General features: G+C 67.0%; 45 protein-coding genes. 18 read left to right on the forward strand and 27 right to left on the reverse strand.

Annotated elements, in window-relative coordinates:
- Positions 1 to 20 precede the first annotated feature (20 nt).
- The 14 genes from BM002_RS19390 to BM002_RS17985 all read left to right on the forward strand — a co-directional run bounded on the left by BM002_RS19390 (position 21) and on the right by BM002_RS17985 (position 21,927).
- Positions 21 to 6,017: a hypothetical protein gene (locus tag BM002_RS19390; protein WP_217641182.1), complete on the forward strand. Its 5,997-nt coding sequence runs from the start codon at positions 21 to 23 to the stop codon at positions 6,015 to 6,017.
- 106 nt (positions 6,018 to 6,123) lie between these two features.
- Complete coding sequence (gene tssK / locus BM002_RS17925) at positions 6,124 to 7,455, forward strand: type VI secretion system baseplate subunit TssK (protein ID WP_092784694.1); 1,332 nt, start codon at positions 6,124 to 6,126, stop codon at positions 7,453 to 7,455.
- 36 nt (positions 7,456 to 7,491) lie between these two features.
- A complete protein-coding gene (gene icmH, locus BM002_RS17930; RefSeq protein ID WP_092784697.1) occupies positions 7,492 to 9,168 on the forward strand; it encodes a type IVB secretion system protein IcmH/DotU in 1,677 nt (558 codons plus the stop codon).
- Positions 9,165 to 12,791, forward strand: coding sequence for a type VI secretion system membrane subunit TssM (gene tssM, locus BM002_RS17935; protein WP_092784700.1), 3,627 nt, complete (start codon positions 9,165 to 9,167; stop codon positions 12,789 to 12,791). The genes icmH and tssM overlap by 4 nt, the downstream gene beginning before the upstream one ends.
- Entirely contained in the window at positions 12,788 to 13,378 is a 591-nt protein-coding gene (tagF, locus tag BM002_RS17940; protein ID WP_175484959.1) for a type VI secretion system-associated protein TagF, read from the forward strand. The genes tssM and tagF overlap by 4 nt, the downstream gene beginning before the upstream one ends.
- Positions 13,379 to 13,391: 13 nt before the next feature.
- Positions 13,392 to 14,171: a PP2C family protein-serine/threonine phosphatase gene (locus BM002_RS17945; protein ID WP_092784865.1), complete on the forward strand. Its 780-nt coding sequence runs from the start codon at positions 13,392 to 13,394 to the stop codon at positions 14,169 to 14,171.
- Positions 14,164 to 16,236 carry a serine/threonine-protein kinase gene (locus tag BM002_RS17950; RefSeq protein WP_139212416.1) on the forward strand — a complete coding sequence of 691 codons (2,073 nt, stop codon included), beginning with the start codon at positions 14,164 to 14,166 and terminating at the stop codon, positions 16,234 to 16,236. Before BM002_RS17945 ends, BM002_RS17950 begins: the two co-directional genes overlap by 8 nt.
- A gap of 37 nt (positions 16,237 to 16,273) precedes the next feature.
- Positions 16,274 to 17,038, forward strand: a complete 765-nt coding sequence (locus BM002_RS17955) for a hydroxypyruvate isomerase family protein (protein ID WP_092784868.1) — start codon at positions 16,274 to 16,276, stop codon at positions 17,036 to 17,038.
- Between the two features lie 92 nt (positions 17,039 to 17,130).
- Positions 17,131 to 17,370, forward strand: a complete 240-nt coding sequence (locus tag BM002_RS17960) for a type II toxin-antitoxin system Phd/YefM family antitoxin (RefSeq protein WP_092784709.1) — start codon at positions 17,131 to 17,133, stop codon at positions 17,368 to 17,370.
- Positions 17,371 to 17,739 (forward strand): type II toxin-antitoxin system VapC family toxin, encoded by a 369-nt coding sequence (locus BM002_RS17965; RefSeq protein ID WP_092784712.1) that lies wholly within the window; start codon positions 17,371 to 17,373, stop codon positions 17,737 to 17,739.
- Between the two features lie 84 nt (positions 17,740 to 17,823).
- The gene (locus BM002_RS17970; RefSeq protein WP_092784715.1) at positions 17,824 to 19,485 is read left to right on the forward strand and encodes a phosphoethanolamine transferase; all 1,662 of its coding nucleotides are present in this window, start codon (positions 17,824 to 17,826) and stop codon (positions 19,483 to 19,485) included.
- Positions 19,482 to 19,877, forward strand: a complete 396-nt coding sequence (locus BM002_RS17975; protein ID WP_092784717.1) for a diacylglycerol kinase — start codon at positions 19,482 to 19,484, stop codon at positions 19,875 to 19,877. Before BM002_RS17970 ends, BM002_RS17975 begins: the two co-directional genes overlap by 4 nt.
- Before the next feature lie 68 nt (positions 19,878 to 19,945).
- A complete protein-coding gene (locus tag BM002_RS17980; protein WP_092784720.1) occupies positions 19,946 to 20,605 on the forward strand; it encodes a response regulator in 660 nt (219 codons plus the stop codon).
- The gene (locus tag BM002_RS17985) at positions 20,602 to 21,927 is read left to right on the forward strand and encodes a sensor histidine kinase (protein ID WP_092784723.1); all 1,326 of its coding nucleotides are present in this window, start codon (positions 20,602 to 20,604) and stop codon (positions 21,925 to 21,927) included. The genes BM002_RS17980 and BM002_RS17985 overlap by 4 nt, the downstream gene beginning before the upstream one ends.
- A gap of 171 nt (positions 21,928 to 22,098) precedes the next feature.
- On the opposite strand, the gene BM002_RS17990 is transcribed toward BM002_RS17985, so the two are convergent.
- From BM002_RS17990 to BM002_RS18040, 11 genes are all read right to left on the reverse strand, one after another.
- Positions 22,099 to 22,953, reverse strand: coding sequence for an ABC transporter permease (locus tag BM002_RS17990; protein WP_092784726.1), 855 nt, complete (start codon positions 22,951 to 22,953; stop codon positions 22,099 to 22,101).
- Entirely contained in the window at positions 22,950 to 23,816 is an 867-nt protein-coding gene (locus BM002_RS17995) for an ABC transporter permease (protein WP_092784729.1), read from the reverse strand. Before BM002_RS17995 ends, BM002_RS17990 begins: the two co-directional genes overlap by 4 nt.
- A 2-nt stretch (positions 23,817 to 23,818) precedes the next feature.
- Positions 23,819 to 24,919, reverse strand: coding sequence for an ABC transporter ATP-binding protein (locus tag BM002_RS18000; protein WP_092784732.1), 1,101 nt, complete (start codon positions 24,917 to 24,919; stop codon positions 23,819 to 23,821).
- A gap of 62 nt (positions 24,920 to 24,981) precedes the next feature.
- On the reverse strand, positions 24,982 to 26,043 hold the full coding sequence (locus tag BM002_RS18005; protein WP_092784735.1) for an extracellular solute-binding protein: 1,062 nt from the start codon (positions 26,041 to 26,043) through the stop codon (positions 24,982 to 24,984).
- A 68-nt stretch (positions 26,044 to 26,111) separates the two neighbouring features.
- The gene (locus tag BM002_RS18010) at positions 26,112 to 27,263 is read right to left on the reverse strand and encodes an iron-containing alcohol dehydrogenase (RefSeq protein ID WP_092784738.1); all 1,152 of its coding nucleotides are present in this window, start codon (positions 27,261 to 27,263) and stop codon (positions 26,112 to 26,114) included.
- A 3-nt stretch (positions 27,264 to 27,266) separates the two neighbouring features.
- Positions 27,267 to 28,634, reverse strand: coding sequence for an aldehyde dehydrogenase family protein (locus BM002_RS18015; protein WP_092784741.1), 1,368 nt, complete (start codon positions 28,632 to 28,634; stop codon positions 27,267 to 27,269).
- Between the two features lie 2 nt (positions 28,635 to 28,636).
- Positions 28,637 to 30,001 (reverse strand): glutamine synthetase family protein, encoded by a 1,365-nt coding sequence (locus BM002_RS18020; RefSeq protein ID WP_092784744.1) that lies wholly within the window; start codon positions 29,999 to 30,001, stop codon positions 28,637 to 28,639.
- Positions 30,002 to 30,073: 72 nt separating this feature from the next.
- On the reverse strand, positions 30,074 to 31,111 hold the full coding sequence (locus BM002_RS18025; protein WP_092784747.1) for a TRAP transporter substrate-binding protein: 1,038 nt from the start codon (positions 31,109 to 31,111) through the stop codon (positions 30,074 to 30,076).
- Between the two features lie 47 nt (positions 31,112 to 31,158).
- Positions 31,159 to 32,484, reverse strand: a complete 1,326-nt coding sequence (locus BM002_RS18030; RefSeq protein ID WP_092784750.1) for a TRAP transporter large permease — start codon at positions 32,482 to 32,484, stop codon at positions 31,159 to 31,161.
- Positions 32,484 to 33,053 carry a TRAP transporter small permease subunit gene (locus tag BM002_RS18035; RefSeq protein ID WP_092784753.1) on the reverse strand — a complete coding sequence of 190 codons (570 nt, stop codon included), beginning with the start codon at positions 33,051 to 33,053 and terminating at the stop codon, positions 32,484 to 32,486. Before BM002_RS18035 ends, BM002_RS18030 begins: the two co-directional genes overlap by 1 nt.
- Positions 33,041 to 33,796, reverse strand: coding sequence for an N-formylglutamate amidohydrolase (locus BM002_RS18040; protein ID WP_092784756.1), 756 nt, complete (start codon positions 33,794 to 33,796; stop codon positions 33,041 to 33,043). The genes BM002_RS18035 and BM002_RS18040 overlap by 13 nt, the downstream gene beginning before the upstream one ends.
- Positions 33,797 to 33,910: 114 nt before the next feature.
- Here BM002_RS18040 and BM002_RS18045 point away from each other — a divergent pair, with 114 nt between their 5' ends.
- On the forward strand, positions 33,911 to 34,783 hold the full coding sequence (locus BM002_RS18045) for a MurR/RpiR family transcriptional regulator (protein ID WP_092784759.1): 873 nt from the start codon (positions 33,911 to 33,913) through the stop codon (positions 34,781 to 34,783).
- Between the two features lie 8 nt (positions 34,784 to 34,791).
- Here the strand turns inward: BM002_RS18045 and pbpC are convergent, their stop codons facing one another.
- From pbpC to BM002_RS18095, 10 genes are all read right to left on the reverse strand, one after another.
- Positions 34,792 to 36,825 (reverse strand): penicillin-binding protein 1C, encoded by a 2,034-nt coding sequence (gene pbpC, locus BM002_RS18050; RefSeq protein WP_092784762.1) that lies wholly within the window; start codon positions 36,823 to 36,825, stop codon positions 34,792 to 34,794.
- Complete coding sequence (locus tag BM002_RS18055; protein ID WP_092784765.1) at positions 36,825 to 42,284, reverse strand: alpha-2-macroglobulin family protein; 5,460 nt, start codon at positions 42,282 to 42,284, stop codon at positions 36,825 to 36,827. The genes pbpC and BM002_RS18055 overlap by 1 nt, the downstream gene beginning before the upstream one ends.
- 91 nt (positions 42,285 to 42,375) lie before the next feature.
- On the reverse strand, positions 42,376 to 43,080 hold the full coding sequence (locus BM002_RS18060; RefSeq protein WP_092784768.1) for an RraA family protein: 705 nt from the start codon (positions 43,078 to 43,080) through the stop codon (positions 42,376 to 42,378).
- On the reverse strand, positions 43,077 to 43,775 hold the full coding sequence (locus BM002_RS18065; protein WP_175484960.1) for an alpha/beta fold hydrolase: 699 nt from the start codon (positions 43,773 to 43,775) through the stop codon (positions 43,077 to 43,079). Before BM002_RS18065 ends, BM002_RS18060 begins: the two co-directional genes overlap by 4 nt.
- Entirely contained in the window at positions 43,765 to 44,559 is a 795-nt protein-coding gene (locus BM002_RS18070; RefSeq protein ID WP_092784774.1) for an HpcH/HpaI aldolase family protein, read from the reverse strand. Before BM002_RS18070 ends, BM002_RS18065 begins: the two co-directional genes overlap by 11 nt.
- A complete protein-coding gene (locus tag BM002_RS18075) occupies positions 44,559 to 45,686 on the reverse strand; it encodes a cupin domain-containing protein (RefSeq protein ID WP_092784777.1) in 1,128 nt (375 codons plus the stop codon). Before BM002_RS18075 ends, BM002_RS18070 begins: the two co-directional genes overlap by 1 nt.
- Positions 45,683 to 46,762, reverse strand: a complete 1,080-nt coding sequence (locus BM002_RS18080; RefSeq protein ID WP_092784780.1) for an ABC transporter ATP-binding protein — start codon at positions 46,760 to 46,762, stop codon at positions 45,683 to 45,685. Before BM002_RS18080 ends, BM002_RS18075 begins: the two co-directional genes overlap by 4 nt.
- 13 nt (positions 46,763 to 46,775) lie before the next feature.
- Positions 46,776 to 47,591, reverse strand: a complete 816-nt coding sequence (locus BM002_RS18085; RefSeq protein ID WP_092784783.1) for a carbohydrate ABC transporter permease — start codon at positions 47,589 to 47,591, stop codon at positions 46,776 to 46,778.
- A complete protein-coding gene (locus BM002_RS18090; protein WP_092784786.1) occupies positions 47,588 to 48,472 on the reverse strand; it encodes a carbohydrate ABC transporter permease in 885 nt (294 codons plus the stop codon). The genes BM002_RS18085 and BM002_RS18090 overlap by 4 nt, the downstream gene beginning before the upstream one ends.
- A 66-nt stretch (positions 48,473 to 48,538) precedes the next feature.
- Positions 48,539 to 49,816, reverse strand: coding sequence for an ABC transporter substrate-binding protein (locus BM002_RS18095; protein ID WP_092784789.1), 1,278 nt, complete (start codon positions 49,814 to 49,816; stop codon positions 48,539 to 48,541).
- Between the two features lie 135 nt (positions 49,817 to 49,951).
- Here BM002_RS18095 and BM002_RS18100 point away from each other — a divergent pair, with 135 nt between their 5' ends.
- On the forward strand, positions 49,952 to 50,605 hold the full coding sequence (locus tag BM002_RS18100; RefSeq protein ID WP_175484961.1) for a GntR family transcriptional regulator: 654 nt from the start codon (positions 49,952 to 49,954) through the stop codon (positions 50,603 to 50,605).
- 82 nt (positions 50,606 to 50,687) lie between these two features.
- On the opposite strand, the gene BM002_RS18105 is transcribed toward BM002_RS18100, so the two are convergent.
- The gene (locus BM002_RS18105) at positions 50,688 to 51,398 is read right to left on the reverse strand and encodes a DnaA N-terminal domain-containing protein (protein ID WP_092784795.1); all 711 of its coding nucleotides are present in this window, start codon (positions 51,396 to 51,398) and stop codon (positions 50,688 to 50,690) included.
- 368 nt (positions 51,399 to 51,766) lie between these two features.
- Here BM002_RS18105 and BM002_RS18110 point away from each other — a divergent pair, with 368 nt between their 5' ends.
- On the forward strand, positions 51,767 to 53,077 hold the full coding sequence (locus BM002_RS18110) for an AAA family ATPase (protein ID WP_092784871.1): 1,311 nt from the start codon (positions 51,767 to 51,769) through the stop codon (positions 53,075 to 53,077).
- Entirely contained in the window at positions 53,074 to 54,138 is a 1,065-nt protein-coding gene (locus BM002_RS18115; RefSeq protein WP_092784798.1) for a ParB/RepB/Spo0J family partition protein, read from the forward strand. Before BM002_RS18110 ends, BM002_RS18115 begins: the two co-directional genes overlap by 4 nt.
- Positions 54,139 to 54,334: 196 nt before the next feature.
- On the opposite strand, the gene BM002_RS18120 is transcribed toward BM002_RS18115, so the two are convergent.
- Genes BM002_RS18120 through BM002_RS18140 form a run of 5 tightly spaced genes read right to left on the reverse strand, consistent with a single transcriptional unit; the run spans position 54,335 to position 57,651 of the window.
- The gene (locus tag BM002_RS18120) at positions 54,335 to 55,690 is read right to left on the reverse strand and encodes a hypothetical protein (RefSeq protein WP_092784801.1); all 1,356 of its coding nucleotides are present in this window, start codon (positions 55,688 to 55,690) and stop codon (positions 54,335 to 54,337) included.
- Positions 55,690 to 56,094: an ExbD/TolR family protein gene (locus BM002_RS18125; protein WP_092784804.1), complete on the reverse strand. Its 405-nt coding sequence runs from the start codon at positions 56,092 to 56,094 to the stop codon at positions 55,690 to 55,692. Before BM002_RS18125 ends, BM002_RS18120 begins: the two co-directional genes overlap by 1 nt.
- Positions 56,095 to 56,097: 3 nt before the next feature.
- Positions 56,098 to 56,553, reverse strand: coding sequence for an ExbD/TolR family protein (locus BM002_RS18130; RefSeq protein ID WP_092784807.1), 456 nt, complete (start codon positions 56,551 to 56,553; stop codon positions 56,098 to 56,100).
- Positions 56,550 to 57,203, reverse strand: a complete 654-nt coding sequence (locus BM002_RS18135) for a MotA/TolQ/ExbB proton channel family protein (protein WP_092784810.1) — start codon at positions 57,201 to 57,203, stop codon at positions 56,550 to 56,552. The genes BM002_RS18130 and BM002_RS18135 overlap by 4 nt, the downstream gene beginning before the upstream one ends.
- 4 nt (positions 57,204 to 57,207) lie before the next feature.
- Entirely contained in the window at positions 57,208 to 57,651 is a 444-nt protein-coding gene (locus tag BM002_RS18140) for a hypothetical protein (RefSeq protein WP_245749318.1), read from the reverse strand.
- Positions 57,652 to 57,671: the final 20 nt, after the last annotated feature.

Here is a 57,671-nt window from a genome sequence, read left to right on the forward strand (position 1 = left end):
GGAACATCGTCAATGACACCGTGGGGACCATCGACATCGCGGGGAACCTTGATGCCGATATCGACAACAGCGGCACGGTCACCCTTGACGGCGCGACAGCCACGGTCCTGACCGGGGACATCTTCGGGTCGGGCGACGTGACGGCGACGGGTCTTCTGTCGGAAATCGACGGCAGCCTGACATCGGGCGGCACGGTCACCGTCGCCGGCGGCGATGCGCTGGACGTGCGTGACGGCACGACGATCCAGGCGGGCGGCACGCTCGATCTCGACGGCGCGCTGACCAGCGATGTGACGGTCGACGCCATGGGCGCGGCGCTGATCGACGGCACCGTGACCGGCAGCGTGGAGTCTTCGGGGAATCTCGAACTCGACGGCGGTGTCAGCGCGGATGTGACGGTGCTTGACGGCACCGCAACCCTGGCCGGAACCATTGGCGGGGAATTGGGAGTCGCTGCGGACGGGGTCGTGACGGATACCGGAAACCTCGTGGTGACCGGCCAGATCACCAACGAGGGCGAGATGACCACCGGCGGCAACGTCGACGCGAATGGCGGCTTCGTCAACTCGGGCACCTTCACGGTCGGCGCGATGACCACCACCACCGCCACCGGCGAGGCCCGCAACACCGATACGGGCATGTTGACCGTTGCCGGGACGCTGTCCGGCGACGGCGCCATCAGCCTCGTGAACGACGGCGCCCTGGACATCGAGGGAACGGGCCTCGTCAACAATTTCACCCTGGTCGACAACGCCGATACCGGCAGCATCACGATGGCAACCGGCGGCGAGATCGCCGCGGACATCGATAGCGAAGGCACACTTGATCTCGACGGCACCGTGACCGGCAGCCTGACGAACCGCGGTTCGGCCGCCGTGGCCGAAATCGGCGGCGACGTCACTGGCGGCGTGACGAACAGCGACGGGGCGACGCTGACGTTCGACGGAACCTCGATCGTGGGTGGCACGGGTGTGTCCAACACTGCGATCATGGATGTGACAGGCACCGTTACCGCCGCGGCCGGCGTGAGCAATACCGGCTCCGGCGACCTGACCGTGGGCGGGGAAGTCGTGGGCAACGTCGAGACCTCGGCCGTTTTCGCGCTGACGGGCACCGTGACCGGAGACGTCAACGCCACGGCCGGAACGGCTGATCTGGCGGGCAACATCACCGGCAATCTGGATCTGGCCATGGGCGTTGTCGTCACCCAGACCGGCGTGCTGGACGTCGATGGCACCATCGACAACGACACCACCTTCGTCACCACGGCCAACGTCTTTGCGGGCACCGTCGATACCAGCGGCAGCTTGACCGTCGACACGGGCGACACGCTCGAGATCACGGGCGTCGGCGGCACTGTCGCGAACACCGGCGCCCTTGTGGTGGCGGGCACGGTTGACGGTGATGTCGCTTCGACGGCGGGCTCGGTCGGCCTGACGGGCGCGGTCACCGGCGACCTCGACGTGACCGCAGGCACAGCGACGCTCGAGGGCGACGTGGGCGGCGATCTGTCCCTGGCGGCGGGTGTCACAGCCACGCAGACCGGCGTGCTCGACGTCGACGGCCTTCTGACCAATGGCACGACCCTGACCACCACCGCCAACCTGGACGCGGGCGATGTCGATAGCAGCGGCACCCTGACGGTCTCGGGCGGCACAACCCTCGCCATCACGACGCCGACCGGCGAAGTCGGCAACACCGGCGCACTGACGGTTGCGGGCACTGTGGACGGCGATGTCACATCCTCTGCCGGGTCGGTCGGCCTGACCGGAGAGATCACCGGCAACCTCGACGTGACCGCAGGCACCGCAACGGTCGAGGGCGACGTGGGCGGCGACCTGTCGCTGGCGGCAGGCGTCACAGCCACGCAGACCGGCGTGCTCGACGTCGACGGGGCCTTCACCAACGGGACAGCTTTTGTCCTGACGGCGGATGTGGATGCGGGGAGCGCCGTCAACACCGGCACATTGACCGTTGGCGACACGCTGACGTTCGACATCACGGATCCGGGCGAAGTTCTGGCCAACTCCGGCACGCTGACGGTTGCGGGCACGGTGGACGGCGATGTCGCTTCGACGGCGGGCTCGGTCGGTCTGACCGGAGAGATCACCGGCGACCTCGACGTGACCGCAGGCACAGCGACGCTCGAGGGCGACGTGGGCGGCGATCTGTCCCTGGCGGCGGGCGTCACGGCCACGCAGACTGGGGTGCTCGACGTCGACGGACTTCTGACCAATGGCACGACCCTGACCACCACCGCCAACCTGGACGCGGGCGATGTCGATACCAGCGGCACCCTGACGGTCTCGGGCGGCACCACCCTCGCCATCACGACGCCGACCGGCGAAGTCGGCAACACCGGCGCACTGACGGTCGCGGGCACCGTGGACGGCGATGTCACCTCCTCTGCCGGATCGGTCGTGCTGACCGGCGCGGTCACCGGCGACCTTGGCGTGACGGCGGGCACCGCCGATGTCGAAGGCACCGTGGGCGGCGACCTGTCGCTGTCGGCGGGTGTCACGGCGACGCAGACCGGCACGCTGGACGTGGATGGCGCGTTCGACAACGACACGACCTTCACCACCACCGCCAATGTGGACGCAGGCAGCGTCGACAGCAGCGGTGCCCTGACCATCAACGGCCCCCACACGCTGACGATCACCGATCCGGCGGGCGCGCTTGCCAACAGCGGCGCGCTGACGGTTGCGGGCATCGTCGACGGCGATGTCTCGTCGACGGGCGGGTCGGTGGCGCTGACGGGCACCGTGACCGGCGACCTGGGCGTGACGGGCGGGTCGGCCAGCCTCGCGGGCGACGTCGACGGCGACCTGTCCCTGGGCGCGGGCGTTGCGGTCACCCAGACCGGCGCGCTCGACGTCGATGGTGCGCTCGATAATGACACGACCCTTGTCACCACGGCGAACGTGGATGCGGGTTCGGTCGACAACAGCGGGGCTTTGACCGTCTCGGACGGCACCACCCTTCTGGTCACCGATCCTGCGGGCGTGGTGCTGAGCACCGGCGCCCTGACCGTGGGCACGACCGGCGAGATTGTCGGAGACACGGACGTTCAGGCCGGCACGGCGACGGTCGATGGCCGGATCGACGGCGATCTCGATACCGCTGGCACCACCGCAGTTGCCGGCACCGTCACGGGCGACCTGAACTCGACCGGCGGCAGTCTGGCGCTGACCGGCAGCGTCGACCAATCGGTCACGATCACAGGCGGCACCGCGACACTCGCGGGCAACATCGGAACCGATCTGTCGATCCAGAATGCCGGCGCATCCACGTCGGGTGATCTGGTCGTGGGCGACGCCGTGACCACCATCGGCACGGGGAGCCTGACCGTCGGCAACCGCCTCGATGCGCAGAGCGTCACCAACGGGGGCACCCTCGCCGTGACCGGCGGCACCGTTGTCGCCGTCAGCGATGTGACCAGCAGCGGCATCTTGACCGTGGACGGGGCCAGCAGCGTGACGGCCGCGACCGTGACGAACACGGGAATGGCCGACATCGACGGCAGCGTGACCGCCACGACCCTGACCAACGACGGGATGACGCTCGACTTCTCGGGCAACCTGACAGGCGACTTGACCAACCAGAGCGGGACGACTGTGCTGGAGGCAGGCGCCACGATTTCGGGCAACACCGCGAACGAAGACCAGATGAGCGTCACCGGCCTCGCCACCGCGAATGGCAACTTTGCCAACCGGGGCGACCTTGTCATCGACGGAGCCGGAACGCTCGTCACCGCAGAGCTGTCGAACGAGGCGGGAACGCTCGACCTCGACGGCGCGCTGACGGGCCTGCTCGACAATGACGCGACCGCCAATGTTGCGGGCAGCGTGTCGGGCGCAATCGACAACAGCGGCACGCTGACGGTCGACGGCTCGGCAAGTGCGGCAACCGTCACCACCAGCGGGACCTTCGCCATCGACGCAGGCGCGGACTTGACCACGGCCACCCTGCGCGTGACCAACGGGACGGCGGCCCTGAACGGGGATCTGGACGGCGACCTGATCAACGAGGTCGGCGGCGAAGCCACCGTGGTCGGTAACGTCAGCGGCACCGCGGTCAACCGGGGGGATCTGACCGTTGCCGGGACCGGGTCCATCGACGGCGATGTCCTGAATGCCGTCGGTGGCGTCATGACGTCGGCGGGAACGATCGGCGACGGCGACGACACCTTTACCAACCGGGGCACGGCCACCCTGACGGGCGGGTCCGTCAACGGCGCGTTCGACAATCTGGCGATGTCCGGTGTCGTGGATGTGACGGGAACCCTGGGCGTCTCGGGGATCATCACGAACTCGGGCATCTTCGATGTGACGGGCGGGACCCTGACCTTCGGCAGCCTCGTCAACAACGAGATCCTGACCGTTGGCGTGGCCGCGCGGACAGCGGGCGGCACGATCACCAACCTCGACAGGCTGAATGTCGCGGGCGAGGTGGGCAACAACGTCATCAACACCGGCAGCATCGTGACGGCCGACGGCGCGATCTTCAGCGGCGGCCTGTTTCAGGACGGCACTCTCTCGGCTTCGGGCGACCTTTTCCTGAGCGGCGGGACGACCTTCGCAGCCGGGTCGGTGACCAGCCTTCGGCAGGACTCGGCGACGTATAGCGTGCTGGACGTCACCGGGCCGCTCAACATCGACAACGCCACGCTCCAGTTCGACATCGACCTGAGCGACGGCTCCGGGGGTGGTGCCGGCGGGATCCATTCCGACTTCCTGCGGGTGCGGGGCGGGGCGCTGACCGGCGAAGTGACGCTGTCCTTCGGTGTGCAGGGCATCCCGGGTGCGCTCAACGCCGCGGGGATTCTGGTGATCGACGCCGATGACGGTTTCGCCAACTCCTATACCTTCAACCCCGAAGTCGTCGCGGGCTTCGGCGCGCTTGTCTACCGGCTCGAAGCGCGGGGCGAGGACACCTTCGTCGTCAGCGCCGTGAACCCGGCTGTGGGCGGTCTGTCGGGCACGATCAGCCTGACGCAGTCCCTGATCGGGCAGGTGGTGAACCGCCCGAGCTCGCCCTTCGTGAGCGCACTTGTGGCCCCGGACGGCGACGCCTGCAGCATCGGCGCCTGGAGCCGCGTGATCGGTGGTAGCGCGAATGCGAACGGCGGCGTCAACAGCTCGCTCGGCAGCTTCAGCAACGCGCTCGAGGCGACTTATGGGGGTCTGCAACTTGGCGCCGACTTCGGCTGCGTCGACGGCGGCCTGGCCGGGTTCGACGTCACCTATGGCGCAACGGCCGGTTATACGACCGGCACGGTCGCTCAGAACGTCTTCGGGTTCGATCCGGTGACCGGCACGATCGATCCGAGCCAGATCACGGCGACGATCGCGAATGACTTCGGCCAAAGCTATGCCGCGCTCTATGTCGCTGCGGCCAAGGGCCCGTTCGTTGCCGACCTGCAGTACCGGATCGAAAAGACGTCGTTCAACCTCAGCACGGAAAGCTTCGTGCCCGGTGGCGGTGTCGGCGTTCTCGATCAGGACTTCGACAGTGACGGTCAGACACTCAGCGGTTCGGTCAGCTATGTTCTGCCCTTCGGTCCGGAAAACGCCGGTTGGGTATTTGTGCCGACGGCCGGTTTCGCCTTCTCGAAGCTGAGCACCGAAGACGTTCAGTTCGCCGGCGGCGGTCGCGTCACGTTCGAGGACACGCAAACCGAGATCGGGTTCGTCGGGGCCAGCCTTGCCCGGACCCAGATCGCCCCCGACGAGCGCAGCGCGCTGACCTACTTCGGGACGGCCACCTACTACGGTGATTTCTCGGATGATCTGAATTCCACGTTCTTCGACGGGGTCGGCGGATCGGAAGCCGTATCGGTCCAGAATCTGGGCGATTACAGCGAAGTCAGCGTGGGCCTCAACTACGTGCGGATCCTCAACGAAGGTCAGGTCGGACCGGCCCGGCAGTTGAACGGCTCCGTCCGTCTCGATGGCCGTCTGTCCGACCGCCTCGACAGCGTCGGCATCACCGCGCAGGTCCGCCTGCAGTTCTAGAACCCATGGCCCGGGTCGGGGGTGGTCTTGACCCCCCTCGACCGGGGCCGCATGGTTTGGACAGACCCCCCGGACGCGGTTCGGGGACGCGACGAAAGGCGGAACGATGTCCTGGTTCAGCAAGGTCGCCTGGCAGGAAGGGCTGTTTCTGCAGCCGCAGCACCTGCAACAGGCCGACCGCTATCACGAAGCTCAGCTCAGGGCGCGCACCGCCTTGGCCACGCCCTATCCCTGGGGTCTGGTCGAGATGAAGATCGACCGGGATCTGGCCCAACAGGGCAAACTCGGCCTGCGCGCCGCCGTGGGCATCATGCCCGACGGCACGCCCTTCGATGCGCCCGGCGTGTCGCCCTTGCCCGACCCGATCCCCGTGCCCGACGATGCCGCCGGCCTGACGGTCTGGCTGTCGCTGCCTGACGTGTCGGTCAGCGGCCGCGAAGTCGGCATGGGGCAGGGGGCCGACGCGACCCGCTGGAAGATCGCGCCCGAAACGGTGGTCGACAACGCCGCCTCGGGACGGATCGAACAGAGCCTGGAACTGGCCCATCCCCGGCTGGAGCTGTCGCTGCGCAAGACGCCCCGGACCGGATACCAATGCCTGCCGCTGGCGCGCATCGCCGAGGTGCGCAACGGCATCGTGGCCTTCGACGACACGGTGCCGCCCACGGCGCTGACGCTGGATGTGCATCCTGTCTACCTCGGATACCTGAGCCGTGTGATCGGCTGGATCGAGGGCAAGCTGGATGCGCTGTCCCGCTATGCCTCGGACCCGTCGTCGGGCGGCGGGATGCAGGCGACCGACTATCTGATGCTCATGGTTCTGAACCGCGAATTGCCGGCTCTGCGCCACTTCGCCTCCAGCAAGGTGATCCATCCCGAACGCCTGTTCGAGCGTCTGGTATCGCTGGCCGGCGAGTTGGCCACCTTCGATCAGGGCGAACGCCGCGCCGCCGATTATGCCGCCTATGACCACGATGACGCCAAGACGGTCTTCGGCCCGGTCGTGGCCGACATCCAGCGTCTGCTGGCCCGCGACGTGGGACGTGCCGTGCGTTTGCCGCTGCGCGAGGTGCGCCAGGGCAGCTATGCCGCCATCGTCAACGATCGCCAGCTGTTCGCCAGTGCGACCTTCGTGGTCGAGGTGGGGGCGAACCTGCCGCTCACCCAGATCCAGGCGCAGTTCCCGCAGCTCTGCAAGGTCGGCCCGTCGACGCGGATGAAAGAGATCATCAACAACAACCTGCCGGGTGTGGGGCTGGTCCATCTGCCGAACCCGCCGCGCCACATTCGCGTGGTCGCCAGCAAGGTCTATTTCGTGTTCGACAAATCAACCGATCTGTGGCGCGAATTCAGCGTGGCGCCGGCGGTCGGAATGCACTTTGCGGGCACCTGGCCCGACCTGCGACTGGAACTCTGGGCCGTACCGGACAACCTGTGACGACGACAACCGCTGCACCATCGAGGGGGACGACCCATGGCCGGGCCTGACGACGACAAGGACCGCACCGTCTTCGGGCAACCGTTGCCCAAGCCCGGTGACGCGCCCCGTGCCGTGCCCCGTCCGGGTGCCGGGGCACCCCCTGCGGGGGGTGGCGACAGGACCGTGATCGGAGGCGCCCTGCCGCCGGGGCCGGGTGGCGTTCGCTCGGCCGGTGGGCCCCCTGCCGAAGACACCTGGCTCGGCGGGGCCTTGCCGCCCGCCGGCGGGGGTGCTTATCCGCCGCAGGGTCAGGGGAATACCTGGGCGCCGCAGCAGCCGTACCCTCCGCAGGCGCAGCCCTATCCGCCGCCGCATCAGCCCTATCCGTCCCAACCCCAACCCTACGGTCAGCCCGCGCCCTTCGGCGGCGCGCAGTCCAACAACGGGATGTTCCCCGAACTGGCGCAGCAGCAGGCCGCGCCGCAGCGCGTCGCTCCGCGCATCTCTCTCGAGGCGGCGCTGAAGCCCTCGGGCCTTGCGCAGACCGCCGTGCGCAACGCCATCGTGCGCGCGGCCAGCGACATGCTGATCCTGCTCGGACGTCTGCGCACCGGCCTGGTCGAGATGCAGAGCCAGCCGCTCCTGGAACATACCGCCCGCGAAATCGACCGGTTCGAACGGCGCGCGCTCGAAAGCGGTGTCGCGCCGCAGGACGCGGAGTTGGCGAAATACGCGCTGGCCGCGACCGCCGACGATATCGTCCAGAACCTGCCGGGCACCGACCGGGGGGCCTGGCTGCAATACGGGATGTCCGCGCGGTTCTTCGAGGATCGCTCCTCGGGCGTGAACTTCTTTCGCAGGCTCGAAGACGCGATGCGCGCGCCCGGCCAGCGTTATGAGGTGCTGGAGCTGATGCTGATCTGCCTGCAACTGGGGTTCGAAGGTCAGTATCGCACCGGTGCCGGCGGCGCGGTCGAGTTGCAACGCGGACGTGCTGCGCTCTACGAGACGCTGCGCCGTGTCGTGACCCGCCCCGGCGACGACATTTCCGTCACCTGGGAGGCCGTGCCGCTCGGCAAGCGTCGCCGCTATGGCGGGCTGCCGGTCTGGGTGGTCATGGCCATCGCCGCCGGCATGGTCGTGGCGCTGTTCCTGACGCTCTCGACCCTGCTCAACCAGCAGGGCGCGGCGGTGCAATCGGGCGTCATCGCCCTGCATCAGGGTCAACCCGCGATCACCATCGAACGCCCCGCCGCCTTCGTGCCGCTGGCCACGCCCGAGACGACACAGCTGCAACGCATCCGCGACGCCCTCGCCCCCGAGATCGCCTCGGGCGAGCTGGATGTCGGGACGCTCAACGACTTCATCTATGTGCGCCTTGGCGATGTGCTGCGCTTCGGGTCGGGCAGCGACCGCCTCGACGGCGATTTCACACCGCTGGCCAATCGGATCCTCGCGGCCGTGAACGCCGAGGAAGGCGAGGTCCGCGTCGTCGGCCACACCGACAGCATTCCGCCGAACGGACGCGGGGCCTTCAAGACCAACGAGGAACTGTCGATCGCCCGCGCCATCACCGTGCGCGACATCCTGGCCCAGGGGATCGACGACCCCGACCGGCTGGAGGTGGAGGGCAAGGGCTCGGTCGATCCCATCGGCGACAACACGACGCCCGAGGGCCGCGCGCTCAACCGCAGGGTCGAAATCCTGATCCGGAAGGAAGCCATCCAATGAGGATCTTCGGCATCATCCCCATCCCCAGTCCGCGCCGACTGTGGAAGATCAAATGGCTGCGCCGTCCGATCATCTGGCTTGGCCTCGTCATTCTGTGCCTCGCCATCTGGTTCGGCCTGCCACTGATCCCGTGGTGGCCGATGTCGACGATCTGGCTGCGCGCCACGGTCATCGGGCTGATGCTGACCACGATCTTCACGGTGCAGTTCGTTAAATGGCGCCGACGTCGCAAGGCCGCTGAGGCTCTCGAAGAGCAACTTGTCGAACGCGCCCCCGTGGGCGACGGCAAGATCCTGGCCGAGCGGATGACCGAAGCGCTGGCCACGCTGAAACAGGCGGGCGGGGCGACCTATCTCTATGACCTGCCTTGGTATGTCATCATCGGGCCGCCGGGTGCGGGCAAGACGACGGCGCTGGCCAATGCGGGGATCGAGTTCCCCGGCTCCAAACCGGATGCCGTCGAAGGCTTCGGCGGCACGCGCAACTGCGACTGGTGGTTTGCCGAAGAAGCCGTCCTGATCGACACCGCCGGCCGCTATACCACCCAGGACAGCGGGGCCGAGGCGGATGCCGCGTCCTGGACCGCGTTCCTTGACCTGCTGAAAAAGGGCCGCCCGAACCAGCCGATCAACGGTGTCATCCTGTCGTTCTCGGTCGAGGACATGATGAACGCTTCCGAGACCGAGATCGCCGCCCATGCCGCCACCGTGCGCGCCCGGCTGGCCGAGATCCACGACCGGCTCAAGATCGACTTCCCGGTCTATGTCCTGTTCACCAAGGCCGACCTGATCGCGGGATTCCGCGAATATTTCGCCAGCTTCTCGGCCTCGCGCAGGCGGAGCGTCTGGGGCGCCACCTTCCAGACCCGCGACCGCAATGCCGAAACCTGGTCCGAAGTGGGCGCACATTTCGACGAGCTGGTGACCCGCCTGTCGGACGAGACCATCGACCGCATGTCCGAGGAACCCGACGGCGTCAGCCGCATCGCCATTTTCGGCCTGCCCGGCCAGATGGCCCTGATGCGCGAGAACGTCACCGACTTCCTGCGCCGCGTGTTCGAGCCGACGCGCTACAAGACGAACGCCATTCTGCGGGGGTTCTATTTCACCTCCGGCACGCAGGAAGGCACGCCCATCGATCAAGTCCTGGGGGCCATGTCGCGGGGCGAGGGGGGCGATGCCCGCGCGTTCCAGCCGTCGTTCTTTTCGGGGCAGGGGAAGTCCTATTTCCTGCACGATCTGCTGACCAAGGTCATCTTTGCCGAGCGAGATTGGGTCAGCCATGACGCCAAGGCCGTGCGCCGCGCCGCCATCCTGCGGGGTCTGGGTCTGGGCCTGACGGGGGCGGTGACCGCCGCCGCCATGGTCGCGCTCGGCGTCAGTTTCTGGCGCAACGCGACGCTGGTGAACCAGGTCGAGGCGGATGCCGTATCTTACTTCGGCGTCGCCCAACCCCGCCTGCAAGAGGCGGTGGTCACCGACCCCGACCCGAACCCCATCATCGGGCCGCTCAACCGGCTGCGCGACGTGACGGCGGGCTATGCCGATCCGCGCGAACAGGAACTGTGGGAGGGCATCGGCCTCGGTCAGCGCACCCGCCTGAACGCCGCCACCAAGCAGGCCTATTCCGACGGGCTGGAACGGATGCTGCGGCCCCGCGCGATCCTTCAGGCCGAGACCGATCTGGAGGCCGCGATCCTGGCGCGCGACGTGCCGCGCATCTATCGCCTTCTCAAGGTCTACCTGCTCCTTGGCGGGAAGCAGGAGGGCGCGTCGGACGATGTGGCCATCCAGTCCTATCTGGGCGAAGTCTGGCGCCAGACCTTCAGCGATATCGGCCAGATCGACGAACGCGAAGCGCTCGAAGGTCATCTGGCGGCGATGCTGGAGCTGGACGACGACCGCCAGATCTCCATCGGGATCGACAGCGAATTGGTCGCCGAAGCGCGCGAGGACATCACCGACCTGCCGCTCGCCGAACAGGCCTATGCCGCGATCCGCGACCGCGCGATCAACGCGGGCCTTCTGGACTTCGACCTGTCCGACCGTCTGGGCCCCGCCACCGCGCGAGTGTTCGAGGTCGCCGACGGCGATATCGAGACGGTCGAAATTCAGGGGCTTTATACGTTCGAGGGGTACTGGGGGTTCTTCCTTGAAGAGCTGACGAACGCGCGCCAACGCCTTGAAGACGACAAATGGGTTCTGGGCAGCGCGGCAGAGCGGGTCGACTACGACGGTCAGCTTGCGGGCCTCGAAGGGCAGTTGCACCAGCTGTACCGCCGCGATTTCGTACAGGTCTGGAACGACATGCTGGACTCGCTGACGCTGGCGCCCATGGCGCTGGATGCGCCCGGCTTCGACGCCCTGGGCAGTGCTGCGTCGACCACATCGTCGCCCATCCTGATGCTGGCCCAAGCGGTCGAGGAACAGACCCGCCTGACCCGCATCTACGAGATCATCGACGCGTTGGACCCCGCCGAGATTGCCGCCAACGGCGGCAGTCTGGGCGATTCCATGGGCGATGCCGCTTTCCGCCGCATCTATCAGCAATCGGGCCTGTTCAGCCGGGTCGTTCTGGACAGCCTGGGCAATCGCGGCAAATCGCAGGAACAGGTGGGCTCCAGCGGATCAGCCGTGGCCGAAGATGCACAGCGCATTCAGGTCGAACGCATCGCCGCCGCCTTCGAGCAGTGGCACGCACTGGCCCGCGGCGAACGCAACAGCCGCCCCCTTGACGCGATCCTGAGCATCATCGACGAATTGCGGAACAATCGCCGCCTGGCCCTCACCGCGCCCTCGGCCACGGACGAGCAGGTGTTGCAGACCGTGCTGACCCGGCTCACCGGGTCAAACGGGTCGCTTCCGCCGCAACTGGCGGGCTGGCTCAACGAGATGGACCGCGAATTCCGGGCCGTGGCACAGGACGCGACGATGTCCGACCTGAACCGCGCCCTGAACGAGGAGGTGACCCAGTTCTGCGCGCAATTCGTGGCCCCGCTCTATCCCTTCGGCAACGGGCGGCACATCTCGTCGGGCGTCTTCGGCGAGTTCTTCGGGTCGGGCGGTCGGATGGACCGCTTCTATGGCCAGTGGCTGGCCCCCCACGTCACCCGCACCGCCTCGGGCATCGTGCCGGTGCCGGGCAGCCCGGTCGGCGAGCGGCTGAACGCCCAGACCCTGCGTCAGTTCGACCGTGCCGAAGCCATCCGCGCTGCCTTCTTCAGCGGCAATTCGAGCGAGCCGCAGGTCAGCATGTTTTTCACCCACGTCAGCAGCTCGCCGTCGGTCGAGCTGGCGCTGATCAACGTCAACGGCGCCTCGGGGCGGACCGGGCCGGGCGACCAGCCGGTCAAGCTGGACTGGCCGGGCGAGGGGGCGGGCGTCGTGATCGAGCTGTACCCCCAGGAGCCGGGCCGCGCGTCGGACAAGAAATTCGGCGACGGTCGGTGGGCCATCATCGACTTTCTGCGTCAGGGACAGACCCGCGTGAACGGTAACGTGGCAGAGGTCACGCATCAGATCGGCGGGCGCACCATCACGTACAAGGTCGAGGTCGACAGCACGACAGTGCCCTTCCTGATGCCCGAACTGGCCGATTTCCAATGCCCGACGTCGCTCGAATGACGGAAGGTGCCGCGCCTCTGGCCCTGTTGGGCAAGCACCCCGGTTGGGGCGACTTCCTGCGTCACGGCTGGCCCGCCGGCATGGCCGAGGTGCTGGAGGCCTGGATCGACGCGAATTTCGGCACCATCCGCGATGCGACCGATATCTGGGACGCGGCCCGTCCGGTCCGTTTCGCCATCGGCGGCGGCCTGGTGGGCTGTGCCATGGCCGGAATCCTGCGGTTTTCGCGGGACAGGGTTGGACGCCGATCGCCCCTGATCCTGGCGCATCTGGGGCCCATTCCGGACCCCGCCGACCAGAGCCTCTGGGACGGGATCGAGGCGATGGAGCTGACTCCAGGCGAAGCCCTGGCCGAGCGGTTCCCCGAAATCGGGCCGGACGCCTTGACCCCGGTCAGCGCGATCGTCTGGGCCCTGAACGAAGACGGCGATTTCCCGGCCCTGCTGGAGGCCGCCACCAGGGCGGAACCCCCGGCGGCGGCGGCGGCGCGGTCGCATTGGTGGCGCGTGGATGCCCCGGCCCTCTGGCTGTCGGTTCCCGGCCTGCCCAACCCCGAGGCGTTGCGCTTCCTCATGGGGAACACCTGATGGAGACGCAGTCATGCACCTGATCTTCGAGACCGGTGAGCGCACCGACGTCGGCCTGCTGCGCAAGGTCAACGAGGACGCGGCCCTTGCCATGCCGGACAGCGGTCTCTGGGTCGTGGCCGACGGCATGGGCGGGCATTCGGCGGGCGATGTCTCCAGCAGGATGATCGTCGATGCGCTGGCCTCCACCGGTCTGCCTGCCAGCGCCGAAGACCTTGTCGGGCGCGTCATGGACCGGCTGAGCCAGGCCAACACCGGCATCCGGGAGCACGCCGCAACCAATCAGCTTGGCACCATCGGCGCGACCGTCGTCGCCTTTCTGGTGCAGGATGACGGCGCCCGCGCGCTCTGGTCGGGCGACAGCCGCCTCTATCGTCTGCGCGACGGCCATCTGGACCAGGTCACGCGCGACCACACCGAGGTCAATGAACTGCTCGACAGTGGCGCGCTGACCCCCGAGGAGGCGGAGCGGTATCCCCGCCGCAACGTCATCACCCGCGCCATCGGCGTCACGGAACTGCCCCATGTCGAGCTGCTGGAGATCGACGTGCAGCCGGGCGATGTCTGGCTTTTGTGCAGCGACGGGCTGACCGAACATCTTCAGGACTACGAGATCCGGCATCATCTGGCAGCCCTGCCGCCGCAAGAGGCCTGCAACGCAATGGTCGCCGATGTGCTGGACCGGGGGGCGCGCGACAATGTCACCGTGATCGCCATCGCGGCCTCGGCCCCCGAAGTGATCGCCGAGGATGCCGATGAAGTCCCGCTCGAAGGGATCATCCCGGATGTCTGATTGGCCCCCCACCGAAGACCCCGGCAAGAAGAAGACGCCCACGGGTCTGGAAGACGACAGCGACTGGGCCGACGACGACCCGGACCGCACACGACTGGCCGAAGACCTGGGCGCGCCGCCCCCCGTCCCGCAGCCCGGAACGGCCGCCGCCCGGACGACGCATGGCACCGTCAAACTGGGCACGCGGATCAACAACAACTACGAGATTACCGCCGTCCTAAAGGCCGGCGGCATGGGCGAAGTGTACCGGGGCGAGAACGTCTTCACCCACGACCCCGTGGCCATCAAGCTGGTCAAGCCCGACCTTGCCAACGACGAGAAGATCGCCCTGATGTTCCGGCGCGAGGCGCGGACCCTGGGCCAGCTCGTCGATGATGCCATCGTGCGCTACTACAACTTCGTCCAGGATCCCGAGATCAACCGCTACTGCCTCGTGATGGAATTCATCGAAGGCACGCCCCTGTCGGATCTGGTCGAGAACCGTGGTCCGCTTACGGTGGCCGAGGCGCGGGGCCTGATGCGCAGGCTGGCGTCCGGTCTGGGCAAGGCGCATGCGATGGACGTGGTGCACCGCGACCTGTCGCCCGACAACGTGATGCTGCCCGGCGGCGACCTCAAGGAGGCCAAGCTGATCGATTTCGGCATCGCCCGTTCGCCGCTGGTGACCGAAGGCACGATGGCGGGGCAATTCGCGGGCAAGTTCAAATACGTCTCGCCCGAACAGCTTGGCCATTACGACGGCGCCATCGGGCCGGTGACCGATGTCTATGGCCTGGGCCTGTTGATCGCGGCGGCGGTTCGGGGCGAAGCGCTGCCCATGGGCGCGTCCATCGTCGAGGCGGTCGAGGCGCGCCGCGCGGTGCCGGACCTGTCGTCCCTGCCGGAAGAATTGCGCCCGATCCTGTCGCACATGCTGCAACCCGACCCGGCGGACCGGCCGAAGGACATGGCCACCGTGATCGCCATGCTGAACAAGCGGCCCGACACGGCGGCCCCCGTCGCCGAAACACCGGCGGCCCCGGTCGGTGTGCCCGTGTCGCCGCCGCCCTTCTCGGCCCCGCCGCAAACCGGGTCAGGCCTGCGACTGCCGCCCGGGCCCGGCGCGTTTCAGCAACCGGTCGCGCCGCGTCAGACCACGCCGCCGCGCAGTCTTGCCGCCGAGGAAGAGGTGGAGCCGAGCAACACCGGCAAACTGCTGGTGGCGCTCGTCATCCTCTTTGCGGGCATCCTGGGCGGGGCCGGGTTCTATGGCTGGCGCGAGGGTCTGTTCGGTGGCCAGACCGTCTCTGCCCTGCCGGGGACGGGCCCCGTCGAAACTCCGGGCGATCCGCCGCCCCCGGCCAGCGACACGCGCGAGGGATTCCTCGCCGCCTATCCCGCCGGCTCCTGCGCCTTCGCGCAGCGCCGTGCGACCGGGCCGATGTCTGGTCTGGTCGAAGGCTTCGGCCTGAACGCCGATTGGTCCGCGCTGCCCGACGCATATGACGCGGCCTTCGGCAGCCGTCCCGACGTGGTCGCGCGCGAATTGACGGCGGCCCAATGCGCGGTTCTCGACTTCGTCGCGCCACAGGCCGGCACAGACGGCGGCGCGCCGCTCGAAGTGGTGCTGGACGTTGAGACGTTGGTCAGCGGCACCGCCTTGACCGGGCGCATCATCGACCCGCTGGCCCGCCCGGTCTGGCTGGCGCTGGTGACGCCCGATGGCAGCGTGTGGAACGTCACCGACCGGCTGAGCGGTGCCGTGGGTGACCGCCGCGCCCTTCGGGTCGGGCTCGAACTGCCCCCCGGTGGCGAGGCGGCAGGACAGCTTCTGCTGGCGGTTGCCGCGCCCCGCGCGCTGGCCAGTGCATCGACAGCGGCGGGGGGAACCCCGGCGCAGGACCTACTGCCCCTGATCGCCGCGGAAATCGCGCGCCGGGGCGACGATGTCGCCGTGTCGCTGGCCCTTGTCACGCTGACACCCCCGGAACAGGCGCCGCAGGAGGTGCCCGGCACCGATGACGCGTCGCAGGATGCACCCGCACCGGACGCGCCCGATCCGGCGGCCACTCCGGTCGCCGATTGACCAACGCGACAGCGACATCAAACACAGGGATGGGACGATGACGGACTTTTCGGCAAACCTCGGGTTTCTCTGGACGGACCGGTCCTTGCCAGACGCCATCCGCGCGGCCAAGGCGGCGGGCTTTCAGGCCGTCGAATGCCACTGGCCCTATGACACGCCGGCCGGCGAGGTGGCGTCGGCACTGGCCGAAACGGGCCTGCCGATGTTGGGCCTGAACACCAGGCGCGGCTTTCCCGACAAGGGCGACAACGGCCTGGCGGCGATTCCGGACCGTCGGGACGAGGCGCGCGCCGCCATCGAGGAGGCCGTGACCTACGCCGCCGCCATCAATGCAGCCAAGGTGCACGTCATGGCCGGTTTCGCCGCAGGGGAGGCCCCCCATGCCGTCTTTGTCGACAACCTGCGCCATGCCTGCGCGCTGGCCGAACCCCACGGCATCGGCATCCTGATCGAGCCGCTGAACCGCTACGATGCGCCGGGCTATTTCCTTCAGACCACCGATCAGGCCCGCCGGATCATCGAAGAAGTGGCGGCCCCCAACCTTGCGCTGATGTTCGACTGCTATCACGTGCAGCTGACCGAGGGCGATCTGAGCCACCGGCTGGCCGACTTGCTGCCGATCATCGGGCATATCCAGTTCGCCTCTGTCCCCGATCGCGGAGCGCCGGACCATGGCGAGATCGACTTTGCGCATGTCTTCGGGGTCATCGCCGACCTTGGCTACAACGCGCCGCTTGGGGCGGAGTACAAGCCCGGGCGGCCCACGGAGGAGACGCTGGCCTGGATGGCGACCCTGCGCTAACGGACCGGACCTTCCGAGCCCTTTTCGGGAACCCGTCTTGTGCAATCCGTCATTCTGACCTATATGTTGGTCATAACCAGGAAGGACAGAGGATGCAGATCGCCATCGCCGAAGCAAAGGCCCAGTTCGCCGAATTGATCCGTCGCGCCGAAGCGGGCGAGGCGATCGAGCTGACGCGCTATGGCCGCCCGGTGGCGCGGATCCTGGCGGCGGATCGCCCCGTGAGCCGGTCTCTGATCGGCGCGATGGAGGGGGCGTTTACCTTGCCCGACGACATGTTCGACGGCGACGCGGACATCGCCGCCGCTTTCGGGAAAAGCCTGGCCGACTAGGTGCGGCTCCTCCTCGACACCCATGTGCTGCTTTGGGCGGTCCTGCGCGATCCGCGTCTGACCCAGGCACAAACGAACGCCATCTCGAACGGCGAGCTTTACCTGTCGTCGGCCAGTGTCTGGGAAATCGGGATCAAGCGGGCACTCGGCAAGCTCGACGTTCCGGATACGCTCTTCGATGTGGCTGTCGATGCCGGGTGCCGCCCGCTTCCCATCTCATGGACACATGCGCAGGCGGCGGCGGCGCTGCCGATGCATCACGCGGATCCCTTCGACCGGATGCTGATCGCGCAGGCGCTCTGCGAAGGGCTGTCGATCGCCACGTCGGACGGCAAGTTCGCGGCCTACGGCGTGGATCTTGTCGCCTGAAATCGGACGCGGATCTCGGCCACCCGTAATGTTCGAATAATATCCATGTGATCAGAGGCGCGGGCAACCACAAGGCCAGGCCCAATGCCGATCACACCCGAACCCGCCCCTGTTGACCCGGGGCTGCGCCGCCTCTCCCTGCCAGCGGGGGTGATATCGCTGATCGTCGCGGCCATCCTGATGCTGGCCTACAACGGCACCTTCTGGTCGCGGGGGGCCGACATCTTTGCGGGCCACCCGGGGCAGTTCATCGTGTTCGGCCTGGCGGTCTATGCCCTGCTCGTGTCCTTCGTAGGCGTCTTCAGCTTTCGCGTGATCGTGCGGCCCGCGCTGGCCGCGCTGCTGATCGTGTCGGCGGCGACGTCCTACTACATGGACAACCTCGGCGTGATGATCGACCGGGACATGATCCAGAACGTCGCGACCACCACCTTCACCGAATCCAAGCACCTGGTGACCTTCGGGATTGTCGCGCATGTGACGTTGTTCGGGATTTTGCCGGCGGCGGCACTGTTCCTCGTGCGGGTCCAGCGGCAACGCTGGCTCTTTGCCCTTGGGGTACCGGTGGCGATGTTCCTGGGCGGGCTTGCGGTCTCTGCGGCGCTTCTGATGACGAACTACGCCAGCTATGCCTCGGTCCTGCGGGAGCGGAAGGATTTCATGGGCAGTTTTCAGCCCGGCGCACCGCTGGTCGCCACGATCCGCTATGCGAAGATGATGAACCGGTCGCGCGATATCGTCGTGGCTCCGCTCGGGCAGGAGGCCCGCAAGGGCCCGACCTATGACGCGCCGCGCAAGCCCGTCCTGACCATCATCGTCGCGGGCGAGACGGCGCGGGGGCAGAATTTCGCGCTCAATGGCTATGGTGTGCCGACGACTCCCGAATTGGCCGCACGCGATGTCATCAACTTTACCGACGTCAGCTCTTGCGGGACGGCGACGGCAGTGTCCTTGCCCTGCATGTTCTCGCGCGACGGGCGGGCGGAGTATTCCTTCGACCGGGGTCTGGCGAACGAAAACCTGCTCGATGTGCTGACCCACGCGGGGTTCGACGTTGAATGGTGGGACAATAACACCGGGTCCAAGGCGGTGTCGGCGCGTGTGCCGACGCGATCTTTCACCAATTCGGAAAACGCGGAGTTCTGCCCGACCGGCGAATGCATCGACGGCATCTTCATGCAGCATCTGGAGGCCTTCGTGCCGACGATCACCCGGGACACGGTTCTGGTCCTTCACCAGATCGGCAGCCACGGGCCGACCTATCACCTGCGCTACCCCGAGGGGTTCGCGCGGTTCCTCCCCACCTGCGAGACGGCGGAGTTCAAGGATTGCACCGAGGAAGAGATCCGCAACGCCTATGACAACACGATTGCCTATACCGACCAGGTGCTGGCCGAGACGATCGACTTTCTGATGGCGCAGGACGGGCTGGCCACGTCGCTGCTCTATGTGTCCGACCACGGGGAGTCGCTTGGGGAAGGCGGGCTCTATCTGCACGGCGCGCCCTATTTCATGGCACCCGAGGTTCAGACGAAGGTGCCGATGATCCTGTGGATGTCGGAAAGCTTCAGACAGCAGCTGGCCCTGGACGCGGCCTGCATTGGGGCAGGGCGGGACGCGGCGCTCAGCCATGACAACCTCTTTTCGACGGTTCTGGGGCTTCTGGATGTCGAAACCGACGTGCGCGATCCGGACCTCGACATCGCATCCCCCTGCCGGACCCGGGTTCAGGTGACCCAGGGATGAGCGCGCCGGAGCAGAAGGTGGCCCCAAGGGTCACCGGCATCGCCCATGTCTTTGCCGCCACGGGCTATTCGCTGGCGGGGATGGTCCGCCTCTGGGGCGAGACGGCATTTCGACACGAGGTCGGGGCCCTGGTGGCGAGCCTTGGCCTGCTGGCGGGCATCGGCGCGGGGCCGGTGGAACTGGCCGCTTTGGTCGGGCTGTTCCTGATCCTTTTCGCGGTGGAGGCGCTGAACACGGCGGTGGAATGCATCGTCGACCGGATTTCGCCGGAATGGGAGGAATACGCCCGCAACGCCAAGGACCTGGGGTCGTTTGCGGTGATGTGCCTCCTCCTCACCATCGTCCTTTTCGTTGCGGTGGTGGTCTGGGGCCATCTTGCCCTGTTCGGGTGACTCCGTGGTCTTAACCTCGGTGGCGCGGTGGTCTAGGGTCCGGTGTCGAAGACGGGGCCGGATGGAACATGCGCTTGCTGGTGGTGGAAGACGAAGCGGAGCTTGCCGCCGCCGCGAGCGAGCACCTGCAGACCGTTGGTCATGCGGTGGATGTCGCCGGAACGTTCGACGCCGCGATGGCCGCCGCCCGGGCCACGTCCTATGCGTTGATCCTGCTGGACCTGCGGTTGCCGGACGGCGAGGGGCTGGATCTGCTGCGCGACCTGCGGGACCGGGGCGACAACACCCCCGTCCTGATCGTCACCGCGCGTGACCGCATCACCGAGCGGATTGCCGGGCTGGAGGCGGGGGCCGACGACTATCTGGTGAAACCCTATGACCTTGACGAAATGCTGGCCCGTGTGGCCGCCATCCTGCGGCGGATCGACGGGGACCGCCGGGGCGACCGGCAGTTCGGGCCGCTGCGCATCGTCCCCGCCGACCGCAGTGTGACCCTTGACGGTCAGGTGATCGTCCTGACGCGCACCGAATGGGCCATCCTTGACCGGCTGAGCCGCAGACCGGACGTCATCGTCTCGCGGTCGGATCTGGAGGATGTCGTCTATGCCTTCGGCGAGGAGGTCGAGAGCAACGCCATCGCCGCCCATATCAGCCGGTTGCGCGGCAAACTGGGACGGGAAGCGGTGCTGACGATGCGGGGCCTCGGCTACCGGATGGGCAAACCATGAGCGCGCGGCGCAGTTTGCGGCGCAGGCTCGCCGTTCTGATCAGTCTGGGGCTCGGGGCGGTCTGGCTGGTCGCGACCGGCCTCATGGCCTTCATCCTTCATACCGAACAGGATGAGTTTTCGGACCTGGCCCTGCGCGAGACGGCGATCCTGTTCCAGCCGATCCTGCTGAGCGAATGGCAGGACGGAACCAGCGCGGGCCTGCCTGCGGTCCCGGAACCGGCGGATGCGGGCGAAGCGCTGGTCTATCTGTTGCAGGACCGCGACGGCACGGTGTTCCTTCAGTCCGGGACCGCCGCCCTCGCGGAGCTTCCCGACGGGGCCCCGCGCGAAGGCTATCGCAGAACCCGCACCCATGCCTTCTATACCACTGCGCCCGATGCGGACGGGCGGTTCGTGACCTTCGGCGACCCGCTGGCCGAGCGGGACGAGGCCTTTCGCGAAAGCCTACTGGCCTTCGTGGTGCCGATGCTGGCGATGCTGCCGCTCGCCTACCTTCTGGTCAGCTGGATCGTTCAGACCGGACTGCGCCCCCTGGGCGACCTGCGCGCCGAGATCGCGAACCGGGGCGAAGGGCGGCTCGACCCGGTCGTGGTCGAAGGGCTGCCCGACGAATTGCAGGAGATCACCAGCAGCCTGAACGGGCTGATGAAGCGCCTTGGCACCGCGCTCGACGGGGAGCGGGCCTTCGCCACAAATGCCGCGCACGAATTGCGCACGCCCGTGGCCATCGCCTTGGCCCAAGTGCAGCGCCTGCGGACCGAGACGGCGGACCCCGGCGCGCTGACCCGCATTCAAAGCGTGGAGGCGACGCTGAACCGGATGTCGGATCTGGTGGCGCGCCTGCTTCAATTGGCCCGCGCCGATGCCGGGATCGGGGCGGGGCGGACGGACGATCTGGTCGCGCTGCTCGGTCATGTTCTGGACGATGTCTTGCGCGACCCCGGTCAAGCGGGGCGCATCGTCACCACGCTGCCACAGGGGCCGGTGGCGGCGATGATCGACCCCGATGCCTGGGCCATCGTGGCGGGCAACCTGATCGAGAACGGTCTGCGCCACGCGCCCGGGGACGCGCAGGTGACGGTGACGCTTGCCGGCGACGGGACGCTTCGCGTGGCCAACCCTGCGCCCGGACTGACGGAGGCCGACCCCGCGACCCTCACCCGGCGGTTCCAGCGCGGTAACCGGGCGGGCGCGGGCTTCGGTCTTGGCCTGCATATCGCAGACACCATCGCGCGCCAGGCAGGCGGACGCCTTGACGTGTCCCTTCAGGGCGACACCCCGATGTTCGAAGCGGCATTCACTGTTGCGCGCCCCGGGTGAGCCGACGATCTGGCCTCGGTCGTCCTGTAGCGGGGTGGCACGGCTTCTTTGCGGGTCGCGGCGCCCCGTTTCCTGCGTTCGAACTTCCGGCGTCCCTTGACGCTCCGGCGCGCACCGGGCGCAATCGACACGTCAATAATGGCAGTTATGTAAAACCGCTTTTGGCCGATACTACCGCTTCTTGCCCTGAAACAGCAGCGACAATAGGCCCAGGGTCGCCGATGCTAGGATCAGGAGCAGGGACACCGCGTTCAGGACCGGGGTCGAGCCTTGCTTCAGCTTGTCGAACATCGTGATGGTCAGGGGCGAGTCGGACCCGACGAGCATCAGCGTCGTGTTGAAGTTCTCGAAACTCATCAGGATCGCGACCACGGCCGAGGCGACGATGGCGGGCAGCAGGAACGGCAGGGTGATCTGGCGGATCGCGCCCCATTTGCTGGCGCCAAGGTTCAGGGCGGCTTCCTCGAGGCTTGGGTCGAACTTCTCGAGCCGAGCCGAGATCACCAGCGTGGCGAAGGTGGTGATGAAGGAGAACTGCCCCAGGATCACCAGGATCAGGCCGGGGCGCAACCCGTCGAACCACAGGCCCGTGGCGTCCTCCAGCGTGTTGGCGACAGAGCTGGAAAACACCAGGATTGAAATGCCGAGGACTACGCCCGGAATGATGAGCGGCAGCAACATCAGCATGTAGAGGAGCGACTTGCCGCGAAAATCGTGACGCACGAACAGGAAGGCGTTGCAGGTGCCCACGGCCACCGCCAGCCCGGCGACCCAGGTCGCCACGAAGGCCGAGGTTCCGATGGACCGCAGGATCGAGCGTTCGTTGAAGACCCCGACGAAGGGGGCCTCGGTGCCGAAGAACCAGGCCAGGGTGAACCCCTCCCAGGGCAGCGACGGGAAGACGCTGTTGTTGAAGGCAAAGACGCAGACCACCGTCAGCGGCAGCGCCAGATAGACGAAAAACGCCGTGACATAGGCCCGGTAGCACCATTTGGCGAAGGCGGGTTGCGGCACCGTGGGGATCATGCGCGCCCCATCGTGTCGGTCAGCGACTGGCGCGACAGTTTCAGGCCGACGAAGATCACCAGGGAGGACAGGGCAAGCAACAGGAAGCCGAAGGCGGACCCGAGCTCCCAATTAAAGCGGGTGATGAACTGGGTATAGATCATGCCCGTGAACCACAGGCTGTCCTTGCCGCCCAGAAGGATGGGCGTCAGGTAATTCCCGAGCGACAGCATGAACACGACGATGCAGCCCGACACGATCCCGGGCATCGCATGGGGGATGACGATTTCGCGCATCACCGCCGTGCTGCTGGCCCCCAGATCATAGCCCGCCTCGATCAGGCTGTCGTCGAGACTGTCGAGCGTGGTGACCAGGGGGACGACCATGAACAGGATCGAGGTATAGACCAGCCCCACCATGATCGCCGCGTCGTTGTAGAGCAGCTCGACCGGCCCGCTGACCAAACCCAGGGATTGCAACGCGTTCGAGATCACCCCGGTCTCGCGCAGCAGGATCATCCACCCGAAGGTGCGCACCAATTCTGACACCCAGAACGGGATCATGCACATCAAAAACAGCGTCGTCTTGGTGCGACCCCGGGTCAGCTTGGCGATGTAATAGGCAATGGGAAAGCCCAGGATCAGGGTCAGGGCCGTCGCCGCGATCGACATGATCGCCGTGCGCGCGAAGGTGCGCCAATAGAGCGGTTCGGTGAAGAACGCGGCATAGTTGGCGAACCCGGTCTCGTATTCGCGCGGCCCCACCTTTTCGCTGATCGAGACGACGAAGAGGCCGATGTGCGGCAGGATGATGAGAACGACCAGCCAGAGCAGGATCGGCGCCAGCAGCAGGTAGAACCCGAGACGAGAGGCATCGGCCCGCATCGTCACCCGCCCGTCGACGCATAGCAGCGGGCCTGCCGCGGATCCCACTGGGTAAACACCGTGTCACCGCGGCGCAGCGCCGCGAATTCGCCGGTCTGCGGCAGGGCGACCTTGAAGACGCTGCCGTCGTCGGCGCGGACGGTGACACTGCTGTTGGCCCCGTTGAAGAGGACCGAGTCGACCTGCGCTCGCTGCCGGTTGGGTCCCTGCCCCTCGCCCGTGGTGGCCAGGGCGATGGCCTCGGGGCGCAGGAACACCTGGGCTTTCTCTCCGACGCGCAGTCCCGTGTCGGCGGCCTCCACATGGATGTCGCCGCCCGCTTCGGCGGTCAGGGTCAGGGTGCGGCCATCGACGCGCGCAACCCTGGCATCGATGCGGTTCGCGTCACCGACGAAGCCCGCGACAAACGCGGTGGTCGGCGCGTGATAGACGTCATGGGGGCTGCCGATCTGTTCGAAGCGGCCCTTGTTCATGACGGCGATGTTGTCGCTCATCACCAGGGCCTCGGATTGGTCGTGGGTGATATAGACGAAGGTCGTGTTGAAGGCCGCCTGAAGCGACTTCAGCTCCACCTTCATGTGCTCGCGCAGCTTGAGGTCGAGCGCGCCGAGCGGCTCGTCCAGCAGCAGGACATCGGGCTCCAGCACCATGCAGCGCGCGATCGCCACCCGCTGCTTCTGGCCGCCGGACAGCTGATCGACCCGGCGCGCGGACACACCGGGCAGGCCGACACGCTCCAGAACGCTTTCGACCCGGGCGCGAATTTCGGCCCTGGGCACCCGGCGTTGCCGCAGGCCGAAGCCCACGTTGTCGCCGATGTTCATGGTCGGAAACAGGGCCAGATGTTGAAACACCATCGACACGGGGCGCTTGTTCGGTGGCACGCCGATCATCGACTTGCCCTTGATCCGAAGGTCCCCGCCCGATGGCGACTGAAACCCCGCGATCATGCGCAGCAACGTCGTCTTGCCACAGCCCGAGGGCCCGAGGATCGAAAAGAACGACCCCTGCGGCACGTCGAAGCTGACCTGATCGACGGCGCGGAAGGCGTCGTAATCCTTGGTCAGGTCACGGCATTCCAGATCGGGATGGGGGTCGGTCAATATGCGGCCTCTCGGGGTCGGAAAGGGCACCTTGCGGTGCCCTTTGCTTTGGTTCGATGGCCTCAGTTGGCGGCGTTGACGCGATCGAGCGTCGCGCCTTCCATCGCTTCCAATCCTGCGGGAACCGGCGGATACCACTTGATATTGTCGATGGCCGCCTGGTCGAAGCTGCCCTGATAGCGGGCTTTCAGATCGGCGCTGACCCCTTCGTCACCACCGACGGACGCGGTGAAATTGCCGGCCGAATTGGTGATCATCGCCGCGATCTCGGGGCGCATCACGAAGTTGATCCAGTCATAGGCCGCATCATCGGCTCGACCGCGTGCGGGCAGGACGAAGGTATCGATCCAGCCCAGGGCGCCGGCCTCGGGGGCGACGAAGGTGATGTCGGGGTTGTCCGCGTTCAGCTGCCAGCCGCCGGTGTCCCAGGCCATCGCGGCCACGACTTCGCCCGACCGCAGCAGGTTCTGGATCTCGTCGCCGCCGTCCCAATAGGTCTTCACGTTCGGCTTGCACTCGGTCAGCTTGGCCTCGACCTGATCGAGGATGCCCTGATAGGCCGCCGTGTCGCCGTAAGCGGCGAAGGGGTCCAGCCCCATGGAAAAGGCGAAGCCGATCAACGTCGGCCGCTTGAGGCGGTAGGACACCTTGCCCGCCACCGAAGCGTCGCAGAGGTCGATATAATCGGTCACATCGCCCGCCATCGCGGTGTTCACAACCAAGCCACTGGTGCCCCAGACATGGGGCAGGCCGTATACCTGACCGTCATAGGTGGTGTTGGCCGCCGTCGCCCCCAACATCGAGGGGATGAAAAGGTCGGCATTCACCTTCGACATGTCGATGGGTTTGTAGATGCCGAACTCTTCCTGCGCGCTGCTGATCCGGTCCTGGCTAGGTTGGGCCAGGTCGAAGCCGCCGCCGTTGGTGGCGCGCAGCTTGGCGATCATTTCCTCGTTGTTGGAGGTGGTGACCTCGACGGTGTGGCCGGTCTCAGCCTCGAACAGGGCGATCACGTCATCGGGGGCATAGCCGCCCCAGGTCAGCAGACGCAGCGTTTCCGCCTGTGCGCCTTGTGCGGTCAGGGCCGCGATGACGGCCATGGTCGATACGAATGAAATCTTCATGGTTCTTCTCCCTCTGTGTGAACTCTCGTCGTGCCGGTCAAAGACCGGATGTTTGTAACGGTGATGCGTCAGCCCCCAAGACAGGCCAGCAGCAGGGCGCGGGTATTCTCCGCCGTCATCTCGACGGGGTTTCCGCCTGTGCTAGGGTCGCGCAGCGCACCCGCCACGATGCGGTCGATATCGGGGTCGGTAACCCCAAGCGCGGTCAGCGTGGCGGGGATGCCGAGCGACGCGTTCAACTCATCGACATAGGCGCAAAACCCGTCGAACCCGCCCGCGATCCCCAGATAGTCCGCCGCCTGTCCCATCCGGGCCGCGATGGCCGGGCGGTTGAATTGCAGCACGGCGGGCATGCAGACCGCGTTCGTCGTGCCGTGGTGGGTATGGTACATCGCGCCGATCGGATGCGACAGGGCATGGATGGCGCCAAGCCCCTTCTGGAAGGCCGTCGCCCCCATGGCCGCCGCCGACATCATCTGCGCCCGCGCCTCGATATCCGTGCCGTCGGCATAGGCGCGCGGCAGGTATTCCTTGACCAGCCGCATGCCCTCGAGCGCGATACCCTGCGACATCGGGTGGTAATGCGGCGAACAATAGGCCTCGACGCAATGGGCAAAGGCATCGAGGCCCGTGCCCGCCGTGATGAAACCCGGCATGCCCACCGTCAGCTCGGGGTCGCAGATCACCACCGTGGGCAGGAACTTCGGATGGAAGATGATCTTCTTTTCTTCCGTCTCCGAATTGGTGATGACCGACGCGCGGCCCACTTCCGATCCGGTGCCCGCCGTGGTCGGGACGGCGACGATGGGCGCGATGGCATCGGCGTCGGCGCGGGTCCACCAGTCGCCGATATCCTCGAAATCCCACAGCGGGCGCGTCTGCCCGGCGAGGAACGCGACCAGCTTGCCCAGGTCGAGGCCCGATCCGCCGCCGAAGGCCACCACCCCGTCATGCCCGCCGCCCTTGTAGGCGGCGACCCCGGCGGCGGCGTTCTTCTCGTTCGGGTTCGGGTCCACATCGGCAAAGATGGCCCGACCCAGACCCGCCGCCTCCAGCAGGTCCAGCGTCCGGGTGGTGATCTCCATCCCCGCAAGGCCCCGGTCGGTGACCAGCAGGGGTTTCGCGATGCCCGCCACGCGGCAGGCGTCGGCGATTTCGGAAATGCGTCCCGCGCCGAACCGGATGGACGTCGGGTAAGACCAATTGGCGGTCAGCGTCATGTCTCAGGCTTTCTTCAGGTGATAGGATTTGGGACGGGTCAGGTTGTGGAAGCCGATCACCGACAGGCCGCCGCCGCGCCCGGTGTCCTTGCAGCCGGTCCAGCAGAGCGCAGGGTCGAGGTAATCGGCGCGGTTCATGAACACGGTGCCCGTCTCGATCTGGTCGGCAATCGCCTCGGCCCGGGCGGCATCACGGGTCCAGATCGACGCGGTCAGGCCGTACTTGCAGTCGTTCATCAGGCGGATCGCCTCGGCGTCGTCCTTGACCGGCATGATGCCCACGACCGGGCCGAAGCTCTCGTCGCGCATGACCCGCATGTCGTGGGTCACGTCGGTCAGAATCTGCGGCGTGAGGTAGGCGCCGCCATCATCCTCGGGAAAGGTCGCGATATGGGCCGTGGCGCCGTCGGCGATGGCCTCGGCGATCTGGTCGCGCACCTCCTGGGCGAAACGCACATGCGCCATCGGCCCAAGGGTCGTCTCGGGGTCCAGCGGATTGCCCAGTTTCAGGCCCCGGACAATCGCCACCGCCTTTTCCAGAAAGGCGTCGAAATGCTGCGCGGCGACATAGATCCGCTCGATCCCGCAGCAGCACTGGCCCGCGTTGTACATCGCCCCGTCCATCAGCGTCTCGGCCGCCGCATCCAGATCGGCATCGTCGCAGACATAGCCCGGATCCTTGCCGCCAAGTTCCAGCCCGATGCCCGTGAAGGTGCCGGCCGCCGCCTGTTCCATCGCCTGACCGCCCCCGACCGAGCCGGTGAAATTCACAAAACCGAAGGACCGGGCCGCGATCAGGTCAGAGGTCGTCTGGTGGTCGAGGAAGACATTCTGGAACACATCTTTGGGGACGCCCGCCGCATGGAATGCCCGGGCCATCCGCTCGCCCACCAAAGGCGTCTGGCTGGCGTGTTTCAGGACCACGGCATTGCCCGCCATCAGGGCCGGCGCGATGGTGTTGATTGCCGTCATGAAGGGATAGTTCCAGGGTGCGACCACCAGAACCACGCCATGCGGCACGCGCTTGATGACACGGCGGAAGGCGTCGCTGTCCTCGACCACGATGTCGGCCAGGGCGTCCTTGGCGATCTCTGCCATGTAGTTGGACCGCTGGTTGAAGCCGCCGAATTCGCCGCCAAAGCGGACGGGGCGGCCCATCTGGTGGGCCAGTTCGGGCACGATCTCGTCGTTCATCGCGCCCACGTTTGCGACCCCGGCCAGCACCAGCGCGATCCGGTCTTCCAGCGTCCGCGCGGCCCAATCGACCTGCGCAGCTCTGGCGCGCGCGACGGCGTCACGCGCCGCCTCGGCCGACAGGGTGGGTCGTTCCGCGTAAACGGACCCGTCAATCGGAGATATGCAGCGGATCATCTTCAAGCCCTTTCAAAGCCACGTGCGATTTCCCAATCGGTCACGACACGGTCGAATTCTTCCTGTTCCCATTCGGCGCAGCGGGTGTAGTGGTCGACCACATCGTCGCCCATGGCCGCCCGCAGAAACGTCGAGCCGCGCAGCGCCTCGGTCGCGGCCCGCAGGGTTCGGGGAATGTCCTGCGCCTTGGCGTCCTGATAAACGTCGCCGCGCGTCGGCGGGGCCAGTTCCATACTGTCCTCGATGCCCTTGATCCCGGCGGCCAGCATCGCGGCCTGCGCCAGATAGGGGTTCAGGTCGGAGCCGCCGATCCGGCATTCGACGCGAACGCCCTTGGTGCCATCGCCGCAAAGGCGGAATCCTGCGGTCCGGTTGTCGACGGACCAGACCGTCTTGGTCGGCGCGAAGGTACCCTTGGCGAAGCGTTTGTAGCTGTTCACGTAAGGCGCAAGGAAGAAGGTGTAATCCGGCGAATAGGCGATGAGCCCCGCCATGTAGTGCCGCATCACGTCCGACATGCCCAGGTCGTCATCCGGGTCATGGAACGCCGGCTCTCCGTCTTTCCAGAGCGACTGGTGCACATGGGACGAGCTGCCCACCTTGCTGTGGTGCCACTTGGGCAGGAACGTCGCGGCGTGACCCTTCTGCCAGGCGATTTCCTTGATCGCGTTCTTGGCGATCGTGTGATGGTCGGCGCAATCGAGCGCCGGGGCATAGCGGATGTTAAGTTCTTCCTGCCCGGTCTCGGCCTCGCCCTTGGTGTTCTCGATGGGCAGGCCCGCAGCAAACAGGTGATTGCGGATCGGGCGCATCACACCCTCTTCCTTGGTGGTCTGGAGGATGTGGTAATCCTCGTTGTAGCCGCTGACCGGCGACAGGTCGCGGAAGCCGCCCTTGCGGATCTCGTCCACGGTCTTCTCGAACAGGAAGAACTCCAGCTCGGTCGCCATCATCGCGTCGAAGCCAAGCTCGGCCAGGCGCGCGATCTGCCGTTTCAGGATCTGACGCGGCGAATGGGGCACCGGTTCGTGGGTGTGGTGATCGAGGATATCGCACAGCACCATCGCCGTCCCCTCGAGCCAGGGCAGACGCCGGATCGTGGTCAGGTCAGGGGCCATGACATAGTCGCCATACCCCTTTTCCCAACTGGTCGCGGCATAGCCCGGCGGCGTCGACATCTCCAGGTCGGTGGCCAGCAGGTAGTTGCAGCAATGGGTTTCCCTGAACGACGTTTCCACGAAATTGACGCCATGGAACCGCTTGCCGAGCAACCGCCCCTGCATGTCCGGAAAACAGACCAGAACCGTATCGATGGACCGGTCCGCCACCGCGGTCTTGAGCGCCTCGAACGTGAGATTGCCAGCCATGTCGCCTCCCCTTCCCCGTGTTGGACCCACCCCGCAGAGGCCTGCGGGATGGTGTGATCTGTCTGCGCCGCCCTATTCGAAATTGTAAGGGGCGCCGGCCTGGTTGATGACGCTGTTGTACTCCTTGAAGATGTTGACGATCTTCTGGTGCACTTCGCCTTCCTGGGCCACTTCTTCCCAGAACTCCTTGGCGGCGTTCTCGACCTCGGCCCATTCGTTCGCGGGAACCGAGCGCAGCGCCAGCTTGTCGCCATTGGCGCGCAGGGCCGCTTCGCCGCCCCAATACCACTGGTTGCGATAGGTGTGCCCGGCCTCGGTCGCGGCCATGACGATGGCCTTCAGATGCTCGGGCAGGTCGGCCCACCGTTGCTCGTTCACGAACCACGACCCGATCCAGGCCCCCGAGATGTTGTTGGTCAGGAAGTAGTCCGTCACATTGGCCCAACCGACGGTGTAATCCTCGGTGATGCCGGACCAGGCCATGCCGTCCAATTCGCCGGTCTGGACGGCGACTTCGGCGTCCTCGTAGGGGATGTTGACCGGCACGACGCCGAACTTCGCCAAGAACCGCCCCGCCGTCGGGAAGGTATAGAGCCGCAGGCCGTCGAGGTCGGCGACGCTCGTGATCTCCTTGGTGGTGTTGAAGTTGCACGGGTCCTGCCCCGCCGCCGACAGCCATTTGACCCCGACCTTGGCATATTCCTCGTCCCAGATTTCCTTCAGGCCGTATTGGTTGAAGAGCACCGGCACATCCAGAATGTGCTTGGTCGCGAAGGGAAAATAGCCGCCGAACTGCTGAAGCGGCGTGGGCGAAGCCATGGAGTCGTCGTCCGAATGCACCCCGTCGATGGTTCCGCGCTGAAGCGCTTGGAACAGCTCGCCCGTGGGGACGATCTGGTCTGCATAGAACAGCTCGACCTCCAGCTCGCCGTTGGCGGCGGTGTTGATGTAGTCGATGACCGGCTTGGTCACATGCTCACCCAGGGCCGCCCCCGCATAGGTCTGGAAGCGCCATTTGATCGCTTCCTGCGCGCGGGCAATGGATGGCGCCGCCAGTGTGGCGGCCCCGGCAAGGCCCGCATTCCGAATGAAATTACGTCTTGTCGTCATGAGACTCTCCTTGTCTGGTTTCAGCTCCGTTGGCGGAGTTCTTGGGTTTAGTTTCCGTAAACATACGTCGGCAGCCACAGCGCCAGCCCGGGGAAGACCATCACGAGGATGAGCGCCCCGACCATCACCAGCACGAAGGGCCCGATGGATCGATAGATGTCCTGAATACTGATCTCGGGAGGGGCCATCGCCCGCATCAGGAAGAGGTTATAGCCGAAGGGCGGCGTCATGTAGGCGATCTGGCAGGTGATCGTGTAGAGGATCCCATACCATATCAGATCGAAGCCGAGCGCGCCGACCAGCGGCACATAAAGCGGCGCGACGATGACCAGCATGGCGGTGTCATCGAGGAATGTCCCCATCAGGATGAAGCTCAGCTGCATCAGGATCAGGATCACCCAGGGGTTCAGGCCAAGCTGTTCGGTGAACAGGTTCTCGATGGCCTTGACCGCCCCCAGACCATCGAACACCGCGCCGAAGGCCAGGGCGGCCAGGATGATCCACATGAACATGCAGGTGATGCCCAGGGTATTGCGAACCGAATTCTCGAACACCTCCCGCGTCATCCGCCCCTTGAGAACCGCCGCCATGAACGCCGTGATCGCCCCGATGGCCGAGCTTTCGACAAGCGACGTCCAGCCATTGACGAAGGGCACCATCATCACCGCAAAGATCACCAGCGGCAGCAGACCGGCGCGCAGCAGGCGCAGCTTTTCCGCCAGCGGCAGGTCGCGCTCCGCCTTGTCCAGCGCCGGGCCAAGGGCCGGGTTCTTCCAGCAGCGGACAACGATATAGAGGATGAACATCCCCGCCATCATCAGCCCCGGAACCACGCCCGCCAGCCACAGCTGCCCCACCGGTTGCCGCGCGATCATCGCATAAAGCACCAGCACCACCGAAGGCGGCACCAGGATGCCCAGGGATGACCCCGCCTGGATCACCCCCGTCACCATGCGCTTGTCGTATCCGCGTTTGAGAAGTTCGGGCAGCGCGATGGTCGCCCCGATGGCCATGCCCGCGACACTCAGCCCGTTCATCGCGGAAATCAGCACCATCAACCCGATCGTCCCGATGGCCAGCCCGCCGCGCAGGCCCCCCATCCAGACGTGGAACATCTTGTAGAGATCGTCTGCGATCCGCGACTCGCTCAGGACGTAGCCCATGAAGATGAACATCGGCAGCGTCAGCAACGGATACCATTTCATCAGCTTCATCGCGGCCGCAAATCCGATATCGTGGCCGCCCCGATCCCCCCACAGCAGCAATGCCGCCACCACGGCGACAAAACCGATGGCCCCGAATACCCGCTGCCCGGTCAGCAGCATCAGCATCATGGTCGAGAACATGAGCGTGGCGATCATCTCATAGGGCATCAGATGTCGGCCCCACGCAGGCGCAGGATGTCCTTGAACAGCTCCGACACGCATTGCAGCAGCATCAGCGCGAAGCCCACGATCATCACCACCTTGATCGGCCACATGTAGGGACGCCAGGCCGACGACGACCGCTCCAGCGTGCCGACCTCCTCGGTGCCGATGACGACACCGGCCAGGAAGGACACCGGCGCATCCTGCCAATAGCCGAGCGAATAGGCCGTGGAGCCGATGGCGCCGTAAAGCAGCACGCAGAGATAGAAGATCAGGAACAGCACGGTGACCGCGTCGAACCAGGCTTTGCGCCGAACCGACCAACCGCCATAGAGCAGGTCCATCCGCACGTTCGACCCCAGTTGCAGCGAATAGGGCCCGCCGAGGATGTAATAGCCGACCATCACGAATTGCGCCATTTCCAGCGTCCAGAGCGTGGGCAGGAAGAACGTCTTGCTGACCGACGACCACAGAAGCACGCCCATGAGAACGAAAATCCCGTACATCGCGACCCGGCCCAGACGGTAGTTCACCGCATCGACGCCACGGATATAACCGCGCATCACGCCCTGCATGCCGCGACCCCCAGGGACTCCAGCGCCCGGCTGATCCACCCGGTCAGCGTCTGCGCCATCGCGGCCTGCGACGCGGCATCGGCGATCAGGTCATTGCGCACCTCGATCATCACGTTCAGGTGGCCATGCCGGATCGCATGTTCCCTGAGTGTATGCGTCACCCCGTCCTCGGGGCCATAGGGCACGTTGCGCCGCACGTCGTGGCCACCCGCCACCTGCAACATCGCATCGGCCAGGCGGCTGTCGCTGTCGTGCAGGATGCCGATTTCCACGTCCCGGACGACGCCGTGAAAGACGGGCGTGAAGCTGTGCACGGTGATGACGATGGCCTCGCTCCTTCGCGCCACCTCGGCGGCCAGCCGGTCGCGGAAGGGCGTGTAATAGCGCGCGACCCGCGCCTGCCGCGCCGCGTCGCTCAGGTCGCGGTTACCGGGCAACTCGTAAGCCTCGCTGCGCGCGGGCATCGCGTCGGGCGCGGTCGGCGGGCGGTTGCAGTCGTAAACCAGCCGCGACACCGTCGCCGAGACCAGCACCGCATCCAGGGCCTGCGACAGGTGTTCGGCCACCGCCATCGCCCCCGGATCCCAGGCCACGTGACTGCGCAAGGCTTCGGGCGTGGCCCCCAGATCGTTCAACGCCGCCGGGATGTGGGCGCTGGCATGTTCGCAGACCAGAACGATCGCCGACCCGGCTTCGCCGCGCGACACCCGAACATTGACCGCATCATCATCCGACAAGACCATGGCAACCCCCGGTGTTAGGGTGGTTGCCAAGACCCCGAGATGTCAACACAATTGTGAAAGAAATATAACACGTCGATCCGCGCTGTTATATCTGTGAATAAAATTGAGGCGCCGATGACCGAGACCGCACAAACCATATCGGATCGCATTCACCAGATGCTCGACGATCTGACCCGTGCCGAGCGTCAGCTGGCCTTGTCGGTTCTGGAAAACTACCCGGCCTCGGGTCTCGGCCCCCTCGCCATGCTGGCCAGGGATGCAGAGGTGTCGGTGCCCACGGTCGCGCGCATGGTGCAGAAGCTCGGCTACAAGGGCTACCCCGAGTTCCAGGCCGGCCTGCGCGAGGAGCTCAAGGCGCGCGGCAAGACCCCGATCGCCAAGCACGACACCTGGGCCGAAGCCGCGCCCTCGGGCCATATCCTCAACCGCTTCACCGAGGCCGTGATCGACAACATCCGGCTCACCCTGGGGCAGATCGACCCCGCCTCCTTCGACCAGGCTTGCGCCCTCATCGCGGACGAGGCGCATCACCTCTATATCGTCGGCGGGCGCATCACGCATACGCTGGCCGAATATCTTTTCCTGCACATGCAGGTCATCCGCCCCGACGTGACCCATGTGCAATCCACATCGAATACCTGGCCGCACTACCTGCTGAACGCGAAAGAGGGCGATGTCTTCGTCATCTTCGACGTCCGGCGCTACGAGAACAACACCCTGAAGCTGGCCGAACTGGCCCATGCCCGGGGCGCGCGGATCATCCTGATGACCGATCAATGGCGATCCCCGGTGCATCAACTGGCCACCGTATGCCTGAGCAACCGGATCGTCGTGCCCTCGGCCTGGGACAGCGCGACGACGATCATGCTGTTGCTCGAGACGATGATTTCGGCGGTCCAGACCCTGAACTGGTCCCAGACCAAGGCCCGGATCGAGGAACTGGAAGACATGTTCGACCAGACCAAGCTCTTCCGCAAATTCACCTGACGCACGCGTCAGCCGCCGTCGACCCGCACCTGTGTCCGCGCCGACCGGCCCGCCGCGTCGATCACCGTCAGCGTGACGAACCCGTTGCGCGCCACATCGACCAGCGTTGCGCGCCCGCTCTCGTTCACGGCCACGGGTCGCCCGTCGGCCAGCCAGGTGAACGGCGGCCGCCCGTCCCGAACCTGGGCGGCCAGGGGCTGACCCCCGGTCACCACCACCGCACCGTCGGGCGGAAAGGCGATGGCCGGCGCATCCGCATCCGCCAGCAGGCCCGCCCCCCGGACCGAGAAGCGCTGCAACGGCGCCGGAAGCTCTGCGTTCGTCACGGTCAGCGTCTCGGGCGGTGCGGGCGGCAGGGGCACGCGATCCCGCGCGATGCGGGCGAAGGCGCGGAACATCACCGGCGCGGCCAGATCGCCGCCGAATGCGCCCGGCACCGGCGTCCCGTCGGGCCGACCCATCCAGACGCCGACCACATGGGCCCCGTCCCACCCGATGGCCCAGGCGTCGCGGTGCCCATAGGATGTGCCCGTCTTCCAGGCCACATCGCCCGGCTCCGCCCCCGACGGCGGCACCAGATCGGCCAGCACATCGCCCACCTGCCAGGCGGCGGCAGCCCCGGTGATGCGCCCTGCCTCCGGCCCGCCCTGCCCCGGCAACGCGCTCAGCGTGACACGCCCGCCCCCGCGCGCCAGCGTCGCGTAAAGCTGCACCAGACCCTCGAGGTTCATGCCCACACCGCCAAGCGTCACGGCCAGCCCGGGTGGCCCGCCCGGCAGCTCTGCCCGCGCCCCCGACCGGCGGATGGCCGACATCACGCGCGCGGGCCCCACCCCCTCGGCCAGCTTGACCGCCGGAATATTGCGCGACAGTTGCAGGGCCGCGCGGGCGCGCATCGTGCCCTGGAACGTGCCGTCGAAATTCTGCGGAACCCATGTGCCGAAGGTCGTCGGCACGTCGTCGATCAGGGTTTCGGGATGCGCCATTCCAAGATCGAAGGCCAGCGCATAGACCAGCGGTTTCAACGTCGACCCCGGCGAGCGGAGCGCCTGCGTCATGTCGACGAAACCGGCCCGCGCGTCGTTGTCGTAGTCCGCCGACCCGACGCTGGCCAGGATCTCGCCGCTGTGATGGTCGGCGACCAGGATGGCGATACCAAGCCGTCGTCCCTGCCCCGCCACCGCCTCGGTCGCCAGCCGTTCCAGCCGCGCCTGCAACGCGCCGTCCAGCGTCGTCGCGACGCGGCCCCCCGCACTCAGACGGTCGGCCAGATGCGGGGCCCGGGCCGGGAAATCGCGCCGCCGCGCGGGCACGGCTTCGGCCAGGGCCGCATCCCGCGCTTCGCCGTCGATCAGGCCCAGGTCGGCCATCCGCCACAGCACCCGGTCGCGCGCCGCGCGGGCCACATCGGGCGCGCGGTCGGGCCGCCGCGTCTCGGGCGATTGCGGCAGCGCGACCAGAAGCGCCGCCTGCGCCGGGGTCAGCCGCGCAGGCTCCTTGCCGAAATAGGCCAGCGACGCGGCGCGCACCCCCTCAAGGTTTCCCCCGAACGGCGCGCGGGCCAGATACATCGCCAGCACCTCGTCCTTGGTCAGAAGCCGCTCCAGCGCCAAAGCCAGCCGCGCCTGTCGCAGCTTGCCGTACCAGCTTCCGGTCGGACCGTCCTCGATCAGGCGGGCGACCTGCATCGTCAGGGTGGACGCCCCCGATACGACCGTCCCGTGACGAACGCCCTGCACGGCGGCCCGCACCACGGCGCGCGGATCGACCCCGGCGTGGTCGCGAAACCGGCGATCCTCCCAGGCGATCAGCATCGCCACATAGAGCAGATCAACCTCCCCCGCCCCGACCGCCATGCGCCAACGCCCGTCGGCCACGGTATAGGCCCGGAGCAGCGCGCCCTCCCGGTCCAGCACCTCCGCCGACGTGGCGACCGTCAGGGGCGGCACCGCCGTCCGGTCCACCCAATCGTCGAAGGCGCGCCACCCCGCCCCGATGGCCACCATCAGAGCCAGGGCCAGAAGCGGGCCCCGGCGGCGCATCACTCCGTCACCTCGATCCGGCCCGTCGCGGTATGGGCACGGAACCGGGGGCGGTACATATCCTCGACCGATGCCGCCGGGTGGTGGTACCGCCCGGGCGACACCGCGCGCACGATATAGGCCAATCGGAACGCCTCGTCCGACCGCCAGTCGACCTGCGCCAGAAAGCGGTCGCTGCGGAACTCCGCATTGGTCACATTTTCCACGGTGTCCAGCCAGTCGAGCGCATCCACATCCCCCGACCGCATCAGGTTCGGGTTGTCGATCTCGAACCCGGCGGGCAGCGGGTCATCCACCATCAGCCGCGCTTCGGTCCGCGTGACCGGGCGCACCTCCAGCACGGTAACAAGGCGCGTGCCCGTCGCCACGGACCCGGGATCGGCCGGTTCCCCCTCGAGCGTGTAATACCGCCGGGTGATCGAATACCCCTCGCCCCCCGCCGGTTCGGGCACATCGGGAACGCCGAAGGTCGTCACGGTCAGGGTCGCGGGCCGCGCCGTGGCGTTGCCGACGACGACCGGGGCCGCGGTGGTATCCGCATCCAGCACCCGAACCAGCAGGCCATCGGGGGTGCGGCCATCGACCGTCAGCCCGCCGCCCGGCGCATCCGTCAGCAGGGCATTGGCCGCAAGCAGGGTCCAGACCGCCTCTTGGGTGGAGCGTCGGTCGTTGCCGGTCAGGGGCGCAATCGTCCGGGTCAGCGCGTCACGGTCCAGAGCGTTGCTGCCCGCTTCGACCGCCAGGGTCAGAACCGCGGCACTGTCGCGCAGATGGGTGCCGTAGTCGGCGCGCCAGACACCGGCCCGGTCCTGCGACCGCCCCAACTCCCGCCCCGCCCGGCTGAACATCGCATCCGCCCGCAGCGGATCCCCGTAAGAGGCAAGCGCCGCGCCAAGCTGCGCCAGCGCCAGGGGTGTGCCGAAATCAGCGGCCTTGGTATCGGCGTAATAGCGCAGGTCGGCCACATTCGCCGCCCCCTCGCGCGCCAGCACATAGAGCGCATAGGCGATCTCTTCGCCGCCGCCATTGTCGCCGCCGCCGAAGTCGGGCGCGGAATTGACCCGGTTGCGCAGGTTGTCGAGCGCCTGGCGGAAGGCGATGTCCGGCACCGCCACCCCCGCCGCGCGGGCGCGCGACAGGAAATCGGTGACATAGGCATCAAGCCAGAAATCCCCCGAGGACGGACCCCAAAGGCCAAAGCCTCCCTCGGACGACTGATTGGCCAGGACCTTGGTCACCGCATCGGCCAGACGCGCGTCGATACCCGCCCGGGTGCCAATGCCCATGGCCCCGGCCACATCCGACAGATACAGAAGCGGCAGCGCGCGGCTGGTCAGTTGCTCGGTGCAGCCATAGGGATAGCGGTCCAATGCCTCCAGCAGGCCCGGGGTGTTGAACTGCGCCATGGCCCCCGCCGTCAGGGTCGCCCGTCCGGTGCCCGCGCGGAAGCCGTCGAAGACATTCGCGTCGAAGGTGAAATTCGCCCCCGCCGCCAGATCGAACCGGCTGGTCCGATGCACCTGCGGATCGTTCAGGCGCACCGGCAGAGTCAGTTGCTGCGCCAGACGCACACCCCCCGGCGTGGTCAGAACCACATCGACGGCATAATCCCCGACCTCGCCCGCCATGACGGGAACAGAGAACACCTGCTTGCCGCCTTCGGTCAGATCGAAGGACGGGGGCAAGGTGCCCCCCGCAACCCCTGCCCCGCTGACCGAAAGCGATGCCGCTCCGGTCGGCCCGGTGGCATGGACCACTTCGAGCAGCATCCGCGACGTGTCGCCGGGTGCCAGGAACCGGGGCAGCGTCGCCGTCACAACGACCGGGTCGCGCACCAGGATATCCCGCTCGGCCTGCCCCACGCCGGTCGCGGACCAGACGACAGCCATCAACCGCACCGTTCCGTTGAACGACGGGAGCTTGAACGTCGCGCGCGCCACGCCGTCGGCCCCCACCTCGACCGGGCCGGTGGCATAGGCGACCAGCTCCTGCGTGGGGGGAGGCGATTGGCGCGACATGCCCGCCTCGGCGTCGCCGCCCGAACGCATCCGTCCCATTTCGCCGGAATTGCCGTCGATCAGGCGTCCGTACAGGTCGCGGATGCCCACGCCCAGTTTGCGCTGGCCAAAGTAATATCCCGACGGGTCCGGGCTCGCGAACCCGGTCAGATTCAGGATGCCCAGGTCGACAGCGGCGATGGTGGCATAGGCCGTCTCGCCTGCCGCGATCCCGTCAACGGCCAGTGCTACTTCCAGCGGGCCGCGCGGCGCGACCTCGTCCCCGCCCTGGAACCGGGCACTCAGGCGTCGTGACCCCGGATCGACCGAAGCATAGGCCAGGCCAAGCGCGCGGGCCGGTTCCGGCACGGCGCCCGCGCCCGCATCTTGCCCGGGTCGCAGGACCGTGGCGGTGACATAGGCGCCGGCCCCCCAGTCTTCGGTCACCGGCATGTCGATCACCGTCTCGCCCGCCGACACCTCGACCGCCTTCATGTCGATCAGGCGGTTCGACACCACCGTCACCAGCGCCGTGCCCGCATAGCGTGGCACGATCCGCAGCCGCGCGGTGTCGCCGGGCAGATAGGCCGCCTGGTCCAGCGACACGTCCAGCGTGTCAGGCGTGTCCGCCGCCGCCGCCGAGACATACCATCCGGCATAGAATGACACCGAAGACGAGACCGGAGCGCCGCCGCCCAGACGTTCGACCACAATCTCGTACTGACCCCAATCGACCGGGGCCGCCACCCGCGCGGGCGCCCCGGTCAGCGTCGCCTCGCCGGTGGCGATCCGGCTGCGGCTGGTGATCGGATCCCAGTTCCAGCGCCCGCCGATGGAATACCACTGATACCGCGTCTCGACCCGGTTGATCGTCCAGCGGACGGGCAGGTTTTCGTCGCCCGTCGCGATCAGGCGGAAGCCGGCTTCTGCCCCCTCGGGCACCACGTCGTCAAACTCCGGCGCGATCCCGATCAGCGGCCCCTCCGGTTCCAGCGCCCGGGTCACCTGCCGCTCGATCGGGCGGCCCGACCCTTCGGACACAAGCACCGTAAAGACGGCCTCGAGCGGTGCGTTGCGCAGCTCCATCTCGGGGAAGGCGACCGACAGCGTCGCCATTCCGGCCGCATCCGTCGTCACACCGTCCAGCGACCGCGACCGGATATCCGCCGGGTCGTCATATCGTCCGAAGCTGTAGCCCGGGAAATCGGCAAGGCTCCGCACCACGCTGACCCGCACATCCGCCTCGACCGGCAGATCGGCGGCGGGGGCCCCGAACAGATAGCGCGCCGCCACCGTCAGCGGCGGACGCGCGTCAAGCCTCAGCGGCCCCTCCGGCAGGGTCAGCTCCGCGTCGATCCGCTCGGGCAGGAAATCCTCGACCAGAACCTCCGACGTGGCCAGCGGCGGCACGTCGGGATCGATGTGATAGGCCAGCCGCCAAGTTCCGCGCGGCGCGGTATCGGTCAGGCGCAGGCGGAAGACATGGCCCCCCGCGCGGCCCTCGGTACTGACCGTGCGGCTCCATTCCACGCCGTCCGGGCGCGACAGGATCAGGGTCAGCGGCACCTCCGGCAACGCGGTCGCGCCATCGTCGCGCACCAGCGCTGTCGCCACGATGGTATCGCCCGCGCGGTAGGCGCCCCGGTCGGTCGCCGCGAAGATGTCCACCGGCCCCGCAGGTTCGCGCCCCTCGACACCCCGGTCGGACAGGTCGAACTCCGGGTCGGTCAGGGGCAGGAAGGCCATGTCGTCCGGCGCATCCTCGGCCCCGGTTTCCGCGACCAGCATGGCCGGCGCCGATCCCGCCGTTCCACGGGTCAACGCGGCGGGGAAGCGCGCCACCCCCTCCGCATCGGTCACCGCCTCGCCCAGGACCGCATTGGCCCGCGACACCAGCGTCAGGCGCACGCTCTCCGTTGCCCCGGCCGTGGCCAGCGAGCGGACGAAGACGTTCAACCCGTCGACCCCTTCCAGCGTGGTCAGGCCCAGATCGCTGACCACGAACCACTGCGTCGCGGGCGGATTGCGATCGGGGTCATCGTCGGTGATGCTGGCCTGCAAGGCATAGATGCCGGGGGGCAGGCCACCCGCCGCCTCACCGATGGGCAGACGCGTGGTGACATCGCGGTTCAATTCGCGCGCCAGCTCGGCGGTGCCGCGCCAGACCTCCTGCGAAATCTCGGTCGCAAACTCCTGCTGCTGATAGTCGGAAATCGGACGCCCGAACATGTCCTGCTGGATCGCGCGGATCACGCTGCGGTCGGAGATCCGGCGCAGCACCAGATCCGCCGCCTCGGCGTTCACGCCAACCACCGGGATCGCCACCGGCCCGCCCGACGGCAGGACATAGCCCCGCCCGGGAAAGCGCACCTGACTGGTGCGGTCGCGCACGTACAACGTCTGCGTCACTGATTTGGCCAGCGTCTCGCCACTGGCCGCCGGAAGCCCTTCGCGGAAGGTGACGTCATAGCGCTGGCCATGTTCCACCCCGTCCAGACAGAGGCGCGCATCCGATGCCTCGACCGCAAGGCCGGGGGCCTCGATCTGCACGAAGGGGGCGTAGTCGACGCCGGCCTGAACCAGCTCTTCGTTGAAATCGACGCAGATGCGCGGCTCCGCGCTGTCGCTTTCCACCTGGGTCCCCGAAATGCGGAAGCCGAATTTGCCGATGGCATCGTCCAGACGCGCCGCGATCCGTTCGCTTGCCGTCAGATCAGCGGCCAGACGCAGCACCGGGATCATGTCGCGCCCCCGATCCGCCGTCTCCAGCGCGTCGGCCAAGGCCACCAGAGCATCGGCCCGCAAGGCATCCGTGTCGGCCCGCAGATAGCCGTTGATTGCCGCGGGAATCGCCCTGCGGCGAAGGGTAAACCGGTCGTTCCGGTCCGTCTTGCCCGCGGCCAGCGACGCCCGGGAATAGAGCGCCCAAAGCTCCGACGTATCCGATATGGCAAGCGCTTGCCCGGCATAGCCGAGCGCAGCCGACAGGTTGCGATTGGCCAGCGCCGACCGCGCCAGCGCGGCCAACTCGGAGGCGGACACAGTGCCGATGGGATGGCGGTCGGCCAGAGCCAGCGCCTCGGCCCGGGCGGCGGCGATTTCCTCGGCATCCAGAAACGACAACTCCCCCGCGCGCGTCCGCGCCAGGGCCAGATCGGCGGCGTTGCGCTCCACGATCTCGCCCGACACCGCGCCGATGAACTCCTCGGCCGTGCCCACCTGCGATTTCGGGAAACAGGCGTTCGACCGTTTGTTGAAGGTAAACGCCGTGCATTGCGCGTCGCCAAGACAGGTGTTCCGGCAGAATTCATAGGTGGTGTCGAAATACGAGCCCAGGTCCGCGCCGGGCAGATCGACGTTGTCGGTGATGATCAGGCGCCGCTCGGGGATGGCCTCCTGCGCCAGGGCTGCGGGCGCAAGGCCGATCAGACAGAGCATCCATATGGCAGTGAGACGACGCATCGCAATTCCCCCCGGGTGGTCCGGTCAGGCCCGGACGGGTCCAGCCTGTCACGCCGACCGCGCCCATGGCAAGGGACCGCTGCGCCCGGGGTCAGACCCGCGCGGCCTCGAACGCGGCCCAAAGCTTGCGGAAGTCTTCGAGGCTGACGGGCCCCTCCTGAAGGGGGCCCAGGACGATGCCCTCGGCCGCCAGCAGCCTGTCGATGGCCGCCTCCAGACGCGGCAACACCTCTGGCGGGACCACCACTGCGCCGTGCCGATCCGAGTGGATCAGATCGCCATCGCCGACCTGCAAACCGTGGATGGTGACCGGCGTCCCGATCTCGCGGACATGGACGAAACCATGGCTCGGCCCGATGGACCCGGCGAGGATGGGGAAGCTTTCCGGCAGGTCGCCCAGATCGCGCACGACGCCATTGGTGACCGCCCCCTCCAGCCCGAAGACCGTGCCATGCACCCGGGCGTGCAACTCGCCCCACCACGCGCCCAAGGCCCCCTCCCCGTCCATGTCCTCGATCACGGCGACACCGGGCCGGGGGCCGGTCGCCATGGCCTCGAAATAGGCCATCCGGCGCGCGCGCAGGGTTGCGGGGGTTTCCTCGGGCGGGGTGCGACCCGCGATCCTTGCCGTCCGGGCAAAGCCGACGACGCGGGCCTCGGGCGGGCCGGCCCAGACCATCGTGCGGCGGGTGAAGCCGGCAAAGCCGCGCTTCCCTTGGGCCATTTCGATGGCGTTGCAGATCGTGGGCGTGTCGAAGCGGCGCAGCCGCGCGATCAAGTCGGAATGGTCCGTCATCGGGCCGTCCCCTCAAGGTCCAGAAGGGCCGCAGCACAGGCTTCGGGGTCTTCCAGGAGGGCATAGTGCCCCAGACCGTCCAACAGTCGAAAGGCCCCCTTCGGGGCATATCCGGCGGCCTCTCGCCCCACCTTCGGTGGCGTCTGGCGGTCATCCGAGCCGGTCAGGACCCAGAGGGGCAGGCCACAGGCCGACAGGGCCCGCGCGGCCCCCGGTCGCCCCATTGCAAGCTCCGTCTGCGCGGCGATATCCCCGGCGGCAACCTCGGCCATGTCGAGGATGATCCGCCGCGCCGCCTCCGGATCCGGACCCGCCAGGCCCGACAGCCCCGGGGCCAGGGCCGCTGCCCCGCCCGAGGCCGCGACCGTGCGGGCGAAGGCGTGCCGGTCCCCGGCCCGGGCCGGGTCGTCGGGATGCGGCGTGACCGCAAAGAGGATGAGGCGCGCGGCAGACAGGCGGTCGGCCAGATGGGCCGCGACAATCGCGCCAAGGGAAAACCCGCAGATCACGCTGTCGCCGGGAACCTTGCTCAGCACATCCGCATAGTCGTCGACCCCGGGCGCCCTCAACCGCACGACATGGCGTCGGGCACGGGGCACCCCCAGATGGTCGAGCATCCCGTCGAACACAGCCCCCGTGCAGAGCGTCCCGGGCACCAACACCCAATGCGCGTCCTGGATCGGCTCAGTATCCATGGCCCGAGGCATGTGCCGCCACGCCGTCGGGCACTTCCAGGGTCACCCGCACCGCCTCGCGCAGGCTGCGCGTCAGATGGGCGAAATCGTTGCCCGGCGTGACCAGACGAAAGCCCTGGGCCACACGGTCGCGCGCCTCTTCACCCGAAGTGCAGAAGATGCCCACGGGCACCCCGCGCCGGGTCGCGGCGGCGCGCACATGGGCCAGCGCGGCCTCGGATTTCGGGCGGGGATGGCCGACACCGCCGTCGAGCGCGAAGGCCATGTCATTTGGGCCCAGATAGATCATGTCGATCCCCTCGACCTCCAGGATCTCCTCGATCCGGTCCACGCCCTCTGCCGTCTCGATCATCGGGATCGCCATGACCGTGGCATTGGCCTGCGCCACATAATCCGCCCCACCATAGAGCAACCCGCGCGACGGCCCGAAACTGCGCTTGCCCGACGGCGGATAGCGGCAGGCGGCGACCAGACCCGCCGCGTCCTCGGGGGTGGAGATCATCGGACAGATCACGCCATAGGCGCCCGCATCCAGCAGGTGCATGATCTGCGCCGCATCGTTCGACGGCACCCGCACCAGCGGCGTGGCGGGGGTCGCGGAAATCGCCTGCAACATCCCGATCGCCTGTGCGGTGTCCAGCATCCCGTGTTGCAGGTCGACCGTCACCGCATGGACGCCGCTATGCCCGACCCCTTCGGCGGAATAGCCCGACCCGATGGAGAGCCAGCCGTTGACCACCACCTCTCCGGCGGCAAGGCGGGTGCGGATGCTATTGGGTCGCATCACCCGCCCCGCCGATAACTTGGCAGCAGCGACGCCTTGGCCACGAACCCGCCCGCGTCGAGACCCAGGCCCGCTGCCCGCGCGGCCTCGATCACCTCGGGGGCGAAGGTCGGGCGCTTGCGGTGGTCGCCCGACACGGTCACCAGGATTTCGACCGGGGTATCGCCAAGCGCCGTCAACGTGCGCATCGGCCCGCCGGGCACCGAATAGGTGTCCCAGGCATCCACCTCGACCGACGCATTGCCGCCATCGACATAGTCCAGCCGCACGCGCCCCTCGTGCACCATCAGCACCATCTTCTCGTCGAGCGCAAAGGGCCCGACCGCCTGCCCCGGCTCCAGCCGCAGCCATTCCGCCGAAAAGCCGTGCGGATTGGTGATGGGGGCCGCGTGTTCGCGGTTCTGCGTGATGCCGAAGCCGATCACCGGCGCGATCTGTGCGCCCCCGCCCGGCAGGTCGCGGTCAATGAACCCGGGGCGGAAATCGCGGTCCTTCCGCTGCACGAACCGCCGCGCCATTTCCGCGTGGCTCACCTCGCGCAGGGCGGCGACATCGGCGTCGGGCATGGGCGGAATGCGTCCCTCCTCGGGCGGGACCGGATCGCCCCGCGACGTATCCACCAGACGGTTCTCGGACGAGATATAGAGCCCGTAATCCGCCGCCTCGCGGATGATGTCGGGGTGAAAGATCACGCCGCCAGTGTTGTCCCCGCCCAGAATGGTGAAGAGCCAGCCGTCATCCGGTCCCGTGTTGGTGAAGCCGCGAAAGATCCAGGTCGGCACCGACAGGATGTCGCCGGGTCCGCCCGTCACCTCGTTCTCGCCCTTCGACCCCCACCGGAAGGTCCATTCGCCCCGCTGGACGATGAAGACCTCGGCGGTGAAATGGATGTGCAGGTTGTTGGTGATGCCATGGGGCATGGCGGCGGCCCCGATGTTGAAGCCATGCGCCTCGGGCAGGTTGATGATCTGCTCATCCGAAGAGGTCACCCCCGGCCCGATGATCGAATAGTTCTCCTTCAGGTGCGAGCCGGGTTTCTTGCAGTCGATGAAGGCCACGGTGCACGAGACATAGTCGGCCCGTCTGACGTGGCGCGCGGCGGCGACATCCTGGGTGATCGGGGTCATGCGGCGGTTCCTTGTGCTGCGTCGCCGTCGATCCGCTGGCCGGACGTGCGATCGAACAGATGAATACGGACCCCCGGCTTGGGGGCGAAATGGCAGGGCGCGTTGATCTCTGCCTCGAAATCGGCCGGACCCCGGGCGCAGACCGACGCCTTGCCCGTGCGCAGGGTGACAAGCGTGCTGTCCCCCGTCAATTCCAGAGCATAGAGCCGCCCCTGGATGGGCGCCTCGTCCCGTTGGATGATCTCCAGGTCTTCGGGACGCACACCCAATACGACATCGTCGCGATCCGACACGGTGACCGGCAGGCTGACGCCCTGGGCGGTAAAGACCCCGCCCCGGATCGCCCCTTCGATCAGGTTCATCGACGGCGAGCCGATGAAGCCCGCAACGAAGAGGTCGGCGGGTTCCGAATAGATGCGCTTGGGCGTATCCAGCTGCACGATCCGCCCCTCGCGCATGACGGCCACGCGGCTGGCCAGCGTCATCGCCTCCATCTGGTCGTGGGTCACATAGACGGTGGTCACCCCCAATTCGTGATGCAGGTGCTTGAGCTCGGCGCGCATGGTTACCCGCAGCTTGGCGTCCAGGTTCGACAATGGCTCGTCCATCAGGAAGATGCGCGGCTTGCGCACGATGGCCCGGGCCAGTGCCACGCGCTGCCGCTGACCGCCCGACAACTCCGACGGGCGCCGGTCCAGCAGGGCGTCAAGCTCTACCTTCTCGGCGGTCTCCTGCACCCGCGCCGCCCGGTCGGCCTTGGCCATGCCGCGCAGCTTGAGCGGGTATTCGATGTTCTGGCGCACCGTCATATGCGGATAGAGACCGTAATTCTGAAACACCATCGCGATGTCGCGGTCCTTGGGCGGCTTGTCGTTCACCCGGTCGCCGCCGATCAGGATATCGCCCGAGGTGATGTCCTCCAGCCCCGCGATCATCCGCATGGTGGTGGTCTTGCCGCACCCCGACGGCCCGAGCAGCACCAGGAATTCGCCGTCCACGATGGTCAGGCTCTGCTTGGGGACCGCAAGGAAATTGCCGTATTTCTTTTCGATGTCGACGAGGCGGATTTCGGCCATGGGATAATTCCTGCTACTTGACCGCGCCGGCCGTCATGCCGCGCGTGAAGTGTTTCTGGATCAAAAGCGCCATGATGAAGATCGGCACGGTGATCATGACGCCCGCCGCACTCATCAATTCCCAAAGGTCGCCGCGTTCGGTTCGGAAACTGACCAGGCCGACCGGCAGGGTGACCGCATCCCGTCGCGTCAGGATCAGCGCAAAAAGGAATTCGTTCCAGGTCAGGATGAAGCAGAAGATGGACGAGGTCAGGATCCCGGGCGCCGCCATCGGCAACACGATGTCCTTGATGACCCTGAGGCGCGAGGCCCCGTCGATCATCGCCGCCTCTTCGCTGTCGGTCGGGATGGCATCGATGAAGCCCTTGATCATCCAGATGACGAAGGGCGTCACGATGGCCAGGTTGACCACGATCAACGCGACCCGCGTATCCAGCAGGCCCAGGGTCCGGAACATCAAAAAGAACGGCAGCACGATGACGACCGCCGGGATGAACTGGGTCGACAGGATCAGGAAGAACAGGAACTTGCGCCCCTTCACCCGGAACCGCGAGAACGAATAGGCCGCCAGCGACGCACAGGGCACCGCAATCAGCACCGTCACCGTCGCCACGATCACCGAATTCAGGACCATGTCCCCCAGGTTCCAGGGGTCCGCGAAGACGGTCGCGAAATTCTGCAACGTCGGCTCGAAATCCAGCGACAGCGAATAGGCGTCGCGCGGCCGCTTGAACGCGGTCAGGAACATCCAGGCGATCGGAAACAGGACGATCACGGAGACCAGGGCCAGAAGCGCACGCTCCCCCCACCAGGCGAAAAGACGTCTCATGCGGTTGCCATCTTTCTCTCGCTCAGGAGCATGCGGACATACCAGATCGAGATCACCATCATGATCGCCGTCAGGATCCAGGCCAGCGCCGAGGCATAGCCCATGTCATACCACTTGAAGCCCACGTTGAAGACGAAGAAGGCCAGCGTTTCCGTCGACACCCCCGGCCCGCCCCCGGTCAGGGTGACGACCTGATCGAACATCTTGAGCGCGAAGATCGTCTTGAGCACCGCCGTCACCAGCAGGACACCTTTCATCTGCGGCAGGATGATGCCGAAGACGATGCGCAGGTTCGACGCGCCGTCCACCCGCGCCGCCTCCTCGGTCTCGCGCGGGATGGAGGCGAGACCCCCGAGGCACATGAACGTCATGTAGGGCGCCCAGTGCCAGACATCCGTCAGCACCAGAATGGCCATCGCCAAGTCCGGATCGGCCAGCCAGGGCGTCCCCTCCAGCGACGGGAATACCGCGCCGATCCCCTTGGCCAGCACGCCGAATTCCGGGTTGAACATGAAGCGATAGCTCACCCCGATCAGCGCGGGGCTCATGGCGAAGGGCAGGATCAGGATGATCCGCGTGAAGGTGTGCATTCGCCCCTTGCGCCGCAACAACAGGGCCAGCGACATCGCGATGACCAGCGTCAGCGCGACACTGGTGACCACGAAGATCGTCGTGACCCACAGCGAATTCTGAAACCCGCTCTCGCTGGCCGCGTGCAGGTAGTTGTCGACGCCGACGAACCCGCCCGGGCGGCGCTGTTTCGTCAGGTCCCATTCGCGGAACGACGTGACGAAGGAATAGGCCAGGGGATAGATCGTCGTGGCCAGCACGATCACGAAAGCCGGGATCAGCAGCCAATAGGGCAGCAGGCGGTCCTTCACGGGGACACCTCGCAATCGGGACAGGGAAATGGGGGGCAAGCCGCGAACGGCTTGCCCCGATTGGGATCAGCGGATCGCCGCGATCTCTTGGGCAGCGGTGTCGAGCGTCGCCTTGATGTCGTCGGACTCGCCCGACGCAAGGCTCGAAATCGCCGTCTCCAGGATTTCAGAGATGCGCGGCCAGTCTTCACCGAACTCGATCCCTTCAGCCGTGGCCAGGGCATCCGCCGCCGCCTGATGCATCCCGCCCCACCGGGCGTTCACGTCCGCGTCGGTCAGGTTCGACATGTGCACCGCCACAACCTCGGTCAGCTCGGGGTCGAGCAGGACCTCACGCTCCAGCGCGGGATCGGTCAGCCAGCCGAGGAATTCCGCCGCCGCGTCTTTGGACTGCGACCCTTCGGTGACCGAGAAGATCCAGGTGTTGGTATAGGTGCTGCGGTCCGCACCGGCCACGGCGGGCAGCGCGGTAAAGCCGACCTGATCTTCGGTCAGGGTCGATTGCTCCGGATCGGTCAGCTGCGAGCGGACCCACCACCAGACCGGCAGCATGGCGGAGTTGCCCTGCTTGAAGCTGTTGACGGCATCCTGCTCCACGAACACGGCCGATCCCGGCGGAACGATCTCTTCCTGGCGCAGATAGCCGACATAGGTCTCGGTCGCCTTGACCCCGGCCTCCGAATTGAAGGTCGGCGCGCCGTCGGCATCGAACAGATCGCCGCCATTGCCCCACAGCAGGTTCATCCAGACCATCAGGTTCTGACCGCTCAGCTTGCCATAGGGCAGCGCCACGCCGGCGGCATCGCTGCTGTCCTGCACGGCCTTTGCGACGGTCACCATTTCTTCCCAGGTGCTCGGCGGGGCGACACCCGCCGCTTCCAGCAGGTCGGGCCGATAGAACAGAAGCTGCACATGGCCCCGCACCGGCAGGCCGATCAGCTCACCGTTCAACATTCCGTGGCGCAGGTGCGCCGCCGGGAAATCCGTGAGGTCCGTGCCCTGCGCCTCGATTGCGGGCCCGATCGGCTCCACCAGGTTCTGCAACGACACGACCCACTGATCCATGATCGACACGACGTCGTAATCGCCGCCGCCCGCGACCATCTCGGTCGTCAGCGCCTCTTTCATGTTGGGGAACGGCACGTAGTCATAGACCACGTCGATGCCCGTCGCCTCCTCGAAGGCCGCGACGCGGGCTTCATGGGCTTCGAACTGGCTCGATTTGACGGCCAGCACGTTGACGGTCTGCCCCTCGAAGGGCTTTCCCTCGGTCGGCTCCCAGGCGAGCGCCGCAGTTCCGAAAAGGGCCGCGGTTATGGCGACCGTGCTTGTAAGTGATTTCATGACTTCCTCCCAAACGTCTGTCCCCACGCTACCCTGCTTTGGAAATTTTCGTCAATAATATTATTGATAATCTTGCGTGGTCTTGGAGAAACCCCCATGCTAACCTCGCATTACAGCCGATTTCGGAGAGGTTTCATGCAGGACAGTCTGGCCGCCGATCTGGAGAATGACATCATCTTCGGGCGTTATCCCCCGGGCACGCGCATCGTCGAGGACCGGGTGATGGAGCGTTACGATGCCAAGCGGCACGCCGTTCGCAATGCCTTCGCCGTGCTCGAAAAGCGCGGCCTGCTGGTGCATCGGCCCAATCGCGGCGTCGAAGTCGTCGACTTCACCCCCGAACAGGTCGATTCGCTTTATGACGTGCGCATCCTCCTCGAGACGGCCGCGGCCGAGCGGACCGCCCTGCCCTGCCCGTCCGACATCGCCGCCCGGCTTCTGGATGTCGCGCACCGCCACAAGGCCGCCGTTGCCAACAAGGATTTCCGCGAGGTGTTCCGCCTCAACCAGGAGTTCCATGACATCCAGTTCTCCTGCTGCGAAAACGACATCCTGGCCGAGCTGGTCCGCGCCCATGCCCGCACCGCGCAGCCCATCCGCGTCGTCAAATACGAGGATGACGCCCATATGGCCCGGGTCGTGGAGCAGCATTTCGAGATCATCAAGGCCATGCAGGGCACGTCGACCGAAGCCCTGGTCCGCGCCGTGCGCGCCCACCTCCCTGCCTCGGCCAATGCCTACCGCGTCCTCTTCGAGCGAAAGTTCGGTCCCTCCGCGGCTGCCGAGTGACCTTTTCCGGCTCTACAACGCCATTTAGAGCCGCATTTGCGTCGTCCCTTTCGACTTGCGCTTGTCCCGCCCCAAGACCCGTCTAGGCCGTTCGCGGCACGATGGTGATCCGCCGACCGCGCCCGATCTCTGCCTCGACCGCTTCGGCCAGGGGCGTCATCAGGTGGGTCTGGACGTAATGCGCGGCGAACCGCGACGGGGCCGACAGCACCACATGGCTCCCGTCGTCCGACGTCATCTGAAGCCCCGCGATCCAGGCCGCATGCTGCGCCGGGTCCACCAGCCGAAGGCGCCGTGACGCCGCCAGCCAGGTGCCCCGCGCCACGGGTTCGTTATCGGCCGTTTTCCCCGTATCAGAGACGGTCGACGGCTCTGATACGACCGGAACCGGCGTCAACCGCTCCGCATGGTCCGGTCCGACCAAGGGCCAGAACTCCGCCGCCTTCTGCCAGATCTCCACCAGGTCCAGACGATAGGCCCCTGCCCTCCCGCGCGCCCCAAGCCGCTTGCACACCACCAACCGCGCCGCCTGCCAGGCCCGCACCTCGCGCTTCACGGTCCGCTCGGTCACGCCCCACATCCGGGCCATGTCGCGCTGACAGACGCAGAATTCGTCCTGACGCCAGTTGTAGCGTGCCGTAATCACCGCGATCAGCCGCAGCGCCGAGACCTGCAAGGCCCCCCCGCCCTGCATCCCGATCAACGCCAGCGCCGTCAGCACGTCATATTTTGCCGATCCCGCCTGTGGTCCATTGAATTGGCCGGGTTTCAGCAACCCGCTGTCCATCTTCATCGCCTGTCCGCCTTTGCCGCCCTGCCCTCTTGTCGGGGCCTGGGTCGTTCCGATTCTTGCTTGGGGATAAGAAGGGCGAAACTCCTGTCCTTTGTCAACGATTTCCAAGAAACGGGATTTCAGCCCGGCTCAAATCAAAAATAAGAATGGATAGGGATATTGGTTTAGGGGGACATGTAGTGACACCATATCGGCTGTTTCATGTCCCCGAAAGACCCTGCACATCAGGTTTTTCCGTGCCGGACCCTCCTGCTTTCGCGTATGTCGCCGGAAAAAACGCGAATTTTCATTTTGCCGAATTCGGAATATCCCGTTATTGCGAATATCAGACGAACCTACACGATAACGCAAACGAGGACGAGCAGCCCATGCGCAATCATACCGACCTTCTGACCCTGAACGAACGCAGCCTTGCGCAACAGGCCGCGGTGCGTCGGGCGACCTTCTCTCCGGGCGAAGTGAAAGAGCTTCGCCCCTTCTCCATCTGGGAGATCAGTCAGTTCATGCTCGGCGTGCCCGCCGATACCCTGCGCAAGAAGCTGGCCGACGATCCCTCCCTGCCCCAGGGCACGGTCGAGGAAGACGGCCGCCAGCGCTGGTTCACCCTGTCCGAAATCAACGAGCTGCGCCGCCGCCTGCGGTTTCGCGGCAAGTCCCTCCTGCCCCGTCGTCCGCGCGGTCGGGCGATGCGCGTCGCCGTCAGCAACTTCAAGGGCGGTGTCGGCAAGACGGTAGTGGCACAACATCTGGCGCATGCCGCCGCTCTCGACGGCTACCGCGTGCTCTGCGTCGACTTCGACCCGCAGGCCACGCTGACCCATTCCATGGGGTTGGTCGAGGTCAAGGAGTGGCAGACGGTCTGGGGCATCATGTGTCGCGATCTCTGTCGCGAGGCGGACCGCATCACCGCCACCTATGACGACCCCGACGATTGCCCGCACCCTTCGGCAGACGAGCTGCCCGAAGACGTCCAGAGCATCGGCGCGCAGCGGGTGCAGGACTTCATCCAGCCGACTTGCTGGCCCACCATCGACATCATCCCCTCCTGCGCCAACGCGGCCTTCGTCGAGTTCGCCTCGGCCCAATACCGCGCCCTCCACAAGGCCTGGACCTTCTTCGGCTGCGTGGCGCGCTATCTCGACGAATTGGCCGACGATCAATACGACCTCATCATCTTCGATTGCCCGCCGGCCATCGGCTATCAGAGCCTGAACGCTGCCTTCGCCGCCGATATCCTCTATATCCCGTCCGGTCCCGGCTATTGGGAGTACGACAGTACGACGTCCTATCTGGGCCAGCTTGGCGATGCGATGGCCGACATCTCCGAAGGCTTCGCGGGCCTGGCCGAGGAAGCGGGCCTGCACTTGCCCAAAAGCTTCCGCGACATTCGCCTGCTGATGACCCGCTATGAGGCGAACAATCCGCTGCACGCCGCCATGTCAGACGCCTTCGCCAATGTCTTCGGCGCCGACCTTTGCCGCCATCCGATCGAGATGACGCGCGCCGTCGAACAATCGGGCCGGTTCCAGATGTCCGTCTATGAACAGGACTATCGCCAGATGACGCGGGAGACCTGGAAGCGCGCGCGGCAGAGTTTTGATCGCGCCTACGAGGAGTTCAAGGATACGGTCCTCTCTGCCTGGACCGAATCGGATGTGGCGAAAGGAGACGCGGCATGACCTCCAAGAACAAGTTCGGCTTCGACCCGGTCGAAACCCCTGCCCCGATCCGGCGCGACCGCCGCCCCGGTCCGATGGGTGCCGCCGTTCGCGAGACGGCGGAGTCCCTGTCCGAGAGCACGGACGCCAAGATCGAACAGCGGCGGCGCAACGCCGAGGACGCCAAGGCCTTTCGCGCCGCCGAGGCCGAGGGGCGGATCCTGGTGACCATTCCGCTCGACGCGATCCGCACCGATGCCCTGCCCCGCGACCGGCTGGAGCTGGAGGCGGTGGCTGCGTCGGACGAGATGGAGGAGCTCAAGACCTCGATCCGCGCCCGGGGTCAGCGCGAACCGATCGAGGTTTGGCGCGACGACGATTGCTATCAGCTCAAGAAAGGCTGGCGGCGTCTGACGGCGTTGCGCCAACTGCTGACCGAAACCGGCGACACGCAATTCGCGACGGTCACCGCGCGCATCGAGGGCGGCGAGGATGACCGCCTGGCCCGCTATGTGGACATGGTCGAGGAGAACGTGGTCCGCGAAGATTTGACCTTCGCCGAGATGGCGCAGGTCGCGCTGGCCGCCGCAGAGGACGGGGAGGTGGACGAGATCGACCCCGACGCGATGGTCGGGCGTCTCTATGGATCGCTGCACAAGACCAAGCGCTCCTACATCCGCGCCTTCGTCTACCTGCTGTCGGTTCTCGGCGACGACCTGCGCTGGCCCAAGGCGGTCGGGCGCAACCTGGGCGTCGAGGTGTCGCGCACCATCCGCAGCCAGGCCGAGGTGGCGGCGCTGCGCGATGCGCTGGCCGGGTGCCGGGATGCGGAGGCGCAGAACCGCGCGCTTATGGGCTTTGTGCAGACCGCCAAGAAGGGGGCAGGGGATACGGCGAAGGAACGCGCGCCACGCCCCAAGCTGGAGTTCCACATCGGGGCCACGAAGATCACCGCGCGCAATGGGGAATGCCGGATCGTCAGCGAGACGGACTTTGCCGAAGTGCCGCGCGAACGGCTGGAACAGGCCATCAAGGCCTTCGAGGCAGAGCTGCGCGGACGCCCGAGAATTCGCCAGCTCTAGCGGTTACCCACGGGTAACCGCACGGAGCCGGGTTACCCATGGGTAACCGCCGACACCCAACCCAAGAGGTTACCCGCGGGTAACCGGACGCGATCAGGGGTTACCCATGGGTAACCCCGACTTGGGTCAGAAAACCCGGAGGTTACCCACGGGTAACCCGCCAGAAATCCACTAATATATTGTTTTAAAACAATAACTATCGAACGTCGACCGTTTCGACGGCCAGAATGGCGCGCGACAGGTCATCGGGTAACCCGGTGAAGACGTCCTGCGCCAACTGGCCCATCCGTCCCCGCAGGGCCGACGGCGCCGTGCGCGTGGCGAGGGCGAGAACAACCTGCCGGGTATCGCGCGACACCCCGTCCCGGGTCACCGGCGCATCGAAACGGGCCAGGTTGCCCGAGATCGTGGTGAAGGGGGCCAGGTCCTGTACCACGCCGTTGTCGTCGATCAGAAGCAGCGTCAGGAACCGGCCGCCGACCCCCTGCACGATGCCGGTCAGGGCCGTGCCGCTGTCGACGACGCGCGCGTCGAGGCGAAGGCCAAGGCGGGTCGCGGGATAGTCTTGTGTCTGCGCCACCCAATCGAGGACCGGGCATTGCCGCCCGTCGATGAAGTCGCGGGTCTGCGGCGTCTCGGCCAGATCGCCGCTCAGCACATCGCGGGCCAGCGCGTCGAGCGCGCCGCCGTCGCTGCCGATGAGGGCGAGGGAGGCGCCGTCGCTGCCGGCCCGGCGCGGCAGGGCGAGGGCACAGGACTGGCCGGGGGTCGCGGCCACGCGGCCGATGAGGGCGCTGACGGCGATGTCCTGCACACTGGGCGGGGCAGGGGCGGTGGTGCCGCTGCCGGTTCCGCCGCCGCCCGATGGGGGCGTGGACGGGCGGACGAGGCTTGGTCCCGAAATCGAAGCGATGACGTCCGGGGCCGGGGCCACCGGGCCGGTGACGATAACGTCACTGCGGATCGCTGCGGTCGGCACGCCACCACCGCCACCGCCCGACAGACCCGGACCGGCGAGCGGCGAGATCGGCGCGACGGGGCCCACCGGGGCCACGACTTCGGGCCCGGTCGCGGCGATGACGGGTGCCACCGGGGTGACCGGGCTGGTGATGGAGGGCGCGACCGGCGCCGTCGCCGGCGCCGCCACCACGGGCGCGGTCAACTCGGGCGTGACGGGGGCCACGGGGACAGCGACCTGTGGGTCGATCGGTGGATCGTCGGGGATCGGCGCTTCGGGCAGGGCGGGGTCTACGGGGTCCGCGATCTCGGGCCCTTCGACGGGGGGAAGGGCCTCGGGCGGGTCGAGGCTCGGCGTGACATCGGGGGGCGGGTCCACTGTCATGACGCCGGCCAGGGTCGAGGGCGTCAGGGTTTCGAGCGTGATGGCAAAGCGCGGCTCTGCGGCGTCCGGCTCGACCGGCGGCGGAGCCGTCTGCGCCAGCATCAGAATTCCACCCGCCGCGCCCATGTGGAGCAGCACCGATCCGACGATGGACAGGGGCCAGCGACCGGGGCGGCCCGCATCGGGCAGGAAGGGGGCCATGCCGCCCATCAGTCGACGTCCAGCGTGACGAGGCGGATCTCGATCCCGCGCAGGGTCGGGTTGTCGAGAAGCGCGATGAGGTCGCGCGCCCGCGCATCGCCCTCGATCAGGACGTGGAGGACGGGCGATGTCGCGTCGGTGGCGGCCATGATCGACGGGCCGAGCAGGGTCGCGGTCACAGGCGCGTCATCGAGGGTCAGGCTGCCGTCCGGGGCCACCACCAGCAGGGGCCGGGGCAGGGGGGCAATGGGCAGGTCGATGGTGCGCGCCAGATCGACGCCCGGATCGCGTCCGCCGAAGAGCTGCCCCGTGGCCAGAAAGAAAAAGATCAGCAGGAGGACAATGTTCACGATGGCGAAGGACGTGTCGAGACCGGCGGTCTTGTCGCGTTTCGGAGGCAGGCGGCTCTGCATGGCTCAGGTCCCGCTGGCGGCGATGCGGACGGCGGAGATGCCGCTGCCGGTCAGCCGTTCGAGGACGGTGGCCACATCGCGGACCCGGGCCTGATCGCGCAGGACCAGCACCACCTGCGCGCCCTCGGGCAGGGTGGCGGCCAGGTCGGCGATGTCGTCGAGGGCGAAGCGCTGACCGCCGACCAGCAGGCCGTCCGCCTCGACCGTCCAGAGGATCGTGCCGGGGGGTGTCGCCGCCGAAGTGCCGGGATCGTTGCCGCCTGCGCCGCCCGGGGTGCCGACGTCGGACGGCCCGCCCTGAAGCAGGAGATTCGAATAGGGTGTGAGGTTCGAGGCGAGCATGAAGAAGATCAGCAGCTGGAACATCGTATCGGCCAGCGACGTGAGCGGCACGCGCATGCGGTTCGGCCTGCGCCGGGGCAGTTCGATGGCGCGGACCGATGCGCTGACGAGTGTCATCCCCGCGCCGACCCCGGCAGCCCGGCGCCCGTGTCGACACGCCCGTGGATCGCCGCCGAGAGGAGGGTTTCCATCCGCGCGCGCTCTGCGTCGATCCGGCTTTCGAGCATGTTGGCGATGACATATGCGACCAGCGCGATGGCAAGGCCCGCCGCCGTGGTGGTCAGCGCCGTCCAGATACCGCCGGCCAGTTCGGTCGGATCGGCGGCCCCCTGGGCCAGCGACAGGGCCGAGAAGGCGTCGATCATGCCGATGACCGTGCCCAGAAGGCCGAGCATGGGCGCGGCCTGCACGACCATCTCCAGCAGGCGCATGCGGGAGCCCAGGGCGGTGAGTTCACCCAAGGCCACCTGACGGCCCAGTTCCTCGGCATAGCGGGGATCGTCGGGTCGGGCCTGAAGGCCGCTGAACACGGCCTGAAGGATGCGGGCGGCGCCCGACTTCCGCGCCGCGGCCTGTTCCTGCGCCCGGGGGGCCTGACCCGAGAGCCAGTTTTCCAGGATCGTCTCGGCCTCCTTGCGGCGTCCGAGGCCCAGGCGTCGGAACTGCGCCATCTTCCACAGGCCGGTGGCGACGGCGGTGACCGACAACAGGGCGAGCAGGGCGAAGATGATCAGCGTGGGCAGACCGAACTGCGCGAAATCGGGCATTTGGTCAGATCCCGAACTGGATGTCGGTCAGGGACCGGGCGGCCAGGGAGCTCAGGCAGATGCCCGCGTTCTCGGTGCCTTCGACGGTGCAGACGATGGCGTCATTGGCGACGATACCCGACACGTCGCCGCAGGCCATGCCACCCACGTCGAACTGAAGGATCCGGGTCTTGCCCGCGACCATTGCGCCGAAGTCGAAGGCGACGATCTGGGTCACGCGGCCCGAGGTGTCGAAGACGGCGAATTCATAGGCGACCTGATCGAGCGGGGTGCCGGTCTGGTTGCGCGCCACGAAGGTCAGGCGGCAGTTGCCCGCGTCGGTGTCGGCGGCGCCGTTCAGCTCGATCTCGAAGGCGGTGTCGGGCGCATCCTGAGGCGCGGCGGCGTCCTGGGCGAAAGCGGGGGCGGCGGCCAGCAGGAGGAGGCCGGTCAGGGAAGAAATGCGCATCGGAAGGAACCTTGGTTAAC

This window comes from Jannaschia pohangensis (genome assembly GCF_900113875.1).
Taxonomy (GTDB): domain Bacteria; phylum Pseudomonadota; class Alphaproteobacteria; order Rhodobacterales; family Rhodobacteraceae; genus Jannaschia; species Jannaschia pohangensis.

Bases quoted from the DNA above. Each gene is read 5' to 3' on its own strand.
- BM002_RS17960 (WP_092784709.1), top strand. From the start codon at position 17,131: ATGCAGATCGCCATCGCCGAAGCAAAGGCCCAGTTCGCCGAATTGATC.
- tssM (WP_092784700.1), top strand. From the start codon at position 9,165: ATGAGGATCTTCGGCATCATCCCCATCCCCAGTCCGCGCCGACTGTGG.
- BM002_RS17990 (WP_092784726.1), bottom strand. From the start codon at position 22,953: ATGATCCCCACGGTGCCGCAACCCGCCTTCGCCAAATGGTGCTACCGG.
- BM002_RS17945 (WP_092784865.1), top strand. From the start codon at position 13,392: ATGCACCTGATCTTCGAGACCGGTGAGCGCACCGACGTCGGCCTGCTG.
- BM002_RS18060 (WP_092784768.1), bottom strand. From the start codon at position 43,080: ATGACGGACCATTCCGACTTGATCGCGCGGCTGCGCCGCTTCGACACG.
- BM002_RS18040 (WP_092784756.1), bottom strand. From the start codon at position 33,796: ATGGTCTTGTCGGATGATGATGCGGTCAATGTTCGGGTGTCGCGCGGC.
- BM002_RS18135 (WP_092784810.1), bottom strand. From the start codon at position 57,203: ATGCCCGATTTCGCGCAGTTCGGTCTGCCCACGCTGATCATCTTCGCC.
- BM002_RS18030 (WP_092784750.1), bottom strand. From the start codon at position 32,484: ATGCCCTATGAGATGATCGCCACGCTCATGTTCTCGACCATGATGCTG.
- BM002_RS18130 (WP_092784807.1), bottom strand. From the start codon at position 56,553: ATGACACTCGTCAGCGCATCGGTCCGCGCCATCGAACTGCCCCGGCGC.
- BM002_RS18075 (WP_092784777.1), bottom strand. From the start codon at position 45,686: ATGACCCCGATCACCCAGGATGTCGCCGCCGCGCGCCACGTCAGACGG.
- BM002_RS18080 (WP_092784780.1), bottom strand. From the start codon at position 46,762: ATGGCCGAAATCCGCCTCGTCGACATCGAAAAGAAATACGGCAATTTC.
- BM002_RS18045 (WP_092784759.1), top strand. From the start codon at position 33,911: ATGACCGAGACCGCACAAACCATATCGGATCGCATTCACCAGATGCTC.
- BM002_RS17980 (WP_092784720.1), top strand. From the start codon at position 19,946: ATGCGCTTGCTGGTGGTGGAAGACGAAGCGGAGCTTGCCGCCGCCGCG.
- BM002_RS17955 (WP_092784868.1), top strand. From the start codon at position 16,274: ATGACGGACTTTTCGGCAAACCTCGGGTTTCTCTGGACGGACCGGTCC.
- BM002_RS17970 (WP_092784715.1), top strand. From the start codon at position 17,824: ATGCCGATCACACCCGAACCCGCCCCTGTTGACCCGGGGCTGCGCCGC.
- BM002_RS18020 (WP_092784744.1), bottom strand. From the start codon at position 30,001: ATGGCTGGCAATCTCACGTTCGAGGCGCTCAAGACCGCGGTGGCGGAC.
- BM002_RS18035 (WP_092784753.1), bottom strand. From the start codon at position 33,053: ATGCAGGGCGTGATGCGCGGTTATATCCGTGGCGTCGATGCGGTGAAC.
- pbpC (WP_092784762.1), bottom strand. From the start codon at position 36,825: ATGCGCCGCCGGGGCCCGCTTCTGGCCCTGGCTCTGATGGTGGCCATC.
- BM002_RS17985 (WP_092784723.1), top strand. From the start codon at position 20,602: ATGAGCGCGCGGCGCAGTTTGCGGCGCAGGCTCGCCGTTCTGATCAGT.
- BM002_RS18005 (WP_092784735.1), bottom strand. From the start codon at position 26,043: ATGAAGATTTCATTCGTATCGACCATGGCCGTCATCGCGGCCCTGACC.
- BM002_RS18085 (WP_092784783.1), bottom strand. From the start codon at position 47,591: ATGAGACGTCTTTTCGCCTGGTGGGGGGAGCGTGCGCTTCTGGCCCTG.
- BM002_RS18070 (WP_092784774.1), bottom strand. From the start codon at position 44,559: ATGCGACCCAATAGCATCCGCACCCGCCTTGCCGCCGGAGAGGTGGTG.
- BM002_RS18100 (WP_175484961.1), top strand. From the start codon at position 49,952: ATGCAGGACAGTCTGGCCGCCGATCTGGAGAATGACATCATCTTCGGG.
- BM002_RS18095 (WP_092784789.1), bottom strand. From the start codon at position 49,816: ATGAAATCACTTACAAGCACGGTCGCCATAACCGCGGCCCTTTTCGGA.
- BM002_RS17950 (WP_139212416.1), top strand. From the start codon at position 14,164: ATGTCTGATTGGCCCCCCACCGAAGACCCCGGCAAGAAGAAGACGCCC.
- BM002_RS18120 (WP_092784801.1), bottom strand. From the start codon at position 55,690: ATGGGCGGCATGGCCCCCTTCCTGCCCGATGCGGGCCGCCCCGGTCGC.
- BM002_RS18140 (WP_245749318.1), bottom strand. From the start codon at position 57,651: ATGCGCATTTCTTCCCTGACCGGCCTCCTCCTGCTGGCCGCCGCCCCC.
- BM002_RS18010 (WP_092784738.1), bottom strand. From the start codon at position 27,263: ATGACGCTGACCGCCAATTGGTCTTACCCGACGTCCATCCGGTTCGGC.
- BM002_RS18110 (WP_092784871.1), top strand. From the start codon at position 51,767: ATGCGCAATCATACCGACCTTCTGACCCTGAACGAACGCAGCCTTGCG.
- tssK (WP_092784694.1), top strand. From the start codon at position 6,124: ATGTCCTGGTTCAGCAAGGTCGCCTGGCAGGAAGGGCTGTTTCTGCAG.
- BM002_RS18025 (WP_092784747.1), bottom strand. From the start codon at position 31,111: ATGACGACAAGACGTAATTTCATTCGGAATGCGGGCCTTGCCGGGGCC.
- BM002_RS17995 (WP_092784729.1), bottom strand. From the start codon at position 23,816: ATGCGGGCCGATGCCTCTCGTCTCGGGTTCTACCTGCTGCTGGCGCCG.
- BM002_RS18105 (WP_092784795.1), bottom strand. From the start codon at position 51,398: ATGAAGATGGACAGCGGGTTGCTGAAACCCGGCCAATTCAATGGACCA.
- BM002_RS18015 (WP_092784741.1), bottom strand. From the start codon at position 28,634: ATGATCCGCTGCATATCTCCGATTGACGGGTCCGTTTACGCGGAACGA.
- BM002_RS18125 (WP_092784804.1), bottom strand. From the start codon at position 56,094: ATGCAGAGCCGCCTGCCTCCGAAACGCGACAAGACCGCCGGTCTCGAC.
- BM002_RS18065 (WP_175484960.1), bottom strand. From the start codon at position 43,775: ATGGATACTGAGCCGATCCAGGACGCGCATTGGGTGTTGGTGCCCGGG.
- icmH (WP_092784697.1), top strand. From the start codon at position 7,492: ATGGCCGGGCCTGACGACGACAAGGACCGCACCGTCTTCGGGCAACCG.
- BM002_RS17975 (WP_092784717.1), top strand. From the start codon at position 19,482: ATGAGCGCGCCGGAGCAGAAGGTGGCCCCAAGGGTCACCGGCATCGCC.
- tagF (WP_175484959.1), top strand. From the start codon at position 12,788: ATGACGGAAGGTGCCGCGCCTCTGGCCCTGTTGGGCAAGCACCCCGGT.
- BM002_RS18055 (WP_092784765.1), bottom strand. From the start codon at position 42,284: ATGCGTCGTCTCACTGCCATATGGATGCTCTGTCTGATCGGCCTTGCG.
- BM002_RS18115 (WP_092784798.1), top strand. From the start codon at position 53,074: ATGACCTCCAAGAACAAGTTCGGCTTCGACCCGGTCGAAACCCCTGCC.